The following is a 57,671-nucleotide window of genomic DNA, read 5'->3' as shown; positions in this document are numbered from 1 at the left end:
GGAACTCAGCGCGATGAGCGAAACCTTCCGCCAGCTGTGGCAATCGCAGGAAGTCAGCCAGCATGGCGAAGGCATCAAACAAATGTGGTTGCCGGATGAAGGCGTGCTGGAGCTGGAATACAGTACGTTCGCGGTGGAAGGCAAACCGGGTTTAAGTTTGGTGGTATTCAATCCACGTCGGCAGCAGGATCGGGATTGTGTGGCGCGTCTGATGGCGCGTCCGTAGTCGCGCGATAATGCTTTTCCATTGCATCCAACGCCGCCTGATTTTCTAATCCCCATTGATACATCTGCTCAATCGGCGCGGCAAATGTCATGCCGAGCGGCGTTAAGCGATAATCCACCTTAGGCGGGATCACATCGTGAACGTGGCGGGTGATCAATCCGCGCTGTTCCAGTTCTTTCAACGTTTGAAACAACATCTTCTTCGATATTCCCTGCAAGCTACGCTGCAACTCACCGGTTCGCGCGCGATGATTTGGCCAGTGATAAAGCGCGTGCAACACCATGCTGCTCCATTTTACGGAAAACAATTCCATCAAGCGGCGCGGTGGGGAATCGGCGTAAAAGAATAATTTGCCATCGACATAAGCGGGCATCGTTTTCATTCTCCTCTTATGGTCACCAAATGGTGACTACTATCAATTTCGCACCATGTTCACTATAGTCTGCCGCCTTCACCCAGCCAAAGCCAGTTCATTTCGGAGGCACCTTGAAAATCAATGCATTAGTTGCGCGCGACGCCGCAAAACCGCTCTCTTCAGACCAAATCGCACTGCGTCCTGTGCAGCAGCAGGACGTAAAAATTGAAATCCTTTACTGCGGCGTTTGCCATTCAGATTTGCACATGGCGCGCAATGAATGGGCGGTGAGCCGCTATCCATTGGTGCCAGGCCATGAAATTGTCGGCCGCGTGGTAGAAACCGGCGCAGAGGTGACTCATTTCAAAGCTGGCGATATTGTTGGCGTTGGCGTGATGGTGGATTCCTGCCGCGAATGCCATTTCTGCCAGCAGAAAGAGGAGCAGTATTGTGAGTCCGGCTTTGTTGCCACCTACAACGGCATCGACAAAGTCACCGGCGACAGTACGTGGGGCGGATACGCGCAGAATGTGGTGGTCGATCAACACTTTGTGGTTTCTGTGCCGCAAACCTTGCCACTGGCTGGTGTTGCGCCGTTGCTGTGCGCGGGCGTTACCGTTTGGTCTCCGCTGCGTCACTTTGGCGTGAAAGCCGGCGATAAAGTTGGTGTGGTCGGATTGGGCGGCCTTGGACATATGGCAGTCAAACTGGCGAACGCGATGGGCGCAGAAGTGACGTTATTCACCACTTCCCCAGCCAAAGGTGCAGATGCAAAACGTTTAGGTGCGAAGCATGTCGTGGTTTCACGTGATGCGCAGCAAATGGCAGAGGCGCAAACATCGCTGGATTTCATCATTGATTGTGTATCAGCGCCGCACGATCTCGATCCCTATTTAGCGACATTGAAAACCAACGGTCGTTTAGTGCTGGTCGGCATTCCAGAGCAGCCGCATCAATCGCCAAACGTGACGCCAATGGTAAATCGCCGTCTTAGCATCAGCGGCTCGTCGATTGGTAGCATTCAGGAAACCCAGGAAATGCTGGATTTCTGTGGCAAACACAACATCATCGCTGATATCGAGTTGATTGCCGGTGAACAGATTGAAAGTGCTTTTGCCCGCATGTTACAAGGCGATGTGAAGTATCGTTTCGTTATTGATGTGCAAGCCACGCGCTGGTAAGCCGTTAAATCGCCTGCACCATTGCGGGCGATTTCAACCTGAAATCGCCAATTCGGAAATAATTAAGGCGCTGATTAATTTGGTCTTTATTAGTAAAAGCTAAATTTTTTCGCCTTCTATTGCGGCGGAAATTGCCCCAATTGCTGGAACATCGCCAGCCAATCTTCCATATGCCAGGTTGTGGTCACGCGTTCACCATTCAGCAAATGAAACTCATGCAGACGAATGCTAATGCTGCGTCCGGTTGGCGCAATCCCCATAAATTCCCCTTGATGCGTCCCGGTGATTTCCGCACGCACCGCGATTTTCCCCGGCTCTTGCACCATGTCGTGCACGATGATGTTGATATCCGGGAAGGCGCTGATAAAGCCCGCAAGCATCGGTTTAAAACCTTCCGGACCTGGGCCTTGTCCTGGCGCCAGCGGAATGTCCTGCCAATCGTCGGTTACCGCTAAATTCAGCAAGTCCGGATTCTTATCACTGAAAGCACGATACAGCATTTCCACTGCGTCACGCTCGGCTTTTAGGCGTTGATTCTGTTCAGACATTTTGGATTCCTTGCAACAAGTTAACGGTGCATCTCACCGGCTTGTGCAGTATTCCCGATTCTGTCACTATCAATCCAACAAATAGATAATATACAGCGTTATACAAAATATGAATTTTGATGGATTCGATCTCAATCTGCTGGTGGCGTTTAACGCGTTGATGCTGGAACGCAATGTCACTAAGGCGGCAGCGATGGCGGGCGTGAGTCAACCGGCGATGAGTGCCGCGTTATCACGTTTGCGGCGCCTATTTGATGATCCGCTGTTTATACGCAGCGCCGAAGGGTTGCTGCCAACGCCCAAAGCGCGGGAGATTGCGGTGCCGGTTGGCGAAGCGTTAGGGCAGGTGAGAAGCCTGATGAATCCTGCTGAAAGTTTCGATCCGATTGCCAAGGCGCGCAGTTTTACCTTGGGATTGACCGAATATCCGCTGCAAGTGCTGCTTCCAGCGCTTACGCATCAATTGGCGCTATTAGCGCCTAATTGCAGCATTCATGTGCGCTATTTCACCGATCGTGATGAGTCGGTGGGATTATTGGACGCCGGTAAAATTGATATCGCGATTGGTGTACCGCCGACCAAAGCGGAAAACCGCATCCTTTCGTCTCCGCTGTTAAGCGATGGTTTTGTCACGATGGTTGGACATGATCATGTTTTTGCCGCGGAACAGATGGACCTGAAAACCTTTGCCGCGATGCGTCATATTCTGGTTTCTCCCGAAGGCAATCGTTATGGATTAGTCGATCAGAAATTGCGTGAGCATGGCTTGGTGCGTGACGTCAGCCTCACGTTGCCAACCATGTTTTCCGTCCCCGCTTTGCTGCCCGGCACCGATTTTGTCGCCACCGTGCTGAGTCGTGTCGGCAAACACGCTGGCAATCAAGCGTTGATAAAAGTATTCCAGCCACCGATTGAATTGCCGACCATTCCGTTTGATTTACTCTGGCATCGCCGCACGCAGGACAATCCCGCACATCGCTGGCTGCGCGAAGTGATCACCAACGTGGCGGCAACGCTCACTGATTAGTGACGTCAGGCAACAGTTGCCGCTGCCCAGCAAAACTGACAATTTATTGTCCACATCACGACAACAATAACGTTATCAGGAGTTAATTATGCTGGGGATTATTCGTGTGCTGACCCATCCGGATCAGCACTTTGTAGAAGAACATGGTCGCTTGATTCAGCAGGAATACGGCATCAATTCGCTTAGCCGGGCGATTCCCGACCAACATAAAGGCATCTTTGATGATGCGAGCGAAGCGTTGGCGGTGCCAAAAATCGTAACGCTAGGCCAGCAACTGGAAGCGGACGGGTGTAATGCGCTGTTTCTCAGCTGCGCCGCCGATCCTGGATTAGCGCCATTGCGTGCGGCGGTTGCTATTCCGGTGATTAGCGCCGGTTCAGCGTCGGCAAGCATTGCGTGCATGTTAAAACGTCCGGTTGCGGTGATGGGGATTGGTGCTGCTGCGCCCGCGCCATTCCGTCAGTTGTTGGGTGAATCAGTACGTTATGCGCGGCCTGAAGGTGTGCTGAATACCACCGATTTGCTGAGTGCTGAAGGCCGTGCCAGCGCGTTGGCCTGCGCCGATAGCTTGTATCGAGAAGGTATCGAAGTGATTGCTTTCTCCTGCACTGGATTTTCCACCATCGCGCTTGGCGACAGCATCCGCCAACAGTTAGGCAAAGTGGCGGTGGATGCCGTCAGTGCGGCTGGTTTATTTATCAGCCAGTTAGCGCCACAATCCCACCGTTAATACCGCTGCGCCGTGCTCTGGCGGCGCATGTTAAACATTCTGCGTTTTTTTGTGCCATCGCTTTAAACAATTCCCGTTTCGCTCCGATAACTCCTTTACAAACTTTACAAAAACAACAATCGCAGGAGTAGGGAACATGGGGCTGGTATCCCGATTACGTAATGTGCGCATCACCCGTAAATTGTCGGCAGGATTCGGCATCGTGCTGTTGTTAGTGGCGCTGGCAACCGGGCTCAGCGTGCAGCGTTTCAACGCTATTCACGACATCTATCAGAAAACTAATCTGATTTATGACATCAACATCGAAGTATTTCAGGCCAAAATTAACCGACTTAAATACCTTTATGGCGATGATAAATCCGGTCAGGTGATGGCGAATTACGTCACCCATGCGCAGCAGTTGAACAATGAAGCGAAGCAGCTGAGTTGGGGCGATGATACCCGACAATTAGTGGATCAACTGGGTACGCATCTCGCCAGCTTCCAGAACAGCATTGGCGCGATGACGCAAGCGACGCAGCAACTTAACAGCCTGCGTTCCCAGCTTGATAGCTTGAGCCAGCAGGACATGACCGCGCGCTACACGCAACTAATTCGTACACCTGTCACCAATCCCGACATCACCAACCAAATCTACCAACAGCTTTTTGCTATCAGCAACGTGCGTGAAGAAGCCTGGGCGTTGCGCTTTAACGTGACCGATGCGCTGCGCAAAACGCTGGAAACGCATTTCCAGCAGGCCGATCAAGGCATGAAAGCGTTGTTAGCGCAGTTGCCGCCGGAACAGCAGGGCGAATTTAATGCGGTTTGGCAGGACACCGAAAAATTCAAAAGCCTGAGCCTGCAAGCGGCAGATGCTTACGGTCAGCTGCGTGCGGCGGAAGATACCGTGAAAGTCGCGGGTGATAACAGCAGCGCGGCGATCAAAAAGATCATCACCATCGTCAAGGCGCGTAACGATGAACTGGCGAACGGTTCAGCGGCGATTTCCTTGTTGATTGGCGGCCTGGCGATTCTGTTCGGTATTTTGGTGGCGTGGTACATCATTCGCCAGATTACTCGTCCGGTATTCCACAACTTAGCCTTGGCGGAACGCATTGCCAGCGGCGATCTCAGTTCGCAGTTCGCTACCGATCGTCATGACGAACTTGGCAAACTGACCTCAGCAATGGGGCGTATGAACGAACGTTTGCGCAGCATGATTGGCGATGTGCTGAGTAGCGTTAGCAGCGTATCGCAGGCGGCCAGCGCGATTAATCAGGGCAATCTCGATTTGTCATCGCGCACTGAACAGCAAGCGGCGGCAGTGGTCGAAACGGCCGCCAGCATGGAGCAGCTTACCGCCACGGTGAAAAACAACGCCGCCAATGCGCGTCAGGCCAGCCAAATCGCGGCAGAAGCCTCGCACAACGCCAATCAGGGCGGCATTGCGGTGCGTGATGTGGTGAATACCATGGGCGAAATTTCAGATAGCTCGAAGAAAATCGCCGACATCACCGCCGTGATCAATAGCATCGCGTTCCAGACCAACATTCTGGCGCTGAACGCCGCCGTCGAAGCGGCGCGCGCCGGTGAGCAAGGCCGTGGATTCGCGGTGGTTGCCAGTGAAGTACGCAATCTGGCGCAGCGCAGCGCCGGTGCGGCAAAAGACATTGAGCAGTTGATCAGCGAATCGGTAGGACGCATCAGCAATGGCCACCAGCAGGTTGCGCGTGCCGGTGAAACCATGGAACAAATTGTGAATAGCATTGCGCGGGTGAACGGCATCATGGAAGAGATTTCCGCCGCATCAGATGAGCAAAGTCGCGGCATTGAGCAGATTGCGCGCGCAGTCGGTGAACTCGATACCACTACGCAGCAAAATGCCACTTTGGTTAGCGCTTCTTCGCACTCGGCAAACTCATTGGAAGAGCAAGCGATGATGCTGGAACGGTTGGTGGCGCAGTTTAGGTTGCAGGGCGCCACGCGCTAAACAATCGATATTTGCAGCGGCCAAAGGATGATTTGATCATCCTTTGGCCGCAAACATTATTGGCTTCTCACCGCCTCAGCAGAGTGCTTATTGGCGCGCGGGAAACCCTGTTCAGAGCGTATAACCACCACCACAGCAATGATTAGCAGCAGTAGAAGCGCCCAGGGAAAAGCGCCGGAACCAAAGTGATCCAGCAGCACACCGCCCGTTAGCCCTCCCAGCGCAATCGCACTGTTCCACGTCACCACATTCATCGATAAAGCCACATCGGCATGTTCACCCGCTGCATCAGCCAGCGCGGTTTGCAGCAGCGTTGCGGCACCGCCGAAAGTTAATCCCCAAACGGCAACGCCGAGATAAATCACCGCCGGATCTTTAGCACCAAGCCCAAAAATCAGCGCCACCGCGGCAAAAACCATGAGTGATAGCAACACCGCTTTGCGCAGGTGGCTATCGATGATTTTTCCGGTGACAAAAATCCCGCACAGCGCAGCCACACCAAATGCCAGCAGCACCAGATCAACTCTTCCAGCAAGGCCAGATGGTGCGATAAAGGGCGCGATATAGGTATACAGAATGTTGTGAGCCAGCATCCACGTCAGCACCACCGCCAGCACGGATTTCACGCCGCGAATCGACAGCACCGCACCCAGCGACATTTTCTGCGTGTCAGCGTTACCAGCATAATTCGGCACGGCCAGCAGTATCCAGCCAATCAGGATGATCGAAAGCCCGGACATTACCGCAAACGTCAGTCGCCAGCCCAGAAATGCGCCCATCCACGTACCGGCCGGAACGCCAAGCGATAAGGCAATCGGCGTGCCGATCATCGCCAACGCCAGCGCGCGACCGTGCAGTGACGGAACCACCATTCTGCGCGCATAGCCAGCGATCAGGCTCCACGCCAATCCTGCCGAAGCGCCGGCGAGAAAGCGTGCGACGAGGATCACTGTAACGTTTGCAGAGATCGCCGTTAACGTGTTGAAAATCAGAAATCCCGCCACGGTACTCAAAAGCACGCTGCGACGTGACCAGCTACGGGTCATCAGCGTCAGAGGAATTGCCGCTACCAGAGAACCTGCCGCATAAGCGGTAACCAGTTGCCCGGCTAACGAAGGAGAGATATTTAACCCGGCGCTGATTTCTGGCAGCAATCCGGCGGGGATGGTTTCGGTCAAAATACAGATAAAGCCAGCCATTGCCAAAGCCAGCAGGGCAAAAACCGGCAATTGTGTCGCTTCCTGTTGTTTCATCATTCAGCCTGTCAGTGAGTTGAGAATTTGCCGTAATGGCAACTAAATATATATCGATCGGTATATATGTTGCGTTGCGGATCCAACCGTTGTCAATTAAATATGTATCGATTAGTATAAATCGCGGAGGAATCGCAGATGAAAACAGGCCGACCAAGACAGTTTGACCGGGAAGAAGCCGTGAAAAGTGCCATGCATTTATTTTGGCAAAATGGTTACGATTCAACCTCGCTCGCCATGTTGAAAGCCTCGATAGGCAAAGGCATTACCGCGCCTAGCTTTTATGCGGCCTTTGGCTCAAAAGAAGCACTGTTTAACGAAGCGGTAGAGTGTTATCTCAAAACCCATGCGCAGGTTACGGAACCGCTGTGGGATGAGGCTTTACCTCCTCGCGACGCGTTACAAACGGCACTGCGTAATTCTGCGCAGATGCAATATGAACCTAGCCATCCGCGTGGCTGCATGGTGGCGTTGAGTGCCTTGTTTACCTGCTCCACAGAGAGTAAGTCGCTATTGCTGCCGCTGGAAAATTCGCGTCGCCGTACGCGTGAAGGGATTCGCCATTGCATTGAACGGGGAATTGCGGCGGGTGAGTTGCAGGATAATCGCAGCACGCGCGCGCTGGCAGTGAGTTTCGACAGTTTCCTGCTGGGCATATCAACGCTGGCACGCGATGACATTCCCTTGAATGAGGTGGAGCTGGCGATTGATCAAATCATGCAACTCTGGGATTTTGCTGCAACAGCAGATTCGTAAATGATCAAAATGCGACTTTTTTGTGCGGTTGTGAAAGTGCAAGGTAAATATTCTTAAAATAAAGCATTCAGCTGATAACAATTCCCGTTAAACTGCAATTCTTGTCGATCTGATACTTCCCGTGCATGAACTACTACTCACCTGACGATAGCCATTTGAAGCGGCGTTCCCAGCGCTTCGTTCGTCGCATGTTGATCATGCGCCAACTCGGCACATTTCTCTGTTTCTTCCCGATTCTCTCCGTGTTGATGGAGATGAATCGTGGACTAGCGTTTAGCGCGCTGTTGTTTGTGAATGCTTTTATCTGGCCGTGGCTGGCTTACCAACGTGCACTACGCGCGGATGATTCCACTGCAACGGAGCGCCACAATTTAACCCTTGATGCCGCGTTTGGCGGCATTTGGGTGGCGTTGATGGCGCTGAGTCCGCTGCCCTCATTTATCATCATGGCGGTGCTGGCATCAGATCGTTATGCCGCTGGTGGCGCAGCGCAGTTGATCGCAGCGATGCAGGCGTTTCTTTGCGCGTTTGTCATGGTTTGGCTGGTGGATGGTGCCGGTGTGCATCTGGCTTTTAGCGCACAAACGGTGTGGTTGACCTTGCCGCTGGCGACCTGTTACATGCTGGTGCTGAGCGTAACTTCCTACAATCTCACCTGGCAACTGCGCAAACGAAACCGCGAACTGGAACGTATTGCGCTGATGGATCCCGGTTTGGAAATCCCCAATCGGCGTTTGTTCGAACGTCGTTTGGAGAGCGAATTCCTCAGCACACGGCGTGGCGATAGCTCGGGTTATTTGTTGTTGATGGACCTCGATTACTTCAAATCAGTCAACGATACGTGGGGCCATGAAGCCGGAGATTTTCTGCTGGCGGAGATCTCGGCGCTGCTGCGTAATCATGTTGGCTTACAGGACATTCCTGCGCGTTTTGGCGGTGATGAACTGGGTGTGATTGTGCACCACGCTACCGATGAATCGGTGGTAGCGCTGGCGGAGCGGCTGAAAGAGAAGATCGCGCAGGTGCGTTTACCGGCGTCAGCGGAGTTTCGTTGCTCGGTGAGTATTGGTATTGCTGCGGCGGCCAATGCGGAAACCATCCGTCATTGGCTGCGTCACGCGGATGAAGCGCTATACGATGTGAAACGCGCTGGCCGCAACGGCGTGCGTCTCTGGCAATCCCCGCTGGCCGGTGCGGCGTAAATCACTCGAACTGCGGTTCGCAGTTCACCGGAAAGTTAAGCGAATTAGCCACATAGCACGCTTCATGTGCCTGATGATGTAATTCACGTGCGCGCTCCTCATCTGCTGGATCGCGCAACGCAATGCGCGGTTTCAAGGTTATCTGGGTAAATCGGCCGCGCGTACCTTCAATCATGGTACCTTCCGCTGCATCTTCATAGGCTTCCACCACGATTCCTGCATCGGCGCACAGGTGCAGATACCACAGTTTGTGGCATGCTGACGCCGACGCTAGCAGCAGTTCTTCAGGATTCCATCGCGATGCATCGCCGCGAAATGCCGGATCGGCGCTCATTGCCACGGTTTGTTTGCCAGTGGCAATCAACTCGCTGTTGCGATCGTATGCGGTATAGGATGTTGTGCCCTCGCCGCGATTGCCGGTCCAACGCACCGTAACCTGATAATGGTGTTCCTTTGCTGCCATTCGTGATGTTCCTCACCGAATTTTCAAAATGCACATACCGTAGCGGCGCGATTTATCGCGTTCTTTTGGCCCTTTCAGCGCTGTGAAATTGCGCAATAAATTGCGCCGCTACGATACGTGCGGGCATTAACATTTATCACGAGATGATGCTAAATGCCGCGCGCCAAATCCTCAATATCCAATTTCTCAGTCTGGCAAATCGAAATCAAACTGGCCGCTTCATCGCTCAGCCGCACAAAGGTATGGCGCATGGTGCTATCGATATACGCGCTATCACCTTGCGCCATCCGCAATGGCGCATACAACTGCGTGTGCAGCATCACTTCGCCGCTCAGCACATAAATAAACTCTTCGCCCGCATGTTGTGACCACGCTTCCGGCGGCGGCAATTGCTGGGTTTCAATGCCCATCACCACCGGAATCATGCCTTTCACCAGCAATTCAGCCGCATGCACTTCATAGCGAAAATAGGGATTGGTGAAAGCAATGCCTTTACCTGCCAGCGTATAAGTTCGGCGGCCCTGAATCGCGCCGCTGGTCACGGGTGAATCTGGCAAATCCTCAGCAAACAACTCAGCTAGCGAGTAATCAAAGGCGCTGGCGATCTTGGCGATGGTATCGAACGAAGCGGAAACCTGGCCTTTTTCAATCTTCGAAAGCGTCGAAATCGACACGCTGCTTAACTCGGCGACTTGTTCCAGCGTCAGCTCGCGCGCCTGACGTATCGTTTTGATACGCATACCAAAATCTTGCTCGCCAGTGGTGGCTGCGCCCAGCCCGGAGGCTTCATGCTGTCGGGTGGTTTTCATGATGCAGATTCTCTTCCGCAGAGTGAACGTGACGGGTACTTTCTCACATATGATAAAAAATTTCCTATAAGAAAAATGTATTGGTCTTAGTGTGCGTTAAGTAGCAGTTTAGAAAAAAACTTCTGGGAACTGTTGCCATGAACGCGATCACCATAGCTAGCGTCACTTTGCCGGCGTTTTACGATAAAGCACGTAATCTCAGCAACTTGCTGACATGGATGGCGCACGCCGCCGAAGAAGGCGCAGATTTGGTGGTGTTCCCGGAGCAGGTTTTGCAAGGCTACTTGCCAGACACGCTTAACTGGAACGGCGATGCGGTGGCGTGGCAGATGCAACAAGCCGAAGTGGTGCCGCAAGGCGAGAGCGTTTTAGCGTTGCAACGTGCCGCCAGCGAGCTGGGATTGCATGTGGTGTTCGGCATGACTGAACGCCATCCGGAACGTGCCGAAGTGCTGTTCAACAGCGCGGTATTACTGGGGCCGCAAGGGTTAATCGGCGTGTACCGCAAAGTGCACCAGCCCGGCGACGAGAAACATGTTTACTATCCCGGCAGCGATTTTCCGGTGTTCAACACCGCAATTGGCCGCATCGGCATGCTGATTTGCTACGACAAAGTGTTCCCAGAAAGCACGCGCGAATTAGCGTTAAAAGGCGCGGATATCATGATCATGCCCACGGCGTGGGGTTATGCCGGTGATGGCAGCGCAGGCGATGCCGATCCGATGGTCGATAGCTACACGCTGTTTGGTCGGGTGCGCGCGCTGGAAAATCAGTGCTGGATGATTGAATCCAACCTGTGCGGTCAGCACGGCAATCTGCACTATCACGGCCACAGCCGCATCATCGATCCGCTCGGCAATATCCTCGCCGACAGCGGCACCAGTGAGGGCATGGCGATCGTTAACGTAGAAATCCAATCCGCCATTTTGCGTGCGCGCAGCAGCGACTACCTCGGTTATCACTTCTTGAAAGATTACGTTCCGGTGCAGGCGCCGCCTTCGCCGTTGACGGTTCACAATCGCCACGCGCGACCTTTGGGGGAAAGCCATGAGTAAGGTTCTGGAAGCCGCCGGTATCCATAAAAGTTATCCCACGCCGGATGGTGAAGTGACGGTGCTACGTAACCTGAACTTCCACGCCAACCGCGATGAATTTGTCTCGTTTGTCGGTCCGAGCGGCTGCGGTAAATCGACGCTGTTCAACATTATCACCGGCCTGTTGATGCCCGATAGCGGCAGCATTTTGCTGAAAAATCGCGAAACCACCGGCACGCCATCGCCGGAACTCGGTTACGTGCTGCAAAAGGATTTGCTGTTCCCGTGGCGCACGGTGATCGACAACGTGATTCTCGGCCTCGAAGTACGCGGTACGCCGAAAGCCGAAGCGCGCGCCAAAGCCCGTGAACTGTTTGAGCTCTACAAAATGACCGGCTACGAGCAGAAATATCCGTCGCAGCTGTCCGGCGGCATGAAACAGCGCGTGGCACTGATGCGCACCATGGTGACCAATCCGGAAATCATCCTGATGGATGAAGCCTACAAAGCGCTGGATTACCCACTGAAAATCGCGCTGGAAAGCGAGTTGCTTAGCGTGGTGAAGGAGCAGCACAAAACGGTGATTTTCATTACTCACGATATCGAGGAAGCGGTGACGTTATCGGATCGCGTCTACGTGATGAAGGCGCGTCCGGGCGAAATCGTGCAAGAGATTGAAGTCGATCTCGGCACCGACAGTTTATCGATTCCCGAGCGTCGCTTAGCGCCGCGCTTCAATGAATATTACGAACTTATCTGGCGCAGCATCGGCACGCAGCCCGAACCGGTTAACTAACGAGAGGATGATATGGCGATGAATACGGTGTCTACGCGCCCAACGGTCAGCGCGACCGCCAATCGCGGCACGCGCGAAACCTTCTTCCGCTCGGCGAACGCGCGACGTTACACGCTATTGGTGTTGCAGATTGCCATTGTGGTGGTGCTGCTCGGCGGTTGGGAGCTGGGCGTGCGCAGCGGCAATATCAATGCGTTTCTATTCTCCAGCCCATCGCAAGTGTGGGATGTGCTGGTGCAGCGCTTCCAGAGCGGTGAGATGCTCAGCGACATTCGCATTACGGCAGTTGAAACATTGGTCGGTTTTGCCGTCGGTGCGATCGGTGGTTCGATATTGGGCTTGCTGCTGTGGTACTCGCGCTTTATCTCCGATTTGGCGGCGCCGTTTATTGCGGCGATTGGCTCGATTCCAGTGCTGGCGATTGCGCCGATGACCATCATCTGGTTCGGCACTGAAATGCTGTCGAAAGTGGTGATCGTCGCGTTCTCCTGCGTGGTGGTGTCGCTGACCACGTCTTATAAAGGTGCGATGCGTACCGATCCCGACTTAATCAACTTGCTGCGATCCTTCAACGCTGGACGCGGCACCATTTTCTTCAAACTGGTGGTGCCGTCGGCGATGTTGTGGGTGCTGTCGGGATTGCGTCTCAACGTCGGATTTGCGCTGGTCGGCGCCATCGTCGGCGAATACATCTCTTCGGATGCCGGTGTCGGACACATGATCCTGCTCGGTAGCTCCAACTTCGGTATGAACATTGTGCTGGCTGGCATCGTGCTGGTCATGCTGATGATGCTGTGTTTTAACGCGCTGGTGGCTTTTCTTGAACGCCTCATTCTCTCCTGGGACAGGAAATAATCATGAAAACATTTCGCTTCGCTACGATCTCTGCCGCAGTTTCTTTGGCTTCATTGGTATGCGTAAATTCGGCGCTGGCTGCCGACACGCCGGTACGCATTAACCAGGCTTTCCAGTCGCTGCTTTATTTGCCGCTGTATGTGGCGCAGGAGCAGGGCTTTTTCAAACAGCAGGGCGTTGATGTGAAAATCAGCACCGGCGGCGGCGGGGCGCAATCCTGGGCGGCGGTGATTGGCGGCTCGGCGGATTTCTCGATTCAGGATCCGGTGTTCGTGCCAAAAACCCGTGAAAACGGCGGCAAAGGTGTGGTGGTGGCCGGCGTACAAAATGCGCCAACCATCTTCGTGTTCGGCAAAGAAGCGGCCTCATTGCAGGACAATCTGGCACTGCTTTCCGGTAAACGCGTGGTGACCAGCCCGCAGCCGGACACCACGTGGGCGTTCATGAGCTATTTGATCAAACAGAACAACCTGAAAGACGTGAAGTTGGTGCATGTGGCGATTGGCAACGAAATCCCGGCGGTTTCCGCGGGTCGCGCCGATTACGCACTGGCGGCAGAACCGCAGGTGACGATGGCTGAACAGCAGAACGGGTTGCACGTGGTGTATTCGTTCTCGGCGGCGCAATCCTGGTACCCGTTCGCCTTCTCCAGCCTGACCACCACGCAGCAATATATCGACAAAAACCCGCAAGCGGCGCAGGCGGTAGTGACCGCATTCGAGCAGGCTTCGCGCTTCATCTATAAGCATCAGGATGAATCGGTGCAAATTGCGCGCAAATACTTCCCGGCGCTGCCTGAAGATGTGGTGAAAAAAGCGGTACAACGCGAGATCGATGCCAAAGGTTATCCAGAGAACGTGCTGGTGTCGCAGAAAGCGTGGGACAACAACATGAACATCGCGCTGTATGCCAAAAACATCAAAGCCTATCCGTCAGAAGCCACCTCTTATCAGAACAACGTCAACGTCGAGCTGGCCACCAAAGCGAAAGCCGCGGTTGATGCGATGGGCGACAAGTAAGGAGCCGCAATGGACATTATTGCACTACGTCTGGCGCTGATTCAGCGCCACTGTGTGGCCGATGCCGCTGAATTGCAGCATCTGCTCAGCGATTGTGACGCGCGCGCGGCGGGTGTTTGCGCCTTCGCCGCCGAACATTTCCCGCCAACCTTATTAGCGGCCAACGCGTGGGTTTCCGCGCTGCAACCGCCGCTGGAGTTGCCGCATGAGTGAATTAATCGATCATTCGATGCTGACGCTGGCGCAGCAATTGCGGACGCGGCAAACCAGCGTGCCGGAACTGGTGGAAGCCTGCCTGGCGCGTGAAGAAGCCACTCACGATCTCAACGCGTTCAACGAAGTTTATCTCTCGCAGGTACGCCAAATCGCTAAAGCCAGCCAGCGCATGCTCGAGCAAGGCTACGATCTCGGCCCACTGCACGGCATGCCGATCGCCATCAAAGCCAACATTGATTTGGCCGGTGAAGAGATGCACGCGGGCAGTGAAATTCTGCGTGGCAATATCGCCAGCCGCGATGCGGTTGTCGTGCAGCGTCTGAAACAAGCCGGTGCGCTGATCATTGGCAGCACCAACATGCATGAGTTTGCCTGGGGCGGCACCACCAATAATCCGCATTTTGGTGCCAGCAGCAATCCGTGGGATGACACGCGCATTCCAGCCGGTTCCAGCGGCGGTTCCGGCGTGGCGGCGTCGGTGCGCAGCGCTTTAGCAACGTTGGGCACCGATACCGGCGGCTCGATTCGTTTACCGGCTTCAATGAACGGCATCACTGGATTGCGTCCCGGCGTGGGTCGGCTTTCCACCGAAGGCATTTTCCCGCTGGCGACCAGCCTCGATACCGTTGGCCCGCTGGCGCGCTATGCCGAAGAGTGTGAAGTGCTGTTTAACGCGCTGGATGGTCAATCCGGCCTACTCAGCGCCTTGCCGGAACTGACGGGTTTGCGCATCGGTTTGCTGCCAGATGTGCATCAACAAGTGCAGCCGGATGTCGCCACCGCCTATGACCAAATGGTGCAGTGGTACCGCGCGGCGGGCGCGCGTTGCCAAACGCTGAGTTTCACCGGACTCGACCAGGCGGTGAATGCGCTGGTGCTCATCAACCTTGCTGAACCGGCGTCGTTGCATGCCGCGTGGCTGGCGGAGCGTCCGCAGGAATATGGCGCAGATGTGCGCAAGTTGCTGCAAGCGGGTTTGAGCATTACGGCGGTGGAATACCTGCAAGCGCAGCGTTTCCGCACCGGTTTGCGCATGCAACTGCTGCACCATCTCAATCAGGTGGATGTCATTTTGGTGCCGACGCTGCCGTTTACTGCGCCGCACAAAGGTTTGGAAGCGATTCAGATGGGCGACCGTGAAGAGAGCGTGTTAACCGGCAATATGCGTTATAACGCGTTGGCGAGTTTGTCGGCGTTACCGGCAATCAGCCAACCGGCGGGTTTTGATCGCGACGGCATGCCGATTGGTATGCAACTGATTGGTCGCGATGGTGCTGAGCGACAACTGCTGGCGCTGGCGCGTCAATTCCAGCTTGAGCATGATTATCATCTGCAAACGCCGACGCGGTTGCGTGCGTGAAAGCGCTGTCGCTGCGCGATGTGTTGATCCTGCTGCTGGTGGTCAACGGCTGGGCATTTAACGTGATCGCCATGAAGTTTGGTCTGATGGAGTTGCCGCCGCTGTTTATGCTAACGCTGCGCTTTGCGTTGGTGGCGGCAATTCTGTTGCCGTTCCATCGTCTCACGCGTCGCCAGTTGCCGGGCATGATGCTGCTAGCCTTCACCTTCGGCTTTGTGCATTTCGGCTTGATGGTGATTGGCATGCAAACCGCCGATGCCGGCACCACGGCGGTATTTATCCAGATGGGCACGCCGATTGCCATGTTGTTAGCCGCGTTTTGGCTCAAAGAGCGGTTGAGCTATCGGCAAATCGCCGGTGTTTGCGTGGCGTTTATCGGCGTGATTATTTTGGCCGGCAGTCCGGCGTTAGCGCATTGGCAAGGCATGATGTGGCTGCTGATCAGCGCCTGCGGCTGGGCGTGCAGCACAGTATTTATCAAACGTTTACCGCCGATTGCGCCATTAGCGATGACCGGCTGGCTGTCGCTGTTCGCCATTCCGCTGGTGGGCATCAGTTCGTTACTCACCGAGCAACATCAATTCGCACTGCTGATGCAGGCCGGTTGGCGCGGCTGGCTTGGAGTAATCTACAGCGCCTTTGGCTCGTCGATTTTTGCCTATTCGTTGTGGTATGGCTTGCTGAAACGCTATCCCGCCAGCCAAATCTTGCCGTGGTCACTGCTCAGCCCGGCACTGGCGCTGCTGATGGGCGTGGCGATCTTGCATGAATCGTTGGATCACAGCAAAGTGATCGGCACGTTATTGATTGTCGGAGGGATCTTGCTGGCGGTGATCAGAATGCATCTTTTCAAACGCGGGGTATTGATATCGTAAGCGGTCAGTTTTGAGATGAAGCCGAAAATAACCGAACGCACGAACCGTAGCGGCGCAATTTATTGCGTTGTGTTGACCTTGCAAAATCAACGGAACGCGATGAATCGCGCCGCTACGGAATGTGGGATCATTGAATTAAACGTGCCATAGTCGAAAAAGTCATGCGGTTAAAGAACATGTTTATAAAACGCGATTTTATCGACATATCACCATAACGTGTCGATGGCATAAACATGTCACGCCATCATGTTTATAAAATCTGATTTTATCGACACGTTGCGATGCATCTGCGTGCTAATCATTGATATGAAACTCAACCCACTTCCTTCCACGCCACTGCGCGGTTACGCCCGTTGCGCTTGGCTTGATATAACGCTTTATCCGCTTCCTGCTTCAACTGTTCCGCTTCGCCCGTTTTGCCTGACGAGATCAACGTACTGTATCCGGCACTGATGGTGACAACGCCGTCGATAATATCAGTGGTGGCATGCGCAATACCGGATGCCTGCACGTTATTCACCGCGCGTTCCGCGACATTCATTGCTTCAAAAATACGGGTGCAGGGCAGGATGATGGCAAACTCTTCACCGCCATAACGCGCGACCACGTCGCCGTGATATTTCACGCTCTCTTTTAACGCTTGCCCGACATCCTGCAAACATTCATCGCCCGCCACGTGGCCATAGGTATCGTTGTAGCGTTTGAAAAAGTCGATATCAATCATCACCAATGAAAGTGGTTCGCCGGTTTTTTCCGAACGTAACAGCGCTTGCTCTAGCAACGCATCAAACTGGCGGCGGTTCGCTAAACCGGTTAAGCCATCAACCAAGGCTAATGACTGCAAGGTATGATTAATGGTGGTGAGCTCATCGCGCACGTGGGTCAGCTCAATCTGGTTGCGCACGTTGGTCCCCACCTGGCGCAGCACGAAAACGCCCATGCCGGTGATGGTAAGCAGCAACGCCACGTTCAGCAGTACATTAACCAGGTTATCGGCCAACCAGGCGCGGCGAATGCTGTTGCGGTCATAACCTGCGGTGACGATTAACGGATAACGCTCCAGGCGGGTATAACCAAATACGCGCTCAACCCCATCAAACGCCGAGCGCCAGGTTGCGCTGCCGCTGGATGCCGCTTTCAGTTCGGTTTTAAACAGCGGGCTGGCCGACAGCGTTCGGCCAATAAAGGTATCGGGGAACGGGCGTACATAGAGTGCAGTGGCATCGGCAAGGATTAAGCCCAACGCATCCTTCTGACCCAAGGTGAAATAGCTGTAATACTGGCGGAAGTAATCCACTTTAACGGTAGCGAGCGCCACGCCAGCAAAATGACCGGCGCTATCGTTGAGCCGCACGGAAACCGGGATCACCAAATCGCCGGTTGAACGGCTACGAATCACATGGCTGAGATGAATATCGGTATTGGTATGGGTTTGATGCCAAATGAAATAATCGCGATCTGCGTTACTGGCGCTGGTAGGGGTAAAATTGCCCGACGACGCCACCCAATGCCCTGCGGTATCGTAGACAAACAACCCGTGAAGCTGCGGCAATTTACTCTGCTGATCTTTGATTTGATGCAAGAAAAGCGGCGTCGCAGCGTAATCGTTGCCATTTTGTCTTAGCTGTCGCACCACATCGGCCAGGGTAATATCGACCTGAAGAAAGGCATCTTCGGCCTGCTTGGCGAGTGACAACGATAAGTTGCGCGCATCTTCCTGTTTTTCCGTCAGTCGTTGCTGCCACGAATTCCACAGCGACCATGCATTAATCACCACCACCAACAGGCTGATCAGAAACAGGAAAACCGCCATGCTTCGGCCAAGCGGCGTTTTTAACAGGTGTGGAGAGCTATCGGGAAGAACACTTTTGCGCATTGGTACTCGGCGTAAATTGGCTGAGGATATGAATTGAAGCTTATATTACAGAATTAGTACCAGCCTAATAAGGTGAGTAAAGGTATAAAAGCAGCATTGCAATCAGGGATGATTCCACAATGCTGCCAAATATCGCATAACGGGGAATGAAGCCTAGTTATGGTTATATCCGGTTTGGCGACTTAACAGGATTTGCTTCCAGTGGCTTTCTCGTTCCAACGTTTCCTCTTCAGTGGCATTGGGATCCATCACTTCCAGAATCGAGAAGCGTAATCCCTTAAGCCGCTCAGGTGATGCCTCGCCAAGTTCTTCAATCAAACCCACATTACCGCCGTGCACGGTGGCGAAATAATAACTCCACCGGCTCCAAAAGCCGCCCGAACCACTTGCTTTCCCGACATAAAGCCTGCCGGTTAGCGTGTCTGTGATGAGATAAACGCCTTTGACATTTTGCAGTGCTGTTCGCCAGGTAGGCAAATCATGCCTGATAATAAGTTCAAGTTGTTCCCGTGAGAGAATAAGATTTTTGTAGCCCGGAAAATCGCCAAAAGTGAGTTTAACCGCCGTTATTTCGCTAACAGTGAGCTCATTTTGCAGTGTTTCACCATTTAAGTACGAAGTACGACCTTTATAAACCGACTGCACGTACATGCGTCCGGCAAATTCATCTGCTAAGGGCACTCTTTCCATTTTGTAGCGATAGAAATCTTGCTGCCACGCCTCATCTCTAGGTTGTTTATCTTCAATGCTAATCACTGCATATGTCCCGGCATAAAGCCATCGTTGAGCATTTTTGGCCTGGATCAGTGATACAACATATCGTCGTGAAAAGTTGCGTTTTGACTGCCAGCTCTGCCATTCATCAAATTCCCCTGCGATGAAAACATCTAAAGGATCGTCATGACCATTGTGCCGAGCCAAATGAATTTTGGTCATTTCAGGATTGAAATCAGGGATCAAGGTTTGCAAATAGTCCATTAAAAGCATGAAGGAACCTTATAAAGAGGAAATATTAATTGGAAATAACTTAGCAATGGAAATCAACGTAACTGGCTATCTTTACTGCCTCGCCGATTATAACCGCTGCTTACGGCTTGTTGTTTATCAATCTTATTTTGGCAGTTCACGCAATACCGCACGCCCGCTAATGCCGCGCGTCGCGCTTCTGGAATCGGCTCACCACATTCATCGCAATATTCGGCACTCTCACCGTGACCTAAATGCTCGCGCGCGCGTGCAACTGCATCATCCACGGTGGCATCAATTTGCTTATGCACCGCACCGTCTTCTGACCAACCGCCTGCCATATCATTGCCTGTAAAGGTTGTTAAGGTGAGTTAACAGTATAGATTACGCACAAAACTCGCCCGCCGCCCGCTTGACACCCGCTCAAGCTCCATCCTAGACTGCCGCTTGTTCCAAGGGGTGCCCGGTTAGCGGGCTGAGATTCTACCGGTCAGCAAAAATGTGCTGGCAACGTAGTGACCCTCTGAACCTGATCCGGCTAATACCGGCGTAGGGATGTGGAACCCAAGGCGATCGCTCGTCTTCCCATCTTTGTGCTTTGTAGCGGACAGTTCGCGCTCTGAAGGCGTTGCCTTAGAGCATCTGCGCAATCGCAAAGGTGGCTACGAACGATGACCGAAACCGCAATTATCCAGGCTCTGCTGACGTTCATGCAGCGCGACGACGCCTCCGAAGACGATTTCAACTCACTCGCGCTCGATATCTTCGCCTATCAATTCTCCCATAATTTGCCCTATCGACGCTTTGCGATGCAGCGCGGACGCACGCCGCTTACCGTGAAGCATTGGCGCAACATTCCTGCGCTGCCTATTTCAGCCTTTAAAGATCTCACGCTTAGCTGCCATCCGATTGACGACGTTGCCGCGATTTTCATGACCAGCGGCACCACCGGCACGGTGAAAGGTCGCAGCTATCATCCAACGCTGGAGGTGTGGCAGTGTTCGATGAGGCTGAACTTCCGCCGCCGCTTCATGGCGAGCACAGATCGTATCCGCATGGGCATTTTATTCCCGGATACCACAGCGATGCCGAATTCATCGCTAGCAACCTATCTTGAACTGGCGAGGCAGGAATTTGGCACAGCGGAAAGTGAAGTGCTGGTGGATGAACACGGACTCAATACAACGCGCTTGTTTGCTGCACTAGAACAAGCTGAAGCCAGCGCAGAACCTTACGCGTTGCTGGGTGCCAGTTACAGCTTTGTGCAATTGCTGGATGAAATGCAGCGCCAGCAGCGACATTTCACACTGCCGCCAGGCAGCCGCATTCTCGACACCGGCGGTTTTAAAGGCCAGTCACGCGAAGTGGGCGGCGACGAGTTTTACGCGGCATTAACGCAACAACTCGGCGTGCCGCGTGCACGTTGCATCAACATGTACGGCATGACCGAACTCAGCTCGCAATTTTATGATGATGGCAATGAAAGCAGCCCGCCGGTCAAATCAGGCCCGCACTGGATTCGCACGCGAGTGGTCAATCCACTGACCGGTGATGATGTGCCTGAAGGTGAAATCGGCGTGTTGGTACATCACGATCTCGCACATTTCAACTCCGTATCGGCGCTATTAACCGAAGATGCTGGCGTGATCGTGCCCGGTGGTTTCCATCTGTTGGGACGCGTAACCGGTGCGGATGCCAAAGGATGTTCGCTGGCGATGGAAGAGTTCCTCGCTGCCACCCAGGTGCAAGCGTGAAGGAGATTGCCGGACATTTACCGGGCATCTCGGCTGATGAAGTGCAATGGCGAACCTTGAGTTTCAGCCAGCGTGGCGAAACGGTCGAGGTGGCGGTGCCAGAGTTGAATGAGCCGCAAATCAACGCGTTGGCGGCACGCATTCGTGCTAACACGCGCGCGTATCTCAGCCAACTTAGCGTGGCACAAATCATCGCCATAGTTGATGAAGCGGTAGCGCGATTGCTGGATCGCAGCCATCCGCTGCGCATTAAAGCCGAGAAGCTGTTGCCGATTGTCACCGGCTACGATGCTGAAATGGTGCGCCTCGGCTTAACCGGTTACCTCAAAACCTTTCGCCAGCCGCAACTTAAACGTTTTGTGGCCGAAGATTTTGCCAATCCGTTAATGCTGGATGATTTCCAGCCACGGCCGAAAGGCGGATTTGCACGGGCATTTGGCCCGGAGCTTCTAATGCATATCTGGGCCGGCAACGTGCCCGGTTTGCCGCTGTGGAGCCTGATCTGCGGCTTGTTAGTGAAGGCGGGAACCATCGGCAAACTACCCGGTAACGAACCGCTGATGGCGAGTTGGTTTGCGCAATTGTTGGCAGAAATTGATCCCAAACTTGGCGAGTGCATTGCGGTGGTGTGGTGGAAGGGCGGTGATGCGCAAAGTGAGCCAATCTGGCTAAAACAGGCCGATGTGATGCTTGCTTACGGCGGCAATAAAACGCTGGCGGCAATTCAGCAGCGATTACCGATCACCACGCGCTTTTTGCCGCACGGGCACAAAATCAGTTTCGGCATGGTCGCTCAATCCGCGCTGAATGCAAGGCAGGGCGCGGAACTGGCGCAGCGCGTGGCGTTTGATGTGATGCGTTACGACCAGGCGGGCTGCTATTCACCGCAGATGGTGTTTGTCGAACGCGACGGCCAGATTTCTCCCGATGAATTTGCCGGTTACATCGCCCATGAACTTCATGCGCTGGCGCGCAAGCACCCACGACGTATGTTGGCGATTGAAGAGTTGAACAGCATCGCGGCATGGCGCAATGGTGAGGAAATCCGTGCGTTAGCAGATGATCGCACACTGTACGGCGATGCGGCAGACGATTGGCATGTGGTTTGCCTATCGCAAGCAGAAATGCTGACACCCAGCGCGCTAGGCCGAACCTTAAAAGTGGTGCCGGTTGATTCACTGGATCAGGTCGTCGATTTGGTGGCGCAACAGCGCCATTTTTTGCAAACCGCGGGGATTGCGGCGTCTCCAGAACAGCTGTTTCGACTTTCGGCGCTATTGGGCAAAGCGGGTGTCACGCGTATCACCGCTTTTGGCAATATGACGTCGCCAGAAGCCGGTTGGCATCATGATGGGCGTTTCAGTTTGCTGGATTTGGTCACCCTCACCGAAATCGATCATGCCGCCGAAGCCGCGGCGGATCACTTTGCGCCGTATCGCGATTAACGCCTAGGTCACCACAAATGGATAACGACATGAAATTCGCAAACCAAACCGTATTGGTCACCGGCGCCAGCCGTGGCATTGGCGCCGCCATTGCCAAAGCTTTCGCGGCAGAAGGCGCATTGGTAGTGGTGAACTACCTGCGCAACGCGGAAGCCGCCGCAAAAGTGGTGGATGCTTGCCGCCATCTCGGCGGCGATGCACTGGCTATTGCGGCAGATGTCACCTCCGAATCACAGGTGCGCGCCATGATCGAACAGATCGTAAACGCTACCGGTCGATTAGATGCAGTCATCAACAATGCATTCGCACCTTACGTTTTCGATACCGATAACCGCCTGCGCTTCTGGGAAACGCCGTGGTCGGATTATCAAGCGCAGTATGATGGATCGGTACAAGCGGCCTACAACGTTTGCCAGGCCGCATTGCCGGTGATGCGCACGCGAGTGCGTGGCAGCATCGTTAATCTGACTAGCGATCTGGTGGCGCGACCATCGGTGCCTTATCACGATTACATCACCGCCAAAGCGGCGTTGGTCGGTTTTAGCCGCACGCTGGCAACCGAGCTCGGCCCGCTGGGGATTCGCGTTAACTGCGTGGCACCGGGATTGGTCTATCCGACGGATGCCAGCCAAGCCACCAAACAGGATGTGCGCGATATCATCACTGCACAAACGCCGCTGCGGCGCATTGCGCGCCCGGAAGATATTTGCGGGCCAGTGCTGTTTCTGGCTTCAGATTGGAGCGAATTTGTCACCGGACAAACGCTGTATGTCGATGGCGGATTGGTGATGGGTTAATCAGCGCGCCATCGTTCCTCGCTTCACAACAAGAAGACCTCCTTTTTCCCTGAATCGGCTGGTGGGTGTTTTTTAAACTTCTACCCACCCAAGCCGATAACAACATTGAACAATTTGTTAACTAATTATTATCGCGATAAGTGTCTGCAAAATAATCAGTTATTTCAGGGAAAACATAGTTGAGGCAATGAGATGAAAATAAGAAATTTAGGTGTGGGAACGCGCTTGGGTGGCGGGTTTTCAGTGGTGGTGGCGCTGATGATTGCGATGGTGATCATCGGCATTATCTATCTGCAAGGAATGATGCGCGATACCCAAACCATCACCAGTAATTATCTGGTGCGTGAACGACTCTCAACAGAATGGCTATCGATTATTGATACCAATGCCGCGCTTGGATTGGTGGTAATGACCTCCAGCGATGCTGGGGTGAAACAATATGCTACTGAGGAGATGAAGAAGAACTCCGCTCGCGCCAGCGTAGTGCAGAAACAACTGGTCAGCCTGGTGATATCTAAACAGGGCGAGCAGCTGATGAAAACCGTCGCCGATGCGCGCGAAGCCTATAATGAAACCCGTAAAGAGGTACTGAAGATCGCGGGTCAGGATTCCGCACAACAGACCAGTGACATCATTCGCACTCGCTTATTCCCCGCCATGAAAGCCTATTCCGACGCCGTGCGAGCGGTGGTCAAAAACCAGCAAAGCTCGATTGATGAAAGTGGTATCAACATCCAAAAAGCGGGCAGTTCAGCTGTCTGGACATTGAATGGCGTGGGATTAGCGGCTGTAATTCTGGCAGCGCTGATGGCACTGTTCATCACCCGCAGCATCGTTATTCCACTGCGCTCGGCGGTTGAGGTTGCGCGTGCGGTGGCCTCGGGCCATTTAGCCGTGGATGTCCGGGTTGAATCCAAAGATCAGTTGGGCCAATTGATGGCGGCACTGCGTGAAATGACCGAAAGCCTGCGCAATACCGTGATGAAAGTGCGCAGCGGTTCGGACAGTATCACCTCTGCGGCGAATGAGATTGCGCTCGGCAATCAGGAACTTTCATCACGTACTGAGGAGCAAGCCGCCAGCGTGGAACAGACGGCTGCTACGCTGGAGCAATTGACCGCAACCATCAGCAACACCGCCAATCACACGGCATCTGCGCGCCAGTTTGTTTCGGAAGCCACGGTAATTGTCAAAGATAACGGCGCGGTGATGGGCGATGTTACCGCGACGATGCGCGAGATTTTTGAATCCTCATCTAAGATGTCGAACATCATTTCGGTGATTGATGGCATTGCGTTTCAGACCAATATTCTGGCACTGAATGCCGCCGTTGAAGCGGCGCGTGCTGGTGAATCGGGCCGAGGATTCGCGGTTGTTGCCGGCGAAGTGCGCACGCTGGCACAGCGTAGCGCGTCAGCCGCGCGCGAGATTAAAACGCTGATTGATGATTCGGTTTCGCGCATCAATGCTGGCAATGTATTGGTGGATAAAGCGCACAAAGGCATGGCGCATATTGTTACCAATGTGAACAGCATTGAGCAGTTGATCAATGAGATTGCCCAAGCCACCAGCGAACAAAACGACGGCATTGCACAAATCAACATTGCGATGGAGCAGATTGATACCACCACGCAGCAAAACGCCGCGTTGGTTGAAGAATCTGCCACTGCAGCGCAGTCGATGGCTGAACACGCAGCGATTATGGCCGATCGCGTCAGCGTCTTCCGACTGAGTGAGTCAGCAAACGTGGATCATCCGATCTCGCTAACACAGCTTAACGCCCAGCACGTTTAACTTCCCAAGCTGCTAAAGGGCGAATGCTGCCCTTTAGCAACACATCTCAGCATTAAATCTCTCTCGCAGCCATAGAATGATAATCGCGACGAATCAGACCGGATGGATTGATATTCTGATTGCTAACGATTTAGCGCAGAATCCTAATATATTGATTGCCAGCCTTGCGGGTAATTAAAGCGAAACAGCAGATCATTTGCCTTAAGAGAATATATCTTTTGGTGGAAAGACAAATAACAAATCATTTGATGTTTTTATAATCGATCAGGAACTTTCTAATGGTTAAGGTGATATTCTGCAAAAAACGAGTTTACATAAAACTTACAATCAATTTCGCTTAAGTCTTATTATGATAGCAAAAATAGGGATATCGCTGGCGCTATGCGTCGGCATGCTCACAGCTTTTGCATTTGGCGCACCGTTAAACACGGGCGACCGTGATTATATTCAGAAGATGAATGTGGTAGTTACTCAGGGAGTTGACCCGATGGTGATTAAAGAGGACGCTAATAACTTAGCGTGTTAATTAATACAACTGCGTGGTATGAAAATGAGTGAAAACTTGAATCAAGTCACGTTGGAAGGCGTCGATCTTAAGAATAGGTTCCTTGTGTCTATAGGATATTCCGGAGGAATCCTGGAAATACAACTTTCTCCAAGCGAAGACGGAGGAACAGATGATGTAAAAATATCATTTGATTGGATCTATTCCTTCCGATTGACGGATGAAGGGGATTTGCTTAAGTTGCAAAATGATTTGTGTGGTAAATTAACAGTAGGAATTTACACCTTGAATGACTCTGATTATTTACGTTGGTTTAACGAACAAAGCTTCGAAATTCATAATGATGAAAAACTAAATCATTATCTTATTGTTACAAGCACAGAGATTGTGGAAGTAATATCAATCGTGGTCCCAATTTTTAAAAAATAACTGAGACCTTTAAATCATTTTGAAAATGGTAACTATGGATAATAAAACCATTGAGTTCATAAGTATTGTTACTGGGCAATATGAATTTTTGAAAAATGACGTTACCAAATGCGTAGAGTATTGGATGCCAGAGGTACCAGCTCCGATCTTGCTGTTTTCAGTAGTTGGCAAATCAATTGTTAACCATTTAAATTTTTTTAATGAAAATGAGAAACTATCTATTTTCCAGCACATTGAATTGGGTATGACTTCTGATAACGAGGAGCTAGCAATAGCAGTTGCTACGGGACTTGTTGAGTCATTAGTCACTGCATCTGATGCAAATGAATTAGTTTGGAAAGAGATTGAATATTATCTTCATGTTGAGTCAAAGAAACATGCGTTAGCGTGGAAAAACTTTGGCCAGTAATAAGTGATGTAACCTCCTTTTAGATTGATATGAATCTTGAGGAAAAACATCCCGATCAAGAATGACTGAAATACATTTCAGTTTTTGACTTATGAAGCATGCCACTCATAATTAACATATAAATATTAGGGAGAAAACAGTGATAGTGAATTTGGATGTAATTGAAAAAGCACTAACTAGAATTTTCTCAGAATTGAGGAGTCGAGGTGTTGATAGTTTTACAGTAGATGCTGATTTTTACTGGAGTATTCCTAGTGAGAAAATCTATGATCCTTATACCTTACCAACAGAACTTAATATTGGTCAGTTAGAGGAAGATTATGATGTTCTTGTTCAGATGAGTAATAAAGATCTTCTGATTGGCCATAATTTGAAAAATGTAGTCGTATTATTAAGATATCTGTCAGAGAAATATCCTTCCTGACATGAAACGCAGGCTAACCCATCAATCAATTGACTTCTGTCAGAGAAAAAAACTAAAGTTTCATCTCAGCATGCCGATTAAAAAGATGTTTTTTATTATAAGGATATTCAATGCGTAATATTATCTGCACTTTTGGTTTGATTCTGGGTATAACAACATCTGCGCAAGCCAACACATTAACGCAAAGTCTAACGCGCTGCGACGCGTCGTTCTTCAGTGAAATTTATCATCAGCGTACATCAATCAGCCGTGTGGCCCCTTTAACCTTCGATAAGCAACATCATGCCTGGTTCAAAGCACCGCCAGAAGGAAATGGCAAAGTTTGGTTCGCTCAGCCTCTGCAAGAGTTAAACTTAACGCTGTCCGGCTATTATCTGCAAACCAGCGACTTAAAAGAGATCAACTACGGTAAATATTATTACTGGGGATTGATTATCAAAGAATCGCCTGAAGCAGTGATGTCCGTGCTTAACCCTTTAAGCTGGAATAAGGCTGGCGATGATTACATTGCTCAAGCGATGATTAAGGCGGATAAAAACAGTGCATGGGAAAAAAATAACCAAGCAGTGTCCGGCATTGCGCCAGAAAAAGGTAGCACTGAGAAACTGCTAATGCTTAGCCAAGGCAAAGAAGGCACATTATTGCTCTGCTCAATTCAGGGAAATGTCACGCCTGACATGCTTAAGTCATTGCGACCTGATTTAACCGATGGGGCAGTAAAATGAAACAGCTGACAGGATTAGCATTACTGATGCTCTCTGGTTGTGCCATGAATAATAAACCTCAGCCGCAAACACCTGAGAAGGCACCACCGGGTTTTGTGAAAATTCTTCAGGATGACAAAATTACCTCCTATGTCGATTTCCGAGTGATTTCAACTTATCAAGGTAATAGTCACTTACGGCGGTTTTATTTAATCAATAACTATGCGCAGCAGACGAAGATTATTGATAATCCGCCAATTTACATTGCTAGTTCACGGGCAATAAATGTCATTAACTGTGATAAAAAGCAGCGTGCCGTGATGGGACGATCTTTCTTTTCCAAACCTTTTGCCGAAGGCGAGCTTGTTCATGCGAGTGTCGAAATAGGGCAGTGGGAATCATTCCCGGAGAATTCTCTTATAGGAATAACCGCTGGGATGATGTGCCTAATTCCAGTTGAGAAACTCAAACCGGAACCCGCAAAAGAGAGCCGCAAGCCATTATTAGATTTGTAATCAAATACGCAGCAATTAAACCGCGCCCGCCGTCCCTTCAAAAAACGCCACCAGCAATTGCCACAAATGCTGCGCGGCGGGCGTAAAGCGGTGATCGGCGCTGCGCAGCAGGTGGCATTGGCTTTCGCGGGCGATGCGATGCTGAATTGGCACGGCGACTAAGTTCTTGGCGATGAGGTCGTCTTCAACCACTTTGGCGGTCATAAACGCGATGCCCATGCCGGCCTGGCTCAAGGCGATGGCGCTGGAAAACAGATTACAGCTGTAAGCTGGGCTGAATATAAATCCTTCCTGACTGAACATGGCATTCATATAACTTTGAATGCCAAAATTTTTGTCCATGCCAATCAGCGAATACTCGACCAGTTCGGCCACCTCGATTTGCGCATAATCCGCGATCGGATGTTTGCTGTGCACCACCGCACAGATGGGTCCGCGATGAAAACTCAAACACTTCAGGCCGGGCGGGCCAATCGGGCCAAATCCTACCGCCATATCAACGTCACCTTTGGCAATCAGCGACACGGTGGTTTGCATATCGCCCGACAGGATATCGATGAATACGTCGGGATACGTTTGCGAAAACGGCTGCAACACATGCCTGACGACTTCATCCACCATGCCCTGACCAACGCGTAATTTTATCGAGCCGCCGCGTTTATGGCGCAAATCTTTTAACTGGCGATCCAACTGGCTGCGGCGCTGATGGGTGTGCGCGTAATCTTCAGCCAATAACTTTCCAGCTTCGGTCAGCACCACATTACGGCCACGACGCTCCAGCAGCGGCAACTGCATCTCACGCGCCAGTTGCGATAACTGACGGCTGATGGCGGCCGGATCAACATCTAAGGCTTCCGCCGCGCGACGAATACCGCCGTAATTGCCCACCTCATAGAGATACCTTATGGATTTTTCTGGATAGAGCAGCATCGCCATAGGTTTTTCCTATCTGTTGATCTGAGGTCAACAATAATAGCCTTTTATCTCCATTTTTTAAGCGCATTTTTATCTCCATACTCGGAGATTCACTATGCGAGGGCAGTACAAATGAAAACTATAAAAAATTACCTGCAACAACATGCCGATGAAATTCTTCTGGATATCAAGGAATTGGTTGCAGCGGAATCTCCATCATTAAACAAAGCCGCCGTGGATCGTTGTGGCGAGGTGTTACAAGCGCTGTTTGCTAAACGTCTGGGCGTGGCAGCGGAGATTGATGAGCAGCCGCATTACGGCAATCATCTCAAGTTCACGCTGGGAACGGGAAGCGAGCAAACCGTGGTACTCGGACATTTCGATACCGTCTGGGATGAAGGCGAGTTGGTGATGCGCGAAGAAGAGGGCAAGCTTTATGGCCCTGGCGTACTGGATATGAAGGCCGGTTTAGTGCAAGCCATCTGGGCGGTGCGCGCGTTGCAACAGCACGATTTACTGGCGGGCAAACGCATCGTGTTTCTCTGCGGCAGCGATGAAGAAGTTGGCAGCCCAAGCTCCAGCGCCTGGTTATCGCAGCACGCCCTGGGTTCGAAGCAAGTGCTGGTGGTTGAGCCTGCTGAAGCGGGAACGGGCGCACTGAAAACGGCGCGCAAAGGTACCGGACAATACGAAATAACTATCAACGGATTAGCGGCGCATGCCGGGAATAACCCTGAAGAGGGCATCAGCGCGGTCCAGGAAATGGCGCATCAGATCATGTTCTTGCACGGCTTAAATGCGCCAGAGCGCGGCACTACCGTTAACGTGGGAATCGCGCGTGGCGGCAACCGCATCAATGTGGTAGCAGATAAAGCGGTGTTAGGCATTGATACACGCGTCACCAGCGAAGCGGAAGCCAAGCGCATTCACGCTGAAATCAGCCAGATCACGCCACATTTGGCCGGCATCACGCTGGATATCAGCGGCGCACAATCGCGTCCGCCAATGCGTCAAACCCCGGAATCGTTGTTGTTGATGGAGCGCGCTAAGCAGGTCGCCTTACAACTCGGTTTCACCGTGGAAGGCAAAGCGGTTGGCGGCGGCAGCGACGGCAATTTCACCGCCGCGTTGGGCATTCCTACCCTCGATGGTTTGGGCGCAACCGGCGCGGGCATCCACGCGCGTCATGAACATATCATCATTGGCGATATTGCCTCACGCGCGGCGCTGGTGGCGGGCCTGATCCTCGGAGGTGATGCGCATGTCTCAGGTTAATGTGGAGAAAAATACTCTGCGCCAACCGCCAGCAGGGAAAACCGAGCAAAGTCCTTATCTGCTGCTGTTTATTATTCTGGTGCTGGCGGCGGTGGCGACCTGGATTATTCCGGCGGGCAAGTTTGATCATGAAACCCGCAATGGCATTACTTTCGCCATCAAGGGAAGTTTGCATGAAGTCGCGCGTTCGGGCGTTTATCCCGGCGAAATCTTTATGGCGATTGTGCAAGGTGTCATTAAAGCCGCGCCGATCATTTTCCTGATTCTGTTTACCGGAGGATTATTAGCGGTTATCGAATCGACCGGCGCTATTGCCACGGCGCTTAATTCACTGTCGCGCAGTACCAAAATTAGCGATACGCGCATTATCATTATTTTTGGTGTGATATTCGCCATTCTTGGTACTACTGGCGTGGTGCAAAACTCGGTCGTGGCGTTTGTGCCGATCGGATTATTAGTGGCGCGCTCGTTAGGTTTATCGCCGATCATTGGTATGGCATTGGTCTATTTAACCTGTGCCGCTGGTTTTAACGTTGCGGTATTAGGTCCAGCCACCACCGGATTAACTCAGCATCTGGCGCAGTTACCGCTGTTCTCCGGCATGTTGTTGCGCGGCATTACCTGTTTGCTGTTCGTGTTAACGGTGATGATTTATTTAATTATCTCTGTGAAACGTGCACGTAATAACGGCGAACTGCGTGCGGAACAAACCGCGCAGCCTGATCAATCACTGACGATTACCGGTCGTCATAAACTGATTTTGATAACCTGCGCGTTAACGCTGATTATATTTATGATTGGCACGGTGCAATTGCATTGGGCCACCAATGAAATGTCGGCGATGTTTATTATTCTGTCGATCATGGTTGGCATTATCGGTCGCATGTCGGGTTCAGCGATTGCCAATACCTTCCTGGCCGGCTGTTCGAACCTGGTAAAAGGCGGCTTTATTGTCGGTATGGCCGGGGCGATTTCCGTGGTGCTGCAACAAGGCAACGTGCTGGATCCGATCGTCGGTTTCTTATCAGATTTGCTGGCACCGGTTCATCCGGCGATTGCGGCAGTTGGCATGTTTATCAGCGCGGCGTTGATGCATTTCGGCATTTCTTCCGGCTCCGGTGAATCCGCTTTGCTGATCCCGATCTTTTCGCCATTAGGCGATAACCTCGGTTTAACGCGTCAGGTCACTGTGCAAACGGTGCTGCTGGGTGAAGGTATCGTAAACTCCATCAGCCCAACGTCTGGCGTATTAATGGCCGCCTTGGCGACGGCCAATATCTCTTTCGGCAAATGGATTAAATTCGTTGCGCCAGTAGTGGCGATTTGGTTTGCCATTTGTGTCGTCACCTTATTAATCGGTGTGGCGATTAACTGGGGACCATTCTAATAAAGCGTAAGAAGCCACTTAAGGGTGGCTTCTTATTTTTATCGGGTTGCTAATACGATCAACATCCTTCCCGCTATTTCAGTTCCACGGTTAATTACATTCACTCCCCGGCCTTTTCTTAAAGTTATCTAATCATCGCTATTTGGCTTAAGTCGCGCTGGAACTGTCGCGCGTAAAGTGATGTTATTGCCGCGTCGCAGAATTTCCTTACGTTCAATTACACAAATTAATATTAGCCAAACCCATTGCTGGCGATGTCTTTACGCATCGCGGCAGCGTTGCACGCTTCTCTGGAGTGAACGATGATGTTTCGATTGCATCCGCTGTTTATTAGCCTGATTACCGCTTACGGGGTGTTTAATCCGCTTTCGCCAGTTTGGGCGGCGACGCTTCAACCCTTTACGCCGGAATTAAATGACAATCGCGCCGGAGTATTTTGTATTTGTAATGGCTCGACTCAAACATTAAGTGGCAATCAGCGATTTGCGCCCGGTCAGGACGGTGGTGGCACTATTTCCATCGGACAATTGCTCAGCAGCGGCAGAATTATTTCTTATTCCTGGCAAGATTCGGGTCGAGTTGATCTCGGTGCGCAGAATTATGTGATTAACGTGCCGGACGCCAATGGCAGCGGCAATAATAGCGTGCAGGTGTATAACTCCGCCGCGATTAGCGCCATTGAAACCAATACCCTGCCGAATTTTTATAACGTTAATAATGGGCAATATATCAATGCGCGTGTGGCGCAGGTCAGCAATGGCACCATTAATGTTGATATCGGGCAGAAGGGCGCAGCGACCACCGCCAGCACCAACGGTTGGTCGATGGCGGCGAAACAAAGCGAGTTGTTTACCGCCAGCGGCAGCGGCACCATGAACTGGAACTCCGCCAACCGCATCTCCTTTTTTGGCTCCTACACGCCATATACCTATCAACTGGGGCAATGGTTCGACAACGTGGTCTCCTGGCGCGGTGCGTTTAGCGTCACTACGCTGGATAACGCTACCACCTCATTCAACGTCTCCAACGTCAGCAGCTTGCAGAGCTACAACAATTGGCTGATTGAGCAATTGCAAAACGGCAATCTGGCCGCCGATAGCTACAGCAGCGAGTTCAATAAAGCGCTCTCCCTGCGCAGTGATGTCATCGCTTATGTCATCGATGCCGACGAATACTACGATGAAGTAACGCAGCCGATTGGTGAACGCATTGTGTTAAGCGCCGATGGCCCCAATGCCAAGGCAACCATTGGCAGCAGCGGCATTCTGGAAGTGGTTAACGCCAGCAGCGCGGCCATGCGTGCCAGCAACGGCGCAACGGCGGTGATTGACGGCAAGCTAGCCAGCATTGGCAGCAACGCGCTGGAACTGTTGAATGGCAGCAGCGGCACTAACAACGGCGTCATTAACAGCGGCTTTTTCAATAATGCGGATGGTACTGGCGTTGATGCCTCAACCGTTGGCGCGGGCGGCACCGGCGTGTATGCCAGCGGTGGCAGCCGCTTCACCAACAATGGCGTGATCAATACCGCGATTAACAGCACTGGCATCCGACTCGAGGATGCCAGCGGTGAAAATAACGGCACCATCAATGTCAAAGGCATGGGCGCGACGGGCGTTGCCGTTTCCGGCAGCGAGGCGAGTTTTGTCCAGAACGGCAGAATCAATCTGTACGGCGAAAACGCAGTTGGCGTTGATGTGCGTGATGACGCCCGATTAACCATCAGCGATGCCAGTTCGCTGCACTTCTACGCGCCGAATCAGACCGGTTATCAAGCCACCAACTATGCGCACATCGACAGCAACGGCGGCAGTTATGATGTCGCCACGCCGGGTTCGGCGCTGTATCGGCTGAGTGACGGCGTGATCTTCAATCCGGTGGTGGCTGCCGATGTGACGTTGAGCGGTGCTAACACACGCGGCATTGTCGCGTCAGGTGCCGGTTCACGGCTTTACGGCACCACCTTGTACGGCACTGACAGTTATCACGTAAACGGCGAAGGAGCGATTGCAGTTGAGAGCTCGGATGGGGCAGACGTGACCATCACCAACCCGATTGAGCTGAACGGCAATAATACGATGGCGGGCACTGGGCAAGGCGGGTTCTTCGCCAACGTTGCGCCAATCACTGGCAACGGCGCCAACGCCACTGCCTTTGCTATCAGTGACGGCGTGATCTATCAGTCAACGCCGCGCGGCACCATCAATCTCATTGGACCCAATAGCATCGGCGTGCGTATTCGCGGCGGCGGCAATATCTTCGATGGTTCCAGCACCAACATTGCGTCGGGCGTCGCGCTGGATACCGCCGAAGGCAATACCGTTTATTGGACCGATCACAGCGGATTGAGTGCCGGTGGCATCGCCGCAGTGCGTGTTGGCAATAATGGTGGGCTAACGATTAATGGCGATAGCGCCGGGCCGAACTTTTACTACAGCACCATCAACGCTAATGCGGGCGCAGACACCATTTTGCTGGATAAAGGCGCAATGTCGTTAACCGCCAGCCACATTGGACTCTACAATTCTGGCGGCGGCACGGTGCTCAACAATCGCGCCGAAACCAGTAACATTTCGCTGCAAGATGTCGGGATGAACACCGATGGCGGCACGTTAATTCGCTCCGCCACCTCATTTGATCCCAACGGCTACATGTTAGGCACGGTGAGTGGCGCAGGCGCGACGGGTTATGTGTTCAGCAACGAAGATGGTTCCACCACCAGCAACGATTTGATCATTCCGCAAGGTTACAGCTTCTTTGTTTATGGCCCAGCAACCGGCGTGCGCGCCAACACTACTGGGCGGGTGATCGCCAACGGCAACATCATCGTCAACAGTTCCGATGGCGGTTCGGCGATTGTCACCAGCACCGCCAGCGAGGTGATTAACCGCGGCACCATTGTCTCGTTAAGCCTGACGTCGCCGATTATTGATTTGCGCGGCGGCAACTCGATATTCATCAACGAGGGCAACGTAACCGCACCTTTCCCGGAAACCGTGGTGGTCGCGGGCGGCGCCACCAATGATCAGATTGCCTTGATCGATGGCAACGTGGTGGGCGATGTGAACACCGGCAACGGCACCGACGTGGTCGAACTCACCGGCGGCACCATCGACGGCAGCATAACGATGGGAACCGGTACTAATAATGTGGCGACGGTGTCGAACGTGAGTTTGGCAAATACCCGTCACATTACGACCGCAGGCGGCAGCGGCAGCACGCTGAACTTTAATCAGATCGATGCGCGCGGGGGTTCTTTCAATAGCGATGATCTGGCGCGCGGCGTCAATCTCGGTGCGGGCTGGAGCACCATCAACTTTTACAACACGCAATTTACTCTCACCGATAATCTCAAGCTGGCGCACAGCACCATCAATGTGGATAGCGGTTCAACGCTGTTGGTTGGCGATCAGGTCAATCCAGTGTTTTCGGGCGAAACCGACGATTCGCTGGTGGTGAACAACGCCGGTACGTTGGATCTCACCAACGGTGCTGCGGGCAACACCTTGACCATCAACGGTGATTTGGTATCCGCGGGCGGCAAGCTCGCGTTGCGTACGCAGGGCGCGCTAAGCGACACATTACGCGTTAACGGCAACGTAACCGGCACCACGTTTATCAATGATGCGCTGAGTGCTGCCACGCCAGCGGATAGCAATGGTGATGGCGTGATCTCCGCCAATGAAGGCGTTTCTCTGGTGCAGGTTGCTGGCAGCGCCAGCGCCAATAGCTTTGCGCTGCAACGTGGTTACGTCGCCGCAGGGCCGTGGCAATACGGGCTTTACAGCTTTGCGCCTGCCAGTGGCAACAGCGGTTGGGATTATCGTCTGGCGAATAATTTTATTTGTGAAGACGGTTCCCTTTGTCAGCCGCAAACAGCAGGCAGCGGCGCAGTGCGCCCGGCGCTGATTCCGCAGCTGCCTTCTTATATTTCAGCGCCAGTAGGATTGGCTTATTACACTCTGGCAACCATTGGCGATTTGCATCAACGCTTGGGCGAATTACGCCAGAATCCCGACGCTTCAGCGGAAATGTTCATCCGTTATTCCGGCTCCAATCAGAAGTACAAAACTAATCTCGATACAGCGCATTATGGCTACGACTTTGACCTTGATTACAGCGCGGTGCAGTTCGGCGGCAATCTGCTGCGCTTGGACGGCGAGCAAGACAGTTTGCGCGGCGGCCTGGCTTACACACGCGGCAATGCACGTATCCGACCGAATGCGGCTGATGGCTACAGCTCAACCGATTTCGACAGTGACAGCCTGGCGATTTACGGTACCTGGCAGCGTCAAAGTGGTTTCTATCTGGATGGCGCGCTTTCACTCGACTGGCATCGTGGCGACACCGATATTGCGCGACAGAAAGAAGTGGCGAAGCTGAAAGGCAAAGGCTGGACCGCATCGCTGGAGAGCGGCTATCCGTTCCAGCTGGCGAACGGCATTCGTCTTGAGCCGCAAGCGCAACTGCTGCATCTGCATCTTAAGATGGATGACTTCACCGACGACGATCAAACCAAAGTCTCGTACGACGATTACGATCAAACCATTGGCCGCGTCGGCGCACGTCTGGCGCGTACCTGGCAGGACAGCGGCAGCGGGCAATACACGCCGTATCTGCGCACCAACTACTATCGCGGCTGGGGCGGCACGGCGAAAGTCAATGTCGGGGCCAGCAACAGCGACGTCAGCGAAAGTTTCAACAGCGGCAAATTCGGCCAGATGTGGGACGCGGGCATTGGTGGCAATGCGGCTTTCAACAATAATCTCTCACTGTATGCCGAAGCCAACTATCGCAAGGAAATCGACGGTAACGGCGTGCAAGGCTGGAACTACAACGCAGGTGTGCGCTGGGTGTTTTGATATTGGTTTCAGTCAGGCCCGGCATGAAAGGGATGTTCATGCCGGGCTTGAGCTGTAAAGCTAAATTTGTTTGAATTGTATGCTTCAGCGAATAGGCAGTAAAAAGTATTACTTATTAAGTTGGCATGAGATTTTATCGTCACGGCAAAATATAGAGTTGTCGCCATTGCCTTCCTGACAAAACAGCTGTGTTTTAATCCTTGCGTCCAACTCCGTGCGGCCAAATGAATAATATTTTTTTCCAAAAGCTTTTACTTCACAATAATATTTCTCATTGTTCTTCTTTTGCGGTTTTTTTATGGCATTAATCGACGCCACAATGATACCCATATTTGGCTTGGGTTTTTTGTGAGTATTGATCTCGCCATTTGGTTTTTCATACCACTGTAAATAACCTTCCTGGTAGGATTTGCGTAATGCATTCAATTGACCTGGTGGGCAGTCAGCACCGATGTTAGCGTTCAAAGGATTTCCCATCATGGCATCATTCACGCCGTTGGAAAAACCAGCATGCGGACTACAGTTTTGGTTGTTTTCTGTTAGTGGGGAAGGAACAGTACATCCAGACAAAACCACAGCCAACACAACTATTTTCAACTTTCGAGATATTAATTTGATATTCATTTCTAAAGCCATTTCTTATAGGTAATGCGTTAGCGGAAAAGGTAAATGTTAAAGCCGCAATGAAATTCATTGCGGCTTGGTTTTATTTTAAACCGACAAAAGGTTTAATTTGGCGTTAACGAAGAAAGTTATCCTCAGTTATGCTCCCACGCGTTGTCATCAAGCAGGCTAGCCGCAGCAGGCACAAATTCCATGCTCATCGCATGAACGTCAAACGGAATCTCGGCCATGTCTGATTCGCTGATTTCAAGGGTGAGTAGCTTGTTATCAGAAAGCATCTCGTCTTCAGCAAACAGCGCTGGCATATCTTCAGGTAGAAGATCGATCAAGAATTCCATCGCACGCGCAGCAGGCGTGATGGTAATGATGAATGGCTCGCTAACCGCACCGGATGTCGAAGCTGTAAGGCGATGTTCACCGAGGCTGAGATCGACTTTAATATCCCAGTTGCCTTGGCCATCCGAAACCACACTGCCCAGAACCAAGTTACTTTCTGAATAGAGTGTCACCAACTGGTTCGGACCGGATCTGCCTACAATGATTGGATCGTTATCGCTGGTGGATGCACCCGAAGACAGATACTCTGCGTCGCGTAAATCATCGGCATTTACACCGGCGGTATGAATCGTTACTGGCTCTTCCGCTGGTGTGACGATAGTAAACTGCCAATCGGCGCTTTGTTGAGTCGGCGTAGAGGCATGTAATGTGTGGTTACCCAATGTTAAATCCTGGTCGACACGGATCTCCCACTGGCCACGGTGGTCTGCAAATGTGAAGCCCATAGCAACGCCATCAACATACAGCGTGACCAGCTCAAATGCGCCGGCTGAGCCATACAGTGTTGGGCGAAGATCGTCGATTCGACCGCCATTATCTTTTATCGCCTGTTGCAGGCCTTCGAGATCAGCCATCAACTCAATCTCTAATGCCGTATCCTGAGGCAGCAAGACTTCCACGCTGAATGCTGCGCTCTCCTGATTGGCGGTTCTTGCAACAATGCTATGTGAACCGCTAGTCAAAGATTCGGTAATTTGAATGCGCCAAACTCCAGCTTCGTTAGCCTGCACGCTGCCAACTGCACGATCGCCAAGGTAAATAGTGACCCATTCTCCACGTCCTGCCGTACCGCCAAAGAACGGATTCGCATCATCAATGACCCCATTTCCACTCGGTAACGCATCCGTTTTTGCAAACATGTCGTGCACATAGGTGATTTCAACCGGCACCGTTGCAGGGTCGGTTACCTCAATGGTGATAACAAATGGTTCACTCCGTTTGGTTGCTGTAACAGCAATAATTTCATGCCGGCCATTACTCAACGCGATCGGAATTTCTAATGACCATTCACCGGCTCCGTTAGCAACGACGTTACCCAACAACTGGCTACCGCTGTATAGCGCAACGGTCTGATAAGCTGAAGCTTTGCCAAAGAAGGTTGGATTTGCATCATCAATGACACCGCTGCCATTACTTACCCATTCCGGCCTATCAACATTATCCAAAGCAATGTCGATGCTCAGCGGTTCTTGTTCTGGGATGATGAGAGACAGTTCGAAAGCATTACTTTCTTGAGAGGCGGTTTTAGCCACGACATCATTGCGACCATTGGCTAGCGCAGTCGTGATCTCCAGCGACCAATTTCCATTGTTATCGGCAATAACGCTGCCCAAAACCACATTACCGCTATAGAGCGTAACCAGCTCGCCTCGGCCTGCGGTGCCATAGAACGTCGGATGCGCATCATCGGTGATGATATTGCGCCCAAACAACCACATGTGTTCGCCAACGTTGTCATACGCCACTTCAATGGTGACAGGCGTGTTTTGAGGCAAGTTGAGATTAATTACAAAGCCTTCACTTTGCTGCGAGGCAGTTTTTGCAATTACAAGGTTAGCGCCAGGGTTCAACTCGACAGGAATTTCCAGGCTCCAGTTGCCAGCGCCATCTGCTTTGACGCTTCCCAGGATTTTGTCACCGCTAAACAGCGTAACAATTGCTCCTGCAGCTGCTTGTCCGGTAAAGGTTGGGTTGGCATCGTCGGTGCTGCCTGCGCCACTGAATAAAAATCCTTGCTCACCCACATTATCAAACACGGTACTGATGGTTACTGGGACATCCTGCTCAGCCTGAACATTGATAGCAAAGGCGCCGCTGGTTTTAGTTGCTGTTTTCGCCACCACGCGATGGTGCCCATTTTCCAGTGCTACTGGGATCTCCAGAGACCAATAGCCTGAAGCGTCCGCGGTTACGCTACCTAACACTTTGTCGCCGCTGTACAGCGTGACAAGTTGGAGTGCGCCAGCGCGACCAGCGAAGGTTGGGTTCGCATCATCGGTGCTGCCAATAAGTTGGAGTGCGCCAGCGCGACCAGCGAAGGTTGGGTTCGCATCATCGGTGCTGCCAATGCCGTTCATCAGGAATTGCGGTTCGCCGACGTTATCTTTTACGGAGGCAATGGTGACCGGCATATCCTCAGCGGTTTGAACGTGGATAGCAAAGCCACTACTTTGTTGCGTTGCTGTTTTTGCCACCACCTGATGACGACCATTAGTGAGTGCCACCGGGATTTCAAGTGACCAATTACCAGAAGCATCCGCAGTTACGCTGCCCAATACTTTGTCGCCGCTGTACAACGTGACAAGCTGGAGCGCACCAGCGCGACCGGAGAAGGTCGGGTTCGCATCGTCAGTGCTGCCAATACCATTTAACAGGTATTGCGGTTCGCCGACGTTATCCTTAACAGACGAAATGGTCACTGCAACATCTTGAGGGAGCTCGACATTAATCCTGAAAACCATGCTCTCGCTGTTGCTGGTTCTGGCAGAAATCATGTGCCATCCGCTCTCCAGTGACACTGGAATTTCTAAAGACCAGAGCCCATTGCTATCAGCGATCACGCTACCCAGAATTTTTTCACCACTGTACAAGGTGACGAGTTGGCCTTCACCGGCGCGGCCAGAGAATGTTGGGTTTGCATCATCCGTATTGCCGATACCGTTCATCAACCATTCATGAGATCCGACGTTATCAAAGGCAGAATCAATGAAGACTGGAACAACAGGTACTTCAGGGTTTGTAGGTTCAACAATCTCAACAGGTTCTGAAGGTTCTGAAGGTTCTGAAGGTTCTGTAGGTTCAACAGGATCTACTGGATATTCATAATTGATATCGATCTTAATTGGGAATGGTGCGCTGACCAGTTCACCGGTTTTTGCGTAAATCTCTACTTCACGATCGGTATAGCTGGCAGGCAGCAACTTCGTTGAATGCCAGTTTCCGTTTTCGTCGGCCTGAACGGTGTCAAGGATAAGGCCGCTAGGATATCCGCCAGGGTAGGTAAAAATAAGTTTAACCGTGGCAAACGGTTCGGCGGTTCCAGAGAACAAAGGAGGATGTTTAACTGTGCCGCCGCTTGTTACTTCCTGTTGATGTCGATAATCCCATGCAGTGACAACAGCAAGAGGGGGCGTTTCACCTTCTGCAGGTTCTTCTGGTTCTACAGGTTCTGCAGGTTCTGCAGGTTCTGCAGGTTCTGCAGGTTCTGCAGGTTCTACAGGTTCTGCCGGTTCTACCGGTTCTACAGGTTCTACAGGTTCTGCAGGTTCTGCAGGTTCTGCAGGTTCTGCAGGTTCTGCAGGTTCTGCAGGTTCTACGGGTTCTGCAGGCTCGGTCGGTTCAACGGGATACTCATAATTGATATCGATCTTGATTGGGAATGCCTCAGAGACCTGATCTCCAGTCAGAGCATAAATCTCTAATTCTTTGTTTTTATAACTTTTTGGCAGTAAATTATTCGAACGCCAGTTACCGTGTGCGTCAGCCTTAACGGTGTCGAGTATTAAAGCTGTAGGATAGGCACCAGGAGCGGTGAAAAGAAGTGTGACGACGGCAAAAGGTTCAGCGGTTCCGTAAAACACTGGAGGGATCTTAACTGTACCACCGCTTGTTACTTCCTTTTGATACCAATAATCCCTTGCAGTGACGATAGCAAGAGGAGGCGTTTCACCTTCTACAGGAACAACTTCTTTAATAGGGTATTCATAATTAGGTGACATTTTAATTTGGAATGCTGGACTGACCAAATTGCCTGATTTGGCATAAATTTCAACGTCACGGTTAATAAATTCTGAAGGAATTCTTTGTGTCGACTGCCAGTTTCCATTGGCGTCTGCCGTAACGGTTTCTAAAATCATGCCTACAGGGTAATCGCCAGGGAAAGTGACCATGATTTCAACGGAAGCAAACGGTTCTGCCGTGCCTTTGAAATTAGGATGAAATTTAACCGTGCCACCACTTTCTACTGATTGGTCAAAAGCATAATCATAGGCCGTGTCGATTACAGGGATTGATGGGTTCTCGGAAGTAATGTCGATTTTAAGTGGGAAATGAGCACTGTATTCACCATTAGAATAAACATAAAAAAGTAAATCACTCTCTGTAAAACTCTGCGGTAATGGATTTGATTGCCACTTTCCATTTGCATCAGCATTAACGAAATCAATAATCATCCCTCCAGTAACATCATTTCCTGGAAGCTTAAAAAGCAATTGTATTTTAGCAAAAGGTTCTGCGGTACCAACAAGTATAGGCGTGTTTTTAACCGTACCACCACTCAGCACTGACTCCTCATTTAATGAGTCCCATGCATGGCTAATGGCAAGTGGCAATGGTTGCTCAACCGGCGGTTGCGTGTTGTCAGATGGAACGACAACGACATTTATAATTGAAGAACTGGCATCGCCACTGGAAACACTGATTTCAAGTGGTGTATTTAAAATATGATCAACGGGGAGAGTCTCTGGATAATATGACCAATCGCCATTTTCATCCGCTACCACACGCGCATACATCGTCTCTTTACCGGTATTAATGGCAATTTCAACCGTGGCATTTGGCGCCGCAGTGCCAGACAATGTTGGCATCGCGGTTAGCTCGCTGCCATTATCCACTCGCTCACCACTCTGCGCATCACGCACTTCCAGAGTAACTGGAATCGCAGAAGCCTCAATGTTTACTACAAACTCTGCACTTTGAGACTGCTCAGTTTTGGCGACGATGTTATTGCTACCTGCTGGCAAATCTTTAATAATTTCCAGGAACCATTCACCACGGGCATTGGCTTGAACTGAACCAAGCACCTCTGATCCCGCATATAAGGTGACAATTTCGCCTGCACCGGCCATACCGTAAAAGGTTGGACGTGAGTCGTCCATAGATCCTCGTCCATTGCCAAGGAATTGGTGATTTTTAACATTATCTTCTGCTGTGGCAATAGTAACTGGAGCTATCTTGGCTGTTTTACTGGATAGCAATGAGTTGGTGGTGTTTGAATTATTCATTTGGTCTTCCATGTTAAATTAAATGCATCCTCATGCTATTCGATATCTTTGTGAAATCATCCAAGCCGCGTCTCGGTTGTAAATAATATAAAAACGCCATGTGATTTATTAATGTTAAATTAATTGGAGTTTGCGGGTTTCTATATTTAGAAAGACATCTTTATATTCAATGGGGTTCTTATTTAAATGACATTTATGTTAATTAAAATATCAATAATTGGAGGCACGATAAAAATTGACAACCTACCACTAGTAATTTACTACTAGTAACTTATTCATTGCGGAGGTCATCACTATGCACGCGCTGATTGTTACAGCTCATCCCGATCCCAACTCGTATACTCAGAAAATCGTTTCACAGGTGGCGCAAGGCATTGCGACGCACGGCTCGCATACCTATGAAATCGCCGATTTGGCGGCGGAACAGTTTGATCCACGGTTTAATCAGGCCGATTTCGAGCAGTTCAAAAGCGCTGCGCCATCTCCAGCCGATGTGTTGGCGGAACAGCAGCGTTTGGATCGCGCCGATGCGTTGATACTGGTTTATCCGATCTATTGGTGGTCCTTCCCGGCACAACTCAAAGGCTGGATTGATCGCGTGTTCACGCAGGGATGGGCCTACCTTGATGATGGCGAAAGGGTGGAGAAAAAACTTGGCAGATTGCAGGTGCATTTGTTGGCAATTGGCGCGGCGAGCCAGCGCACTTATGTGCGTCGCGGCTACTTCAGCAGCATGCGCAAGCAAATTGATGAAGGTATTTTTGGCTATTGTGGTGCGCCAGTAATAACCAGCGAATTACTGTTGCCGAGCGATGACCATTATCCCGACGCGCATTACACTCTGGCACATCAATTGGGACACACACTGTTTCACGCCAAGGATTAGAGATGAATCAACCGACTCGTCAGCGTATGACGCATCAAGCACGCCGCCAGCAATTGATAGGCGTGGCATGGAATCTGGTACGCGAGCAGGGCAGCGATGCGTTGACGCTGGGCCGCGTGGCGGAAGAGGCGGGCGTGAGCAAACCGGTGGCCTACGATCATTTTGGTACGCGTCACGGATTGCTCGCGGCGTTGTATGAAGATTTTGACCAGCGTCAGAACGCGATTATCGTGGCGGCGATGCAGGCCGCGGGCCGCAGTTTGGCCGATCGCGCCAAGGTGGTGGCGTCGAGCTATGTCGATTGCGTGCTGACGCAAGGGCGCGAAATTCCGGATGTGCTATCAGCATTGGACAGCACGCCCGAACTGGCGGACGTGAAGCGTAAATATCAGCTCGATTTCATCGAAAAGTTTCGCGGCTGGTTTGCTGAAGCCACCTTGCCGCAACCCAGCATGTGGGGCATTTTGGGCGCCGCCGATGCCATATCCAACGCGGTAGTGTGTGAAGACATCAGCCAGCAGCAAGGATTAACCGAACTCCAGTCGCTGATCATCACGCTGGTGGAGCGCCATCGTAATTAACCTTGAGCGAGCAAATTCTGTGATGCGAGTGAATCTTAACGATATTGAACGTGATTGCTGGCAAGAATTGCAAAATGCAGCGCATCACGCCGATGCCGGTTTCCATTTTTTAACGCTGGGTTCGGTGGATGAGCGAGGTTTGCCGCAGATCAGAACCGTGGTGCTGCGTGGCGTTGATCCGCTTGAGCGCGTGCTTGAATTTCACACTGACATTCGCAGCCCGAAATGGCGTGAACTTAGCAACAATCCGCATGCCACGGTGCTGGGTTACTGCCCGCAAACGCGGTTGCAACTTCGGCTTCAGGGTTCGATTGCGTTGTACCACGCAAGCAGCGAAACCGCTCAAACCGCGTGGGATAAATTATCTTCCCGCACGCAGCAAACCTATGCCGTTGCTGCGCCGGGAAGTGATGTGATTAATGATGTGAAAGCGACTAACGACGGCCAAGCGAACTTTGGTGTGCTGCTGTTTAAGGCTCATTTGCTGGATTGGTGTCAGCTGGCACGTGAAGGTAATCAACGAGCGATGTTGCGTTATCGCACCGACGGAAAGCTTGCCAGCGCCAAATGGGTGAATGCGTAACTCAAGACGCACACTCTTTATTGTTAAAATCGGGATCGGCAGATTGAGCCTTAACGTTGAACAGCAGATAACTCGCCAGCGCTAATCCCCAAACCCCTACGTTGCCATACCACAGAATGGCGGAAAATCCGGCGCTGATCGCTTGGGCCACCGTTTCATGTGGCAGCGAAACAACGCCGCCGCCAGCGATGCGCTCTGCCAAATCGGCCACATCACTCGCCGCTGGCAATAACGATTGCAGACTTGCCGCAATGCCCGCCACTAACAGGCTACCCATCAAAGCAATATTGATCGCGAGGGTAATCAGCCGCGCGCTGATATCAATCCCCGATGCCAAGCCCACGCGATTACTGGCTACCGAGCCGGTTGTGGTGTTGGTGACTGGCGTATTGGTTAATCCCAGCGCCATGCCCGCTAATAATGCGCCGGGCAGTAAACTCATCTGATACATCACCGCCAGGTTCATCAATAAAAAACCCGCACCAATGGCGGCTAACCCGATTGGAATAATGCGCGCTGCGCCAAATCGCACCACCAGTTTTTCACCGATCGGCGGCATCAATAAGGTGGGCAAAGTGTAAGTCAACAGCGCCAAGCCGGTTGCCATGCTGCTGTAGCCCAAACCAGTTTGATAATAGATCGGCAGGTAAATGATCAACGGCCAAAAGCTAAAATTCATGCCAATCGAACCCATCAACGCACCCGAAAAGCGGCGAATTCGAAATACCGAGAAATCGAACATCGGGTGTGGATGGCGTTGCTCAATGCGGATAAACAGCAGCGCGCTGACCAGCGTAATCAACATGATTATCCGCGCTGCAATGCTGTTCCAACCCAGGCTGCTGCCTTGCGTGATGAGATAGGTGGTGCCGACCACGCTCAGTGAAAGGGTGATCAAGCCGCCCAGTTCCAGGCGCTTTGCTTCGCTGTCGCGCGATTCGACCACGTTGTTCAGCGCCAGCATGAATGTCAGTAAGGCGATAAAACCGTGCACCAGAAACACCCAGTGCCAGCTCAACCAGGCAACCAGCACACCGCCAATGATCGGGCCGAATCCGAGGCCAAAACCAAAGGTGATGCCCCAGGCGGCAAATGCGCGGCTGCGCGGTTTACCATTGGGAAACTGGAAGGAGAGAATGGCAATCAAGCACGTTAACATCGCGCCACCGCTTAAGCCTTGCAACAGGCGTCCGATAATCAACCAGTTTGGATTTCCTGAATCCACACATCACTGATGTCACACCAAACGCGGCAATGCTGATGAGGAAGATGCGTTTGCGGCCATACACATCGGCCAAGGTTCCAGTTGCCATTAATACTGCGGTGCAGGCAAGCGTATAGGCATTCATGATCCATTGTAATTCCCTAAAGCTGGCCTGCATCTGGTGCTCCAAAACCGGCAGGATTACCGGCACGCTGGAAATTTCCAGACCGGACATTAAAGCCGCGAGGCATACGGCGAGTAGCGCCAAGGTGTTTTTCATCTTCAATCCCTGTGAACCTAAGAGTGATTCAGCATGAAAGATTGTTATTGCCCTGGAAATCGCGACGCATGCCATATATCGTCAAGATCATGCCAAATTGACCGGTAACGCTTAAATGCACATCGCCTCTCCGCTGAATGCCCGACCTTTACCGCCTAACAACCGCCGATTGGTGCTGCTCGCCTACGAATGCCTGTGTACCTTTGAGTTTGGTATCGCGGTTGAAGCCTTTGGCCGCGTCGATGAAGTTTTAGGCACGCCTTTATATGATTTGCGTGTTGCGTCGGTAGAGGAAGGTGTGTTTGGCGCGCAGGGCGGCGTGCGGCTGGTGGTGGATGGCGGGTTTGAACTGCTTAAGGATGCGGGCACCATTGTGATTCCCGGCTGGCGCAGCGTGCACGAATCAGCTTCGCCACGTTTGATCGCGGCATTACAACAAGCCCACCGTAACGGCTCGCGTATCATGTCGATTTGTGCGGGCAGTTTTGTACTCGCTGAAACTGGATTACTGGATGGCAAACGTGCGACTGCGCACTGGAATAGCACCGATATTCTGGCGCAACGTTTCCCGCAAGTGCAGGTTGAGCATGGCATGATTTATGTTGATGAAGGCAGCATCATCACCTCAGCTGGTGGCGCAGCGGGCGTCGATTTATGTCTGCATTTGATCCGGCGCGATTATGGCATCGAGGTGGCAAACCGCACCGCGCGCCGCATGGTGACGCCACCATTGCGTGAAGGGAATCAAGCACAGTTGATTCAGCAACCGGTGCCGCAGCATCAGGCACAAAGCCTGGCTCCGCTGCTTGATGATTTGCGCACCCATCTCAACACGCCGTTGCTGATTGATCAGCTTGCCAGGCGCGCGGGAATGAGTCGCCGCACCTTTTTACGTCGTTTTCAGGATGCTACGGGTACGTCACCCGGCGAATGGATGCTGAGTGTGCGCATCGAAAAGGCCTGTACGTTATTGGAAAGTGGCACACAAAGTATTGATTTGATTGCTGAGCAAGCGGGATTTGGATCAGCGGAAACCTTGCGCCATCATTTTAGGCAGCGACTGAACACCTCGCCGACCAAATGGCGCAAGGCGTTTAATCAGCGACGCTTGTTGGCCTGACTTCAGCTGCGCACCGGCAAGCCTCAATCCATATTCTCCGCCGTCACAATCCGCAATTCTACGCGCCCATCCAGATAGAGATCGGGCTGGAAGCCGTGTTCTAAATGGCGTATCAGCAATTCCGTCGACAACAATGCATGCTGGCGTGCGTTTTGATCCAACGTATACGCCAGCACGCCATTTTGAAGTAATTTGCGTGTAACGTCGTACAATTCATGAGTGATATAGCAGCAATCGTGAATCGGATGCTGTTGTAATAAGGCGCTGATGTCGCTGTTATTATCGCCTGAATTATACAGGCCAACTACGTTGTCAGATTGCAGGAATGTTTTCTTCAGCAACAAGCGTATTTTATGGCGTTCATCTTCTCCGGCTAATACTTCGCGCAAGCGCAACCAGGGAGCGCGTTGGGTGATGGCATCACGAAAACCGGAAATACGTTGAATGTGGGCGCTGAAATCAAAACGGCCACTCACCATGATCACATCACCCGGCGTTTTCATGGTTTGGCTCATTAATAAACCTGCGGTGCGTCCTGCCTGATATTGATTAATGCCGACATGACAAAAACGTTGCGCGCCGGGTAAGTCTGAAACCAGCGTGATCACCGGAATGCCTTTTTCATGGCAATATAATAACGCGTCATGAATTAAAGGATAATCGTGACCATAGACAATTATCCCGTCGCGCAATTCACTACTTCTTTTAATCTTTTCCGCCAATTTCTCTGGTGGGTTTTCATTCACCAAAGTGCGAAATAATTTTATTTTGCGATAGCCCAAACGATCGGCAATTTGTGCGAACTCATCAGCCATTTGCTGAAAAAACCAGGTGCCGTTGCTGCTTAAAAACACTTCTATTTGCCACGGATGTTGTGAATCATCGGGCAGCAGGCGCTGCAAACCCGCCTGACGTGCAGCACGCAGCACTTTGCGCACGGTTTCGGGCCGCACGCCGCCGCGTTCATTCAGCACGCGATCCACCGTGGCGATACCCACGCCCGCTAACTCGGCCACTTTAATCAGGGTGAGTTTTTTCATTGTTATTTTCATTCCTGAAATGGTTTTGTAGGGCCGCCATTTATGGTGACCAAATTAAATGGTTGCAACAAGAAACCGTAGTTTACCGCGATGCGTCGGACGGCACGAAATAATCAATGATGGGAAACCATCAACAAAAACCTTTTAAAGCGCAGGGAGAGGTTTTATTCTTTGCGACGTTGTTAATATTTGTTTAATTCATTGATTCAATATGTAAAAACCTTACCTCGCAGTTTGTCTGAGTAATATAAAAGCCCACAGGGCGTGATCGAAATTTAACCAAACTATTTATTGATATGGCTAATTAATCGCCAGGCACAATCACGTCTGTAATTTGGCCTGGCTTGCAATGTGAAAATTCATTGGCAGGGAAAATATGAAACGCAGAGAATTTCTCACTTCCATCACCGCGCTGGGAGTGGCTTCAACGATCTCCACGCTGACTCAGGCAGAAGTGGTGAACGGTGGGCAACCCTGGGAACCCGGCAAAATTCAAACGCCACCCGCGCCACCGCGCAAAGGGGGTTTGCAGTATCTCACGCAACACGAATTCGACACCGTTGGCGCTATCGCCGAACGCTTTATTCCCGCAGATGAAACCAGCTTGAGTGGCAAAGAAGCCGGTTGTGCCATCTTTATCGATCGCCAGCTAGCCGGTGATTATGGCAACGCGGTGGCGGTGTATCGCTTGGGTAAATTCGTTAAAGGCACGTCGGAGCAAGGTCCGCAATCACCGCTGACGCCCGCGCAACGCTATCGATTGGGCATTGCCGCTTTGGATCACGCCATGCAGCAGCACTATGGCAAAGATTTCCTCGCATTAAGCGGCGAGCAGCAGGATCAGGTTCTGACCGCGATGGAAAAAAACACCCTGAATCTCGGAGAGCAGGTTGAAACCAAGGTGTTCTTCGAACTGTTGCTGCAAAACGTGCGCGAAGGCTTCCTTGCCGATCCGATATACGGCGGTAACAAAGACATGACCAGTTGGAAGATGATTGGCTTCCCAGGCGCGCGTTACGATTTCCGCGACCTGCTGCCGAAAAAAGGGCAGAAGCTCAACATCATCCCCACCAGCCTGATTGATAACACCCTTTAATTTCGCCTAAGCTGAGCAATCACAACATGAATAACGTCCGTCCAAAAGCTGATGTCGCCATCGTCGGTCTGGGTTGGTGTGGCTCTTTGATCGCTGAAGAGTTGACCCGCGCCGGTTTGAATGTCGTTGCCATTGAACGTGGCCCATGGTTTGAAACCGCGACAGATTTTCCGCCCTCGGTCGATACCGATGAACTGCGTTGGGATACGCGCCGTAGCATGTTGCTGCCGCCCGCCATTGAAACCACCACTTTTCGTAATAACCGCACGCAAACCGCGCTGCCGAGCCGCGAATGGAACCTGAATGAATTAGGTTACAACGTCGGCGGATCGGGCACGCACTGGGCGGGCATGGCGTGGCGCTTTACGCCGTTCGATTTCGAACCGTATAGCCAAACGGTGCAGCGCTACGGCAAATCGCAAATTGCCAAAGGGGTGATCCTGCAAGATTGGGGCGTGACTTACGATGAGCTGGAACCGTTTTACGATCGTTTCGAGAAGATTGCGGGCGTGTCGGGCAAAGCCGGCAAGCTTAACGGTGAAGTGATCCCGGACGGCAATCCGTTTGAAGGTAATCGCAGCAGCGAGTATCCGCTGCCGCCGCTGGAAAGCATGCGCCTAACCGATATCTTCGCCGAAGGGGCAAAGAAAATTGGCCTCAATCCGTTTATGGTGCCCGCCGGGCAAGCGTCGCGTGCTTACGTCAATCCGCTTGGCGTGCGCATGGGGCCGTGTACCTACTGCGGCTATTGCCTCTATTACGGCTGCGGCAACTTCTCCAAATCCAGCCCGAATGCCTGCGTCATCCCGGCGCTGATACAGCGTGAAAACTTCACCGTGCTGACTGATTCGGCGGTGGTGCGGGTCAATAAAGCAGAAGATGGCAAAACCGCTACCGGCGTGACCTATCTCGATAAGAACAAAAAAGAGTGGGTGCAACCGGCGGATATCGTGATTCTGTCGGCGTTTCAGATGCAAAACGTCCGCTTGCTGCTGCTGTCGAAAATTGGTGTGCCTTACGATCCGGTAAGTAAAACCGGCGTGGTTGGGCGCGCGTACAGTTTCCAAACCGTATCCGGCGCGGCGTTGTACTTCAAAGATGAAAACCTCAACCAATATATCGGTGCCGGTGCGCTCTCCTCGCAAGTGGATGACTGGAACGGCGACAACTTTGATCACACTGGGCTCGGCTTTATCGGCGGCGCGGGCATCTTGGTAGTGGCACGCGGCGCGCGTCCAATCGGTAATGCCGATGCGTTGCCGCCAGGCACACCGCGCTGGGGAAAGGAGTGGAAAAAGGCCTATACCCACGCGTTTCAGAACGCCACCTTCATTTTCGGCCAGGGCACCAGCTTCTCACACGAAGATTACTACCTCGATCTCGACCCGGAATATAAAGATGACAACGGCAATCCGTTGCTGCGCGTCACCTTTGATTACAACGATAACGATCGTCGTTCGGCCAAATTTATCGAAGAGAAGAGCGTCGAGATTGGCAAAGCGATGGGTGCGGAGTTGGTGCTCGGCACGAACTCGGCATCCGGCGCCTATTCGCCTTACAACTTCGCCAGCGATCACACCATTGGTGGGGCGGTAATGGGCAGCGATCCGAAAACCTCGGTGCTCAACCGTTATCAGCAGTGTTGGGACACGCACAACGTGTTTGTGCTGGGCGCGTCTTCGTTCCCCAACAACGCCGGGTACAACCCGACAGGCACCATTGGGGCGCTGAGTTTGTGGACGGCGAAAGCCATTATCGAACAGTACCTGAAGAATCCAGGTCCGTTGGTGAAGGTGTGAGATGAAAAAGACCAAACTTATTGCTGGCGTTGCCGTGATTGCCGCTGCGGTTGTCGCGGGCTTGTTATGGAGCAACGGTGATACTTCCGCCGATAACGTGGCGAGCAACGATGTGCTAACCAGCCAGCCACCCAGCGCCGCCGATGCCGCAGCAGTAGAACGAGGCCGTTACGTGGCGATTGCCAGCGACTGCACCGCTTGCCATACCATGCCGGAAAGCAAATTGCCGCTGGCGGGGGGCTATTCGATTAGCACGCCGTTCGGCGGCATCTACGCCAGCAACATCACGCCGGATATCGAAACCGGCATTGGCAGTTGGACCGAGCACGATTTCTTCCGCGCGGTGCGTCACGGCAAAGGCAAGCAGGGCGAGCATCTCTATCCGGCGATGCCGTATAACGCGTACGTTAAGCTGACCGATCAGGATATGCATGATCTGTGGATGTTCATGCGCTCAGTGAAACCCATCCATTATCAGGTGCCGGAAACCCACCTCGGCTTCCCGTACAACATTCGTCTGGCGATGATGGGCTGGAACCTGCTGTTCTTTAAAAATAGCGGCTTCCAGAGCGATCCAAACCAATCGGCGGCGTGGAATCGCGGCGCGTATCTGGTTGAAGGCCCGGAGCACTGCGCCGCTTGTCATACCGCTAAAAACATTATCGGTGGCGATAGCAGCGAATATTTGCAGGGCAGTAATTTAGGCGAGTGGCACGCGCCGGATATCACGCCGAACAGTTACACCGGCATTGGCGGTTGGTCTGAGCAGCAAGTGGTGGACTACCTGAAGCTGGGTAGCAACCATGTGGCGGTGGCGTCCGGCCCGATGGCGGAAGCGGTAACCAACTCGACGCAGCATTTAACCGATGATGATCTCAAGGCGATTGCGGTGTATCTCAAGCACGTTCCTGCTTCAGAAACGGTGCGGCCACAACCTATCGCGGCGGATAACGCGCAAATGAAAATGGGTGCAAATGTCTATTCCGCCAACTGTACCGCCTGCCACAACAGCGATGGCAAAGGCATTCCCAATTTGGCGGCGAGTCTGGCGGGGAATCCGGGATTGTTGGCTGCAGACAGCTCCTCAATCATCACCACGATGCTGCAAGGTGGACGCGGTGCGGTGACGGTTGGCAATCCTACCAGCGGAGCAATGCCGGCGTTTGCCTGGAAGTTGTCGGATCAACAGATTGCGGCGACCGCCACTTATTTGCGCAACAGTTGGGGCAACGCCGCAGGCGCGGTGAGTGCGGAACAGGTGGCGCAAGCGCGTGCCGCATTGAAGCAACCGCCGCAAATGGCTGCGCATTAAATTAGAGGATATAAAACGGTCGCCAATAATGGCGACCCTACAAAACCGCAGAATACCCATCTAAAGATGTACAACCCAAATCTTCGCGTACAAATATACCCTTAATCACCCAATGAATTATTAGTGTGAAAATGTAATTTTCGGATTAATAAGCGAAGGGTAAAAACATCGATAAGCGAAGCGGTAAATAGCACTGATTTGATCAAGAAATGATCAATAATGTGATTTCACAACGTAAATAACTCTCTTGACGTCATTAAATACGCGAATAAGCGAAGCGTAAATACAACGTCAGGAGAGTGCAGTTTAAAATGAGATTTCGCTAAAAGAGGTTTCTTCTCAGTAAATGCTATTTGCGCTTACTGATTTTTCCTCCTTTTCTTCCAGCTTCAATGGCACGCTCTGGGTCGTTTTTGAAGTTGCCGCCGCTGGCCTGCCCGCCCTTGCGTCCAGCCTCGGCGGCGCGTTCTTTATTCTCGGCAAAATTGCCCGAGCCACCACGACGCTGCGTCTTTTGTTCTTCTTCATCGGGTTGCTTCTTAGCGTCCGTCATTGGTTCTCCTCTTTTTTTAATACCAACGTGATGCAAAATAAATGTAGTGATGTTTTTTGTGGATTCAAGCCTGGATTAATCTTAAGAATTAATTTTAAGAAGTTTACTATCCTAACTTCCAGTTATTTCTTTAAATTCATTAAAAGACGGTTAAATAAGCGAAGCGGCAGGGTGGTGCCATTTAAGCCAAATTGGCTTTGTTGGGATGAATAGTTGATTGCTGAAATGGCTTTGCTAAGTTTAATTATTCTTCGCTGCGCGGTTAAATTAACGCTTCGCTTATTTTAAAACGAGATAAGATTTATTTGAATAGCCGCCATTGCTGGCGGCCGGTGAAACTAATCAAATAGCGGGATAATCACCGGTGCCTTCCGGCCACGGTGTCAGCAGGTCAAAACCGGTTTCGGTCACCGCAATGGTATGTTCCCATTGTGCCGACAGCGAACGATCCTTTGTCACCACCGTCCAGCCATCTGACAGCACGCTAGTCCCGGCTTTGCCGGCGTTGATCATCGGTTCGATGGTGAAGATCATCCCAGCTTGCAGCGCCAGACCGGTTCCCGGTGTGCCGTAGTGCAGAATCTGCGGATCGCCGTGATAGATCTCGCCAACGCCGTGACCACAATAGTCACGCACCACCGAGAAACCGGCTTTCTCGGCGACTTGCTGAATGGCTGCGCCAATATCACCCAAGGTTGCGCCGGGTTTCACCACTTTGATGCCCGCCACCATCGATTCGTAAGTGATGTCCACCAAACGCTTCGCCCGCACCGACGGTTGCCCGACGTAATACATGCGGCTGGTATCGCCAAACCAACCGTCTTTAATGATGCCGACGTCGATATTCACGATGTCGCCATCTTTAAGCTTTTTCTCGCCTGGAATGCCGTGACACACCACGTGATTCACTGAAGTACAGGTGGTTTTGCTGTAGCCGTGATAGCCAATATTGGCTGGGATCACTTTCAGCTCATTGACCACGTAATCGTGGCAAATCGCGTCCAGTTCATCAGTGGTGACGCCTGGTTTGACGTACGGCGTGATGATTTCCAGCACTTTAGCAGCGGCGTGTCCGGCGGCGCGCGCCAGTTCGATCTCTTCAGCGGTGTGTAATTTGATAGTCATTACGCGATTCCCTGCGAGGTAAAGAGGGGATGGTCAATCAGTTGGGCTAAATCTGTGCCGCTGTCGCGTTCAACACGCATCAGCAAGCGTGTGAGCTCTTGGTGATTGAGCGCAGGATAGATCTCAGCCAGCATGCCGATTTTCATCCAATGTTCGGCTTGCGCATTGATCGAACGACTCAGCGAGGTGCTAGCAATGCGCAGGTTCTCGTGCATTAAATCAGAGATTTTCACAATTCCCATCGGGCTACCTATATATAAAACGTATGCGTTATGTATATAGGTTACGCCATCTGTTTCACATTTAACAACCTTTGGTTGCTGAAAGACGCGCAAAACCGCTGATTGGCGAAGTGCATTCATCAAATGCGCTGCCGAAAAAACGCAACAATTAGCCAGATAACAGTGACCTTCGTCACAAATTGAAATTAGTGTCTATACTTTACCCTTTCGGCTTCAAGCCTTTGCGCGACTCAGCGCGTTCAATTTGCAGGGTATGACTATGGAAACAACGCAGAAAAATAGTGAAGAAGATTCATCAGCATCCAGTTCAATTACGGTAAAGCAGCGCCTGTTTTTCGTGGTGCTGGTTGCCACCATGGGCGCGCTGGCGTTTGGTTATGACACCGGCATCATCTCCGGTGCGTTGCCGTATATGACATTACCGCCGGCGCAGGGCGGCTTAGATCTCACGCCGTTCACCGAAGGACTTGTCACTTCATCACTGATCTTTGGTGCGGCGGTGGGTGCGTTCTTAAGTGGCTACTTCTCCGATCGTTTTGGACGTCGCATTACGCTCCGCAGTTTGGCGCTGATTTTTGTCGCTGGCGCGATCGGTACCGCGTTAGCGCCTAATCTGCACATCATGGTGGCGATGCGTTTCCTGCTCGGCATCGCGGTGGGCGGCGGATCGTCAACCGTGCCAGTATTTATCGCTGAAATCGCTGGGCCAAAACGCCGTGCGCCGCTGGTAAGCCGCAATGAATTGATGATTGTCTCCGGACAATTATTGGCGTATGTGGTCAGCGCGCTAATGAGCTACCTGTTAAACGATTCGCATATGTGGCGCTACATGCTGGCGCTGGCGATGATTCCTGGCGCGCTGCTGTTTATCGGCACGTTCTTTGTTCCCGCTTCGCCGCACTGGATGGTGGCGGAAGGGCGCATCAAAGAAGCCAGCCGCATCCTGCACAAGTTGCGCGAAACGCCGAAGGAAGTGCGTAAAGAACTTTCAGAGATGCGCCAACACGCCAAAGCCGCACGACAAGGGCCGTCGGCAGGTGAATTGCTGCGCCAGAAATGGGTGTTCAGATTGCTGCTGGTGGGCGCGGGATTGGGGATTGTGATTCAGTTTACCGGTGTGAATGCCTTTATGTATTACACGCCAGTGATTCTGAAATCGACCGGCATGGGCACCAATGCTGCTATCACCGCCACCATCGGTAACGGCGTGGTTTCCGTGCTGGCTACCATGGTGGGGATTAAAGCGGTCGGACGTTTTGGCCGTCGTGCCATGCTGATGACCGGTTTAACGGTGGTGATCGCCATGCAACTGGCGCTGGGCTGCATTTTACTGTTGATGCCACAAGATATGACGCAAAGCCTGTGCGCGCTGGCGGCCATTCTGGTGTTCCTGTTCTTTATGCAGATGTGCATTTCGCCGGTTTATTGGTTGCTGATGTCCGAATTGTTCCCGATGAAAGTGCGCGGCGTACTGACCGGCGCAGCGGTCTCATTCCAGTGGATCTGCAACGCGGCGGTGGCTTTTGCCTTTCCACCGCTGTTGGCGGCGACCGGCAATGGTGCCTTTTTCATTTTCGCGGCGATTAACGTCGGATCGCTGATTTTCGTCATCACCATGCTGCCGGAAACCAAAGGCAAATCACTCGAGCAGATTGAGAATGAAATGCGCGAGCGTTTCAGCGAACAAGATCAGGAAACGGCAGATAGCGCGGCTTAGCAACGCTTGAGAATTCCTTGCGCCGGGAGGAAGATACGCATCTTTGACTGGGCAAGGAATTCCCATGCTGATCACTGCCGAGAACACCCGCACCTTCAACACCGACATTCGACTGGCCTGCACGCTGGCTGCGGTCGCGGGCGCACTCAACACTGCGGCGTTCGAAACGGTCGGTTTCTTCTCGGCCAACATGACCGGCAACGTCTCCGCGCTTTCCGATCATCTCGCCAAAGCCAATCTGCACGTTGGGCTATTTTTCCTGCTGATCGTGCTGCTGTTTATCGCTGGTTCGGTCGTTTCAACCCTGATTATTAACTCCGGCAGAAGACGCCAGATTCGCGGTATCTACGCCATCAATATTCTGATCGAAGGCATTGCGCTGTTGGCATTGGGCGCGATGGAAAGCTGGCTGCGCTTTGGTGGCTCTGGCGTGTTGTTGGTGCTGAGTTTGAGTTTTTTGATGGGCCTGCAAAATGCAGTGGTGACGCGGATTTCCAATGCGCGCGTGCGCACCACGCATGTTTCGGGCACCGCCACCGATATTGGTATCGAAATGGCGATGTTATTTGATGTGCTGCGCCGCAAAGAGTCGCCTAAAGATGCGCCGTTGTATATCGAACGTCTGAAGCTGCATTGCTTCACCGTGCTGGCTTTTCTCGGCGGCGGCGTGCTGGGGATTTGGCTGTTGAAGTTGATCAGCTATAACTTGCTGATGCTGATCGGTGCACTGCTGATTGCACTTGCTTTAACCGCCTTGAAACGCGCTGGAACCCTGTGCTTTCGGTGATTTGCTTCACAATTCTGCACGCTGTCCAGCAAAACTGCTTGCCACTTTTCTCACCGCCGACGCAGGATAGCCTCCGTTAAGGATTGTTACTGTTCGGCAGGCAAAACCTGAGGCGCGCCCTTTTTCATTTGAAGAGGGCGCGCCTCAGGTTTTTTTTTGCGCGAAATTCACAACGCCTTACGCGTGTTTGTAGGGTCGCCATTTATGGTGACCGATAGAGCCGGAATCGTTCAGGAGAAAGGGTGATGCAATATCAGGAACTGGCGGATGACATCGTGGCCGGTGTTGGCGGCAAAGACAACATCATCAGCGTGATGCATTGCGCGACACGCTTGCGCTTCAAACTCAAACAGAGCGAAAAGGCGCAAACTGCGGCGCTTAAAAACAATCCCGGCGTGATCATGGTGGTGGAAAGCGGCGGCCAATATCAGGTGGTAATTGGCAATCAGGTCGCAGATGTCTATCGCGAACTCACCGCGCGCCATGCGCTGGATAATCAGCCGCAAGACGCTGATAATGCCGCGCCACAAAGCCTGTTCGCACGCTTTATCGATCTGGTTTCGGGCATCTTTACGCCGTTTATTGGCGTGATGATCGCCACCGGCATCATCAAAGGTTTGCTGGCGCTGGCTTTGGTGCTCGGCGTGAT

Annotated in this window: 51 protein-coding genes, 1 pseudogene and 1 riboswitch (2 of these 53 cut by a window edge); of the genes and pseudogenes, 36 read left to right on the top strand and 16 right to left on the bottom strand. The window is 52.0% G+C overall.

Annotated elements, in window-relative coordinates:
- On the top strand, window positions 1-226 hold the 3' end of the coding sequence (locus ABDW13_RS01555; RefSeq protein ID WP_343550628.1) for a helix-turn-helix transcriptional regulator. The gene continues 599 nt to the left of window position 1, outside the view; 226 of the gene's 825 nt are visible here — the last part of the coding sequence; its start codon lies beyond the left edge, outside the window; its stop codon occupies window positions 224-226.
- On the opposite strand, the gene ABDW13_RS01550 is transcribed toward ABDW13_RS01555, so the two are convergent.
- Window positions 168-599, bottom strand: coding sequence for a helix-turn-helix domain-containing protein (locus tag ABDW13_RS01550; RefSeq protein ID WP_343550660.1), 432 nt, complete (start codon window positions 597-599; stop codon window positions 168-170). The two genes, ABDW13_RS01555 and ABDW13_RS01550, sit on opposite strands and share 59 nt — an antisense overlap.
- A 113-nt stretch (window positions 600-712) precedes the next feature.
- Here ABDW13_RS01550 and ABDW13_RS01545 point away from each other — a divergent pair, with 113 nt between their 5' ends.
- Window positions 713-1,762, top strand: a complete 1,050-nt coding sequence (locus ABDW13_RS01545; protein ID WP_343550627.1) for an NAD(P)-dependent alcohol dehydrogenase — start codon at window positions 713-715, stop codon at window positions 1,760-1,762.
- A 116-nt stretch (window positions 1,763-1,878) separates the two neighbouring features.
- On the opposite strand, the gene ABDW13_RS01540 is transcribed toward ABDW13_RS01545, so the two are convergent.
- Window positions 1,879-2,310: an ester cyclase gene (locus tag ABDW13_RS01540; RefSeq protein WP_343550626.1), complete on the bottom strand. Its 432-nt coding sequence runs from the start codon at window positions 2,308-2,310 to the stop codon at window positions 1,879-1,881.
- 109 nt (window positions 2,311-2,419) lie between these two features.
- On the opposite strand from ABDW13_RS01540, the gene ABDW13_RS01535 reads away from it, so the two are divergent.
- From ABDW13_RS01535 to ABDW13_RS01525, 3 genes are all read left to right on the top strand, one after another.
- Complete coding sequence (locus ABDW13_RS01535) at window positions 2,420-3,337, top strand: LysR family transcriptional regulator (protein WP_343550625.1); 918 nt, start codon at window positions 2,420-2,422, stop codon at window positions 3,335-3,337.
- A gap of 88 nt (window positions 3,338-3,425) precedes the next feature.
- A complete protein-coding gene (locus tag ABDW13_RS01530; RefSeq protein ID WP_343550624.1) occupies window positions 3,426-4,067 on the top strand; it encodes an aspartate/glutamate racemase family protein in 642 nt (213 codons plus the stop codon).
- 136 nt (window positions 4,068-4,203) lie between these two features.
- On the top strand, window positions 4,204-6,039 hold the full coding sequence (locus ABDW13_RS01525; RefSeq protein WP_343550623.1) for a methyl-accepting chemotaxis protein: 1,836 nt from the start codon (window positions 4,204-4,206) through the stop codon (window positions 6,037-6,039).
- A 56-nt stretch (window positions 6,040-6,095) separates the two neighbouring features.
- Here the strand turns inward: ABDW13_RS01525 and ABDW13_RS01520 are convergent, their stop codons facing one another.
- Window positions 6,096-7,292, bottom strand: a complete 1,197-nt coding sequence (locus tag ABDW13_RS01520) for an MFS transporter (protein ID WP_343550622.1) — start codon at window positions 7,290-7,292, stop codon at window positions 6,096-6,098.
- A 138-nt stretch (window positions 7,293-7,430) separates the two neighbouring features.
- On the opposite strand from ABDW13_RS01520, the gene ABDW13_RS01515 reads away from it, so the two are divergent.
- Together ABDW13_RS01515 and ABDW13_RS01510 are read left to right on the top strand one after the other, a co-directional pair.
- Window positions 7,431-8,048 (top strand): TetR/AcrR family transcriptional regulator, encoded by a 618-nt coding sequence (locus tag ABDW13_RS01515; RefSeq protein ID WP_343550621.1) that lies wholly within the window; start codon window positions 7,431-7,433, stop codon window positions 8,046-8,048.
- Window positions 8,049-8,173: 125 nt separating this feature from the next.
- Window positions 8,174-9,250 (top strand): diguanylate cyclase, encoded by a 1,077-nt coding sequence (locus ABDW13_RS01510; RefSeq protein ID WP_343550620.1) that lies wholly within the window; start codon window positions 8,174-8,176, stop codon window positions 9,248-9,250.
- Window position 9,251: 1 nt separating this feature from the next.
- On the opposite strand, the gene ABDW13_RS01505 is transcribed toward ABDW13_RS01510, so the two are convergent.
- Window positions 9,252-9,713 carry an OsmC family protein gene (locus ABDW13_RS01505; protein ID WP_343550619.1) on the bottom strand — a complete coding sequence of 154 codons (462 nt, stop codon included), beginning with the start codon at window positions 9,711-9,713 and terminating at the stop codon, window positions 9,252-9,254.
- 149 nt (window positions 9,714-9,862) lie between these two features.
- Window positions 9,863-10,522 (bottom strand): XRE family transcriptional regulator, encoded by a 660-nt coding sequence (locus ABDW13_RS01500; RefSeq protein WP_343550617.1) that lies wholly within the window; start codon window positions 10,520-10,522, stop codon window positions 9,863-9,865.
- 137 nt (window positions 10,523-10,659) lie between these two features.
- On the opposite strand from ABDW13_RS01500, the gene ABDW13_RS01495 reads away from it, so the two are divergent.
- The 7 genes from ABDW13_RS01495 to ABDW13_RS01465 are packed head-to-tail and all read left to right on the top strand — an operon-like array spanning window position 10,660 to window position 16,677.
- Entirely contained in the window at window positions 10,660-11,577 is a 918-nt protein-coding gene (locus ABDW13_RS01495; RefSeq protein ID WP_343550615.1) for a carbon-nitrogen hydrolase family protein, read from the top strand.
- Window positions 11,570-12,352 (top strand): ABC transporter ATP-binding protein, encoded by a 783-nt coding sequence (locus ABDW13_RS01490; RefSeq protein WP_343550613.1) that lies wholly within the window; start codon window positions 11,570-11,572, stop codon window positions 12,350-12,352. Before ABDW13_RS01495 ends, ABDW13_RS01490 begins: the two co-directional genes overlap by 8 nt.
- An 18-nt stretch (window positions 12,353-12,370) precedes the next feature.
- Window positions 12,371-13,207, top strand: a complete 837-nt coding sequence (locus ABDW13_RS01485; RefSeq protein ID WP_343550612.1) for an ABC transporter permease — start codon at window positions 12,371-12,373, stop codon at window positions 13,205-13,207.
- Between the two features lie 2 nt (window positions 13,208-13,209).
- On the top strand, window positions 13,210-14,226 hold the full coding sequence (locus tag ABDW13_RS01480) for an ABC transporter substrate-binding protein (protein WP_343550610.1): 1,017 nt from the start codon (window positions 13,210-13,212) through the stop codon (window positions 14,224-14,226).
- 9 nt (window positions 14,227-14,235) lie between these two features.
- The gene (locus ABDW13_RS01475; RefSeq protein ID WP_343550608.1) at window positions 14,236-14,439 is read left to right on the top strand and encodes a hypothetical protein; all 204 of its coding nucleotides are present in this window, start codon (window positions 14,236-14,238) and stop codon (window positions 14,437-14,439) included.
- On the top strand, window positions 14,432-15,802 hold the full coding sequence (locus ABDW13_RS01470) for an amidase (RefSeq protein WP_343550606.1): 1,371 nt from the start codon (window positions 14,432-14,434) through the stop codon (window positions 15,800-15,802). Before ABDW13_RS01475 ends, ABDW13_RS01470 begins: the two co-directional genes overlap by 8 nt.
- A gap of 5 nt (window positions 15,803-15,807) precedes the next feature.
- Window positions 15,808-16,677: an EamA family transporter gene (locus tag ABDW13_RS01465; RefSeq protein WP_343550659.1), complete on the top strand. Its 870-nt coding sequence runs from the start codon at window positions 15,808-15,810 to the stop codon at window positions 16,675-16,677.
- A 313-nt stretch (window positions 16,678-16,990) separates the two neighbouring features.
- On the opposite strand, the gene ABDW13_RS01460 is transcribed toward ABDW13_RS01465, so the two are convergent.
- The 3 genes from ABDW13_RS01460 to ABDW13_RS01450 all read right to left on the bottom strand — a co-directional run bounded on the left by ABDW13_RS01460 (window position 16,991) and on the right by ABDW13_RS01450 (window position 19,860).
- Window positions 16,991-18,553 (bottom strand): diguanylate cyclase, encoded by a 1,563-nt coding sequence (locus ABDW13_RS01460; protein ID WP_343550605.1) that lies wholly within the window; start codon window positions 18,551-18,553, stop codon window positions 16,991-16,993.
- Between the two features lie 153 nt (window positions 18,554-18,706).
- Window positions 18,707-19,540, bottom strand: coding sequence for a GIY-YIG nuclease family protein (locus tag ABDW13_RS01455; protein ID WP_343550603.1), 834 nt, complete (start codon window positions 19,538-19,540; stop codon window positions 18,707-18,709).
- A gap of 53 nt (window positions 19,541-19,593) precedes the next feature.
- The gene (locus ABDW13_RS01450) at window positions 19,594-19,860 is read right to left on the bottom strand and encodes a DksA/TraR family C4-type zinc finger protein (RefSeq protein WP_343550602.1); all 267 of its coding nucleotides are present in this window, start codon (window positions 19,858-19,860) and stop codon (window positions 19,594-19,596) included.
- A gap of 104 nt (window positions 19,861-19,964) precedes the next feature.
- Window positions 19,965-20,092, top strand: a riboswitch (TPP riboswitch).
- A gap of 98 nt (window positions 20,093-20,190) precedes the next feature.
- On the opposite strand from ABDW13_RS01450, the gene ABDW13_RS01445 reads away from it, so the two are divergent.
- The 9 genes from ABDW13_RS01445 to ABDW13_RS01405 all read left to right on the top strand — a co-directional run bounded on the left by ABDW13_RS01445 (window position 20,191) and on the right by ABDW13_RS01405 (window position 28,295).
- The gene (locus ABDW13_RS01445) at window positions 20,191-21,273 is read left to right on the top strand and encodes a long-chain fatty acid--CoA ligase (RefSeq protein WP_343550600.1); all 1,083 of its coding nucleotides are present in this window, start codon (window positions 20,191-20,193) and stop codon (window positions 21,271-21,273) included.
- Window positions 21,270-22,718 (top strand): acyl-CoA reductase, encoded by a 1,449-nt coding sequence (locus tag ABDW13_RS01440; RefSeq protein WP_343550598.1) that lies wholly within the window; start codon window positions 21,270-21,272, stop codon window positions 22,716-22,718. Before ABDW13_RS01445 ends, ABDW13_RS01440 begins: the two co-directional genes overlap by 4 nt.
- A 29-nt stretch (window positions 22,719-22,747) precedes the next feature.
- Window positions 22,748-23,515, top strand: a complete 768-nt coding sequence (locus tag ABDW13_RS01435) for a 3-oxoacyl-ACP reductase (protein WP_343550597.1) — start codon at window positions 22,748-22,750, stop codon at window positions 23,513-23,515.
- Between the two features lie 192 nt (window positions 23,516-23,707).
- On the top strand, window positions 23,708-25,309 hold the full coding sequence (locus ABDW13_RS01430; RefSeq protein ID WP_343550596.1) for a methyl-accepting chemotaxis protein: 1,602 nt from the start codon (window positions 23,708-23,710) through the stop codon (window positions 25,307-25,309).
- Between the two features lie 550 nt (window positions 25,310-25,859).
- The gene (locus ABDW13_RS01425; protein WP_343550595.1) at window positions 25,860-26,243 is read left to right on the top strand and encodes a hypothetical protein; all 384 of its coding nucleotides are present in this window, start codon (window positions 25,860-25,862) and stop codon (window positions 26,241-26,243) included.
- 34 nt (window positions 26,244-26,277) lie between these two features.
- On the top strand, window positions 26,278-26,652 hold the full coding sequence (locus tag ABDW13_RS01420) for a hypothetical protein (RefSeq protein ID WP_343550594.1): 375 nt from the start codon (window positions 26,278-26,280) through the stop codon (window positions 26,650-26,652).
- A gap of 139 nt (window positions 26,653-26,791) precedes the next feature.
- Window positions 26,792-27,076, top strand: a complete 285-nt coding sequence (locus tag ABDW13_RS01415; RefSeq protein ID WP_343550593.1) for a hypothetical protein — start codon at window positions 26,792-26,794, stop codon at window positions 27,074-27,076.
- Between the two features lie 110 nt (window positions 27,077-27,186).
- Window positions 27,187-27,801, top strand: coding sequence for a hypothetical protein (locus ABDW13_RS01410; RefSeq protein ID WP_343550591.1), 615 nt, complete (start codon window positions 27,187-27,189; stop codon window positions 27,799-27,801).
- On the top strand, window positions 27,798-28,295 hold the full coding sequence (locus tag ABDW13_RS01405) for a surface-adhesin E family protein (RefSeq protein WP_343550590.1): 498 nt from the start codon (window positions 27,798-27,800) through the stop codon (window positions 28,293-28,295). The genes ABDW13_RS01410 and ABDW13_RS01405 overlap by 4 nt, the downstream gene beginning before the upstream one ends.
- A 15-nt stretch (window positions 28,296-28,310) precedes the next feature.
- On the opposite strand, the gene ABDW13_RS01400 is transcribed toward ABDW13_RS01405, so the two are convergent.
- Window positions 28,311-29,231 carry a LysR family transcriptional regulator gene (locus ABDW13_RS01400; RefSeq protein ID WP_343550589.1) on the bottom strand — a complete coding sequence of 307 codons (921 nt, stop codon included), beginning with the start codon at window positions 29,229-29,231 and terminating at the stop codon, window positions 28,311-28,313.
- A 111-nt stretch (window positions 29,232-29,342) separates the two neighbouring features.
- Between ABDW13_RS01400 and ABDW13_RS01395 the strand changes: the two genes are divergently transcribed.
- The 3 genes from ABDW13_RS01395 (at window position 29,343) to ABDW13_RS01385 (ending at window position 36,734) form a co-directional block, all read left to right on the top strand.
- Window positions 29,343-30,485 carry a M20 family metallopeptidase gene (locus ABDW13_RS01395; RefSeq protein WP_343550588.1) on the top strand — a complete coding sequence of 381 codons (1,143 nt, stop codon included), beginning with the start codon at window positions 29,343-29,345 and terminating at the stop codon, window positions 30,483-30,485.
- Window positions 30,472-31,872: a Na+/H+ antiporter NhaC family protein gene (locus ABDW13_RS01390; RefSeq protein ID WP_343550587.1), complete on the top strand. Its 1,401-nt coding sequence runs from the start codon at window positions 30,472-30,474 to the stop codon at window positions 31,870-31,872. Before ABDW13_RS01395 ends, ABDW13_RS01390 begins: the two co-directional genes overlap by 14 nt.
- A 302-nt stretch (window positions 31,873-32,174) precedes the next feature.
- Window positions 32,175-36,734 carry an autotransporter outer membrane beta-barrel domain-containing protein gene (locus ABDW13_RS01385; RefSeq protein ID WP_343550586.1) on the top strand — a complete coding sequence of 1,520 codons (4,560 nt, stop codon included), beginning with the start codon at window positions 32,175-32,177 and terminating at the stop codon, window positions 36,732-36,734.
- Between the two features lie 108 nt (window positions 36,735-36,842).
- Here ABDW13_RS01385 and ABDW13_RS01380 read toward each other — a convergent pair whose 3' ends face one another.
- Window positions 36,843-37,358 (bottom strand): hypothetical protein, encoded by a 516-nt coding sequence (locus tag ABDW13_RS01380; RefSeq protein ID WP_343550585.1) that lies wholly within the window; start codon window positions 37,356-37,358, stop codon window positions 36,843-36,845.
- Window positions 37,359-37,492: 134 nt separating this feature from the next.
- Complete coding sequence (locus ABDW13_RS01375; RefSeq protein WP_343550583.1) at window positions 37,493-42,697, bottom strand: Ig-like domain-containing protein; 5,205 nt, start codon at window positions 42,695-42,697, stop codon at window positions 37,493-37,495.
- Between the two features lie 295 nt (window positions 42,698-42,992).
- Here ABDW13_RS01375 and ABDW13_RS01370 point away from each other — a divergent pair, with 295 nt between their 5' ends.
- The 3 genes from ABDW13_RS01370 to ABDW13_RS01360 are packed head-to-tail and all read left to right on the top strand — an operon-like array spanning window position 42,993 to window position 44,747.
- Window positions 42,993-43,583, top strand: coding sequence for an NAD(P)H-dependent oxidoreductase (locus ABDW13_RS01370; protein WP_343550582.1), 591 nt, complete (start codon window positions 42,993-42,995; stop codon window positions 43,581-43,583).
- A gap of 2 nt (window positions 43,584-43,585) precedes the next feature.
- Window positions 43,586-44,164, top strand: coding sequence for a TetR/AcrR family transcriptional regulator (locus ABDW13_RS01365; RefSeq protein ID WP_343550581.1), 579 nt, complete (start codon window positions 43,586-43,588; stop codon window positions 44,162-44,164).
- 22 nt (window positions 44,165-44,186) lie between these two features.
- A complete protein-coding gene (locus ABDW13_RS01360; protein ID WP_343550580.1) occupies window positions 44,187-44,747 on the top strand; it encodes a pyridoxamine 5'-phosphate oxidase family protein in 561 nt (186 codons plus the stop codon).
- Between the two features lies 1 nt (window position 44,748).
- On the opposite strand, the pseudogene ABDW13_RS01355 reads toward ABDW13_RS01360, so the two are convergent.
- A pseudogene (locus tag ABDW13_RS01355) lies at window positions 44,749-46,231 on the bottom strand (MFS transporter).
- Between the two features lie 115 nt (window positions 46,232-46,346).
- Here ABDW13_RS01355 and ABDW13_RS01350 point away from each other — a divergent pair.
- The gene (locus ABDW13_RS01350) at window positions 46,347-47,351 is read left to right on the top strand and encodes a helix-turn-helix domain-containing protein (protein WP_343550579.1); all 1,005 of its coding nucleotides are present in this window, start codon (window positions 46,347-46,349) and stop codon (window positions 47,349-47,351) included.
- A gap of 23 nt (window positions 47,352-47,374) precedes the next feature.
- On the opposite strand, the gene ABDW13_RS01345 is transcribed toward ABDW13_RS01350, so the two are convergent.
- Window positions 47,375-48,391, bottom strand: a complete 1,017-nt coding sequence (locus ABDW13_RS01345; protein ID WP_343550577.1) for a LacI family DNA-binding transcriptional regulator — start codon at window positions 48,389-48,391, stop codon at window positions 47,375-47,377.
- Between the two features lie 376 nt (window positions 48,392-48,767).
- Here ABDW13_RS01345 and ABDW13_RS01340 point away from each other — a divergent pair, with 376 nt between their 5' ends.
- Genes ABDW13_RS01340 through ABDW13_RS01330 form a run of 3 tightly spaced genes read left to right on the top strand, consistent with a single transcriptional unit; the run spans window position 48,768 to window position 52,598 of the window.
- Complete coding sequence (locus ABDW13_RS01340) at window positions 48,768-49,487, top strand: gluconate 2-dehydrogenase subunit 3 family protein (protein ID WP_343550576.1); 720 nt, start codon at window positions 48,768-48,770, stop codon at window positions 49,485-49,487.
- 26 nt (window positions 49,488-49,513) lie between these two features.
- Complete coding sequence (locus ABDW13_RS01335; RefSeq protein WP_343550574.1) at window positions 49,514-51,286, top strand: GMC family oxidoreductase; 1,773 nt, start codon at window positions 49,514-49,516, stop codon at window positions 51,284-51,286.
- 1 nt (window position 51,287) lies between these two features.
- Entirely contained in the window at window positions 51,288-52,598 is a 1,311-nt protein-coding gene (locus ABDW13_RS01330) for a c-type cytochrome (protein WP_343550573.1), read from the top strand.
- A 349-nt stretch (window positions 52,599-52,947) separates the two neighbouring features.
- Here ABDW13_RS01330 and ABDW13_RS01325 read toward each other — a convergent pair whose 3' ends face one another.
- The 3 genes from ABDW13_RS01325 to ABDW13_RS01315 all read right to left on the bottom strand — a co-directional run bounded on the left by ABDW13_RS01325 (window position 52,948) and on the right by ABDW13_RS01315 (window position 54,518).
- Window positions 52,948-53,151, bottom strand: coding sequence for a general stress protein (locus ABDW13_RS01325; RefSeq protein ID WP_343550572.1), 204 nt, complete (start codon window positions 53,149-53,151; stop codon window positions 52,948-52,950).
- A 342-nt stretch (window positions 53,152-53,493) separates the two neighbouring features.
- Window positions 53,494-54,276, bottom strand: coding sequence for a type I methionyl aminopeptidase (map, locus tag ABDW13_RS01320; RefSeq protein WP_343550571.1), 783 nt, complete (start codon window positions 54,274-54,276; stop codon window positions 53,494-53,496).
- On the bottom strand, window positions 54,276-54,518 hold the full coding sequence (locus ABDW13_RS01315; protein ID WP_343550570.1) for a ParD-like family protein: 243 nt from the start codon (window positions 54,516-54,518) through the stop codon (window positions 54,276-54,278). Before ABDW13_RS01315 ends, map begins: the two co-directional genes overlap by 1 nt.
- Before the next feature lie 259 nt (window positions 54,519-54,777).
- Here ABDW13_RS01315 and ABDW13_RS01310 point away from each other — a divergent pair, with 259 nt between their 5' ends.
- The 3 genes from ABDW13_RS01310 to bglF all read left to right on the top strand — a co-directional run.
- On the top strand, window positions 54,778-56,235 hold the full coding sequence (locus ABDW13_RS01310) for a sugar porter family MFS transporter (RefSeq protein WP_343550569.1): 1,458 nt from the start codon (window positions 54,778-54,780) through the stop codon (window positions 56,233-56,235).
- Between the two features lie 64 nt (window positions 56,236-56,299).
- Window positions 56,300-57,022 carry a YoaK family protein gene (locus ABDW13_RS01305; RefSeq protein ID WP_343550568.1) on the top strand — a complete coding sequence of 241 codons (723 nt, stop codon included), beginning with the start codon at window positions 56,300-56,302 and terminating at the stop codon, window positions 57,020-57,022.
- 245 nt (window positions 57,023-57,267) lie between these two features.
- Window positions 57,268-57,671, top strand: the 5' end (the start) of a protein-coding gene (gene bglF / locus ABDW13_RS01300) for a PTS beta-glucoside transporter subunit IIABC (protein WP_343550567.1). The gene runs 1,459 nt beyond the window's last position; 404 of the gene's 1,863 nt are visible here — the first part of the coding sequence; it begins with the start codon at window positions 57,268-57,270; the stop codon falls past the right edge of the window.

Origin of the sequence: Pantoea sp., from assembly GCF_039594315.1 — a bacterium.
Lineage (GTDB): Bacteria > Pseudomonadota > Gammaproteobacteria > Enterobacterales > Enterobacteriaceae > Pantoea.
The sequence above is the reverse complement of the archived record's forward strand: the minus strand, read 5'-3'. Positions and strand labels throughout refer to the sequence as shown.

Coding starts and splice junctions, on each gene's coding strand:
- ABDW13_RS01550 (WP_343550660.1), bottom strand. CDS start 599: ATGCCCGCTTATGTCGATGGCAAATTATTCTTTTACGCCGATTCCCCA.
- ABDW13_RS01540 (WP_343550626.1), bottom strand. CDS start 2,310: ATGTCTGAACAGAATCAACGCCTAAAAGCCGAGCGTGACGCAGTGGAA.
- ABDW13_RS01535 (WP_343550625.1), top strand. CDS start 2,420: ATGAATTTTGATGGATTCGATCTCAATCTGCTGGTGGCGTTTAACGCG.
- ABDW13_RS01530 (WP_343550624.1), top strand. CDS start 3,426: ATGCTGGGGATTATTCGTGTGCTGACCCATCCGGATCAGCACTTTGTA.
- ABDW13_RS01525 (WP_343550623.1), top strand. CDS start 4,204: ATGGGGCTGGTATCCCGATTACGTAATGTGCGCATCACCCGTAAATTG.
- ABDW13_RS01520 (WP_343550622.1), bottom strand. CDS start 7,292: ATGAAACAACAGGAAGCGACACAATTGCCGGTTTTTGCCCTGCTGGCT.
- ABDW13_RS01515 (WP_343550621.1), top strand. CDS start 7,431: ATGAAAACAGGCCGACCAAGACAGTTTGACCGGGAAGAAGCCGTGAAA.
- ABDW13_RS01510 (WP_343550620.1), top strand. CDS start 8,174: ATGAACTACTACTCACCTGACGATAGCCATTTGAAGCGGCGTTCCCAG.
- ABDW13_RS01505 (WP_343550619.1), bottom strand. CDS start 9,713: ATGGCAGCAAAGGAACACCATTATCAGGTTACGGTGCGTTGGACCGGC.
- ABDW13_RS01500 (WP_343550617.1), bottom strand. CDS start 10,522: ATGAAAACCACCCGACAGCATGAAGCCTCCGGGCTGGGCGCAGCCACC.
- ABDW13_RS01495 (WP_343550615.1), top strand. CDS start 10,660: ATGAACGCGATCACCATAGCTAGCGTCACTTTGCCGGCGTTTTACGAT.
- ABDW13_RS01490 (WP_343550613.1), top strand. CDS start 11,570: ATGAGTAAGGTTCTGGAAGCCGCCGGTATCCATAAAAGTTATCCCACG.
- ABDW13_RS01485 (WP_343550612.1), top strand. CDS start 12,371: ATGAATACGGTGTCTACGCGCCCAACGGTCAGCGCGACCGCCAATCGC.
- ABDW13_RS01480 (WP_343550610.1), top strand. CDS start 13,210: ATGAAAACATTTCGCTTCGCTACGATCTCTGCCGCAGTTTCTTTGGCT.
- ABDW13_RS01475 (WP_343550608.1), top strand. CDS start 14,236: ATGGACATTATTGCACTACGTCTGGCGCTGATTCAGCGCCACTGTGTG.
- ABDW13_RS01470 (WP_343550606.1), top strand. CDS start 14,432: ATGAGTGAATTAATCGATCATTCGATGCTGACGCTGGCGCAGCAATTG.
- ABDW13_RS01460 (WP_343550605.1), bottom strand. CDS start 18,553: ATGCGCAAAAGTGTTCTTCCCGATAGCTCTCCACACCTGTTAAAAACG.
- ABDW13_RS01455 (WP_343550603.1), bottom strand. CDS start 19,540: ATGCTTTTAATGGACTATTTGCAAACCTTGATCCCTGATTTCAATCCT.
- ABDW13_RS01450 (WP_343550602.1), bottom strand. CDS start 19,860: ATGGCAGGCGGTTGGTCAGAAGACGGTGCGGTGCATAAGCAAATTGAT.
- ABDW13_RS01445 (WP_343550600.1), top strand. CDS start 20,191: ATGACCGAAACCGCAATTATCCAGGCTCTGCTGACGTTCATGCAGCGC.
- ABDW13_RS01435 (WP_343550597.1), top strand. CDS start 22,748: ATGAAATTCGCAAACCAAACCGTATTGGTCACCGGCGCCAGCCGTGGC.
- ABDW13_RS01430 (WP_343550596.1), top strand. CDS start 23,708: ATGAAAATAAGAAATTTAGGTGTGGGAACGCGCTTGGGTGGCGGGTTT.
- ABDW13_RS01425 (WP_343550595.1), top strand. CDS start 25,860: ATGAGTGAAAACTTGAATCAAGTCACGTTGGAAGGCGTCGATCTTAAG.
- ABDW13_RS01420 (WP_343550594.1), top strand. CDS start 26,278: ATGGATAATAAAACCATTGAGTTCATAAGTATTGTTACTGGGCAATAT.
- ABDW13_RS01410 (WP_343550591.1), top strand. CDS start 27,187: ATGCGTAATATTATCTGCACTTTTGGTTTGATTCTGGGTATAACAACA.
- ABDW13_RS01405 (WP_343550590.1), top strand. CDS start 27,798: ATGAAACAGCTGACAGGATTAGCATTACTGATGCTCTCTGGTTGTGCC.
- ABDW13_RS01400 (WP_343550589.1), bottom strand. CDS start 29,231: ATGGCGATGCTGCTCTATCCAGAAAAATCCATAAGGTATCTCTATGAG.
- ABDW13_RS01395 (WP_343550588.1), top strand. CDS start 29,343: ATGAAAACTATAAAAAATTACCTGCAACAACATGCCGATGAAATTCTT.
- ABDW13_RS01390 (WP_343550587.1), top strand. CDS start 30,472: ATGTCTCAGGTTAATGTGGAGAAAAATACTCTGCGCCAACCGCCAGCA.
- ABDW13_RS01385 (WP_343550586.1), top strand. CDS start 32,175: ATGATGTTTCGATTGCATCCGCTGTTTATTAGCCTGATTACCGCTTAC.
- ABDW13_RS01380 (WP_343550585.1), bottom strand. CDS start 37,358: ATGAATATCAAATTAATATCTCGAAAGTTGAAAATAGTTGTGTTGGCT.
- ABDW13_RS01375 (WP_343550583.1), bottom strand. CDS start 42,697: ATGAATAATTCAAACACCACCAACTCATTGCTATCCAGTAAAACAGCC.
- ABDW13_RS01370 (WP_343550582.1), top strand. CDS start 42,993: ATGCACGCGCTGATTGTTACAGCTCATCCCGATCCCAACTCGTATACT.
- ABDW13_RS01365 (WP_343550581.1), top strand. CDS start 43,586: ATGAATCAACCGACTCGTCAGCGTATGACGCATCAAGCACGCCGCCAG.
- ABDW13_RS01360 (WP_343550580.1), top strand. CDS start 44,187: ATGCGAGTGAATCTTAACGATATTGAACGTGATTGCTGGCAAGAATTG.
- ABDW13_RS01350 (WP_343550579.1), top strand. CDS start 46,347: ATGCACATCGCCTCTCCGCTGAATGCCCGACCTTTACCGCCTAACAAC.
- ABDW13_RS01345 (WP_343550577.1), bottom strand. CDS start 48,391: ATGAAAAAACTCACCCTGATTAAAGTGGCCGAGTTAGCGGGCGTGGGT.
- ABDW13_RS01340 (WP_343550576.1), top strand. CDS start 48,768: ATGAAACGCAGAGAATTTCTCACTTCCATCACCGCGCTGGGAGTGGCT.
- ABDW13_RS01335 (WP_343550574.1), top strand. CDS start 49,514: ATGAATAACGTCCGTCCAAAAGCTGATGTCGCCATCGTCGGTCTGGGT.
- ABDW13_RS01330 (WP_343550573.1), top strand. CDS start 51,288: ATGAAAAAGACCAAACTTATTGCTGGCGTTGCCGTGATTGCCGCTGCG.
- ABDW13_RS01325 (WP_343550572.1), bottom strand. CDS start 53,151: ATGACGGACGCTAAGAAGCAACCCGATGAAGAAGAACAAAAGACGCAG.
- map (WP_343550571.1), bottom strand. CDS start 54,276: ATGACTATCAAATTACACACCGCTGAAGAGATCGAACTGGCGCGCGCC.
- ABDW13_RS01315 (WP_343550570.1), bottom strand. CDS start 54,518: ATGGGAATTGTGAAAATCTCTGATTTAATGCACGAGAACCTGCGCATT.
- ABDW13_RS01310 (WP_343550569.1), top strand. CDS start 54,778: ATGGAAACAACGCAGAAAAATAGTGAAGAAGATTCATCAGCATCCAGT.
- ABDW13_RS01305 (WP_343550568.1), top strand. CDS start 56,300: ATGCTGATCACTGCCGAGAACACCCGCACCTTCAACACCGACATTCGA.